This window comes from Scytonema hankhaensis NUACC26, from assembly GCF_045865695.1.
Classification (GTDB): Bacteria; Cyanobacteriota; Cyanobacteriia; order Cyanobacteriales; family Nostocaceae; genus Scytonema.
Genome location: NZ_BAACAP010000242.1, coordinates 57,672 through 115,342 on the forward strand (window position 1 = coordinate 57,672; position 57,671 = coordinate 115,342).

Consider the following 57,671-nt stretch of genomic DNA (forward strand, 5'->3'; position numbering starts at 1 on the left):
GTTCGGGTCTCTTAAATCTGTTGATAATTCATCTAATTGAAGAATTCGGTCAAGACGATAATCATACCAATTGATTTCACTCCAACTATTTTCCTTTTCTTGTTTGGGAACTTGACCGTAAGCAAAGAGATAAGGTGCGCGTTGGTAATAGTAAATGCAGACTGGATAAACAATACAATCGACGGTCTCTTGATAGAGCTTGACACTCTGATATGTCAATTTAACCAATGGAATCTTATCTTGTTGCCAAAGTTCTTTTAACTGCTCTTGTAGTACTTCTACATCATTAGTTCGCTTTGCATGAACTATATATTCTACGTGAATAAAAAATCTTTGAACACCATTAATTGGTTGAGACAATAAATTATTAAAAGCAGATAATTCTTCATTAGTAAAATGATTAGAAGTTATTTCTATCTCTCTCAGTTCCTTTAAAAAACCATCAGGAAAATTTTCCACTTTCAAGTATTTATCTTTTTCTATTCCTTTGTTGTTTACTTTTCTTAACCATTCCAGATTAACCAAGTATTGAAAATCATTATTTTTTAAATTTCGACTGGTGACAGCAAATAAACGTCCATCAGATAAAAGTTTAGAAAAGCACTGAGATTTTTGACTGTTGCTAGTAGTTCCTGAATCTTCGTCCTGTTGGCTCTTTTCTATAAAATTCTTAATAGTACCCTGCAATAACAAACTTTTCAATTCTTCAGGTTTAATGGAATAGTATTTTTGAAATGACAGAGACCATTGATGTTCGTCGATACTTAAACTTGTTAGACTGGATTCAAACAACCACTCAGTTAATTTTGTAGCACAGCGACATTGTGCGTCATGTAAGGTGGGAGTTTTATCCCGTGAATGTTGTTTTGCTGCATCTAGAAAAAATAAATCGCGCCATTGAAGAAAGGTAAATTCTTCTTCTAAATCCAATTTAACTTCATCAATATCGTCTCCGTAGAGAGAACGTAAAATAACCCATAGTCTTACCGCTTTCGCTAAATGTTGTTTTAAGGAACCTGGCGTTAACAATTTTAAGATTTCCACACTGGGAGGATAGTTAAAAACTTCTCTCTTCATGGTATCTGCTGCTTGTGGGTGTATGTTTATAGATTAGCAGCAGGTGGAAAATGCTATTTCCAGGTGAAAAGCTCGGCGGACGATCGCACTAGCCGAAGAGTTGGCGCATCGTCAAAACTAAACAGCAGAAGAATCTGCTTTATTTGAACTTTTGATTGCGTTGATTGAAAAATATGAGGATGAGCAATACCCCTGATTGATTTGATGAGTTGCCCAACCCTGACTATCGTTCGTTAACCTACCGAGGGCTTCTTCGCAAAAAGCAGCATACTAATGATGGTCCCGCTTTTCCCTTCGATCTGACGCGCACGACCAATATTGCAGATATTGCGGATATCATCGAAAACCGTTTTTATGATATGTGGAACCCTCGCTTCCTCCATTACAATCCAGACGCAAACAGAATTTACCACAGCAAGTGGACGGGTTTGTCCTTTGCTCATGAAGTTGAGGACACAGATAACCCCTTCATGATATGTCTCCTGTCTTTGAACGTATGCGATCTCGTTACACAGCACGTTCCGAACGATTTTGGTGTCCTCCTAAACCTCCAATAGATAGCTCACAGCAGTTTTCAAACAAATGAACCTTACTATGCTCTTATAAATGAACTTTACTATGCTCTTGTGGTACGGGCGTCCTCGCCCGTCCTAATCTTATGTACGGGCGTCCTTGCCCGTACCACTCACTATTAGTACCACTATTAAGTGAATTAGGTGGTTTATTTTCCTAAAAAGTACTGTAAAACGGTAAAACTATGAATCTCCCATTGATAACTCGTGCTGAAGAACACAATGAAAAAATAGCGATCGCGACATCTGAAGGAGCATTTACTTACCGATATTTGCTGTATACCTCCAGTCAAATTGCAACAAATCTACTTCAAGATGCAGAAGATTTACAGGAGCAGCGAGTTGCCTTCCTTATTCCGCCTGGGTTTCAATATGCAGCGACTCAGTGGGGAATTTGGCGGGCGGGGGGAATAGCTGTGTCTCTGTGTAATTCCCACCCACGCCCTGAATTAGAGTATGTTATTATACATTCAGAAGCATCGATTATCGTTGCCCATCCGAATTTTGAGGGTGTATTGCGCCCCATTGCTGAAGCACATAATTTACGATTCATAGTGACATCGGAAATACTGTCATGTGATGTCGGTCACCTCCCAGAAGTCGATACTACCAGACGCGCATTAATTCTCTACACGAGCGGTACAACAGGTAAACCCAAGGGTGTGGTGACAACTCATAACAACATTATAGCACAAGTGACTAGCTTGATTGCTGCATGGGAATGGACATCAGATGACCGCATTTTACACGTACTTCCATTACATCACATTCACGGAATTATTAACGTATTGACATGTGCTTTATGGGCTGGAGCAGAGTGCCATATACTGAGCAAATTTGATGCTAATGTTGTTTGGGATCGAATTTCTCAAGGTGACTTAACCCTATTCATGGCAGTTCCAACAATTTATGTCAAGTTAATTGCTGCTTGGGAAGCCGCTTCAAGCGATCGCCAAAAAATGATGTCAGAAGGCTGTGCTAAAATGCGCCTGATGGTTTCTGGCTCAGCTGCGTTACCAGTTCAAGTTTTAGAAAAATGGAAAACCATCAGCAACCACTTTCTGCTCGAGCGTTATGGCATGACTGAAATTGGCATGGCACTATCGAATCCATTACACGGTCAACGGTATGCGGGATATGTGGGGAAGCCGTTACCTCAAGTGGAAGTCAGATTAGTTGATGAAAATGGAGAGATAGTTCCACAGGGGATACCAGGAGAGATCCAAGTCAAAGGACCTGGGGTGTTTTTGGAATACTGGCAAAATCCGGAAGCAAGCGCAAAAGCTTTCCGAGATGGATGGTTTTTAACTGGAGATCTCGCCGTAGTTGAGAACGGTAACTACCGCATTCTAGGACGGATGAGCGTGGATATTATCAAAACGGGAGGGTATAAAGTTTCTGCACTGGAAATTGAAGAAGTGTTACGAACCCACCCAAATATACAAGAATGTGCAGTTGTTGGGATTAAAGATCCAGAATGGGGCGAACGAGTCTGTGCAGCATTAGTCTTGCAACAGCCCGATGGATTAACGTTGAAAAATTTTAGAAGTTGGGCAAAAGAGCGCTTAGCAGTCTATAAAGTGCCAACCCAAATTCTCTCAGTCGAGGAATTACCTCGTAATGCCATGGGGAAAGTGACTAAGCCAGCAGTAGCTCAGCTTTTCAGTGAGCAGTGACCAAATGGCTTGTTTGTTAATGCTAAATTTCGTGTGGTTTCGTGCGCTTTAAGTGAGATTATAAGCTCTATTGAGAGTTTCTAGATAATAAAGTAGTTCACTGGTCGGAAATAAAATTTGGCAATGAGCAGAAAACGGTTGCGGTACTGCAACCGTTCCCCTGTTTCCTTTAACCGTCTCTTTGATTATGCTTGTGATTTAGTTCGGGAGCCATTACCACTTTTGCGAAAACGCTGACGTAAACTTACACCCAAACCAAGGGCTGTCATTGAACCTAAAATTGTCAACGGTTCAGGGACTGGTTGGAGATTCCCATTTCTCACTGTCAATCTTGATGAGTTGGTGAAATCATTGAAATCGAGAATACCAATACTAACTTTGAAGTTACCTGGAGTTGAAAAAGTATGGCGGAAAGAAGTATTTGTCGTCTGATAGCTGATTTGATTGTCGATCGCCACAAAGGCACGATCGCCAGAATCGAGAGTATCGAACCCTAAGTCGAAACTAATTACATCTCCTGCCATAACATTATTAAAAGTTCTGGCAATGGCAGAACCTTCAGTAAAATTAGTATCGAGTGTTCCTGGAGTAAAACCAAGAAATGTCTCTATGTCAAAAGTCTCTACTGCACTCTTACCACTCACTCGGCGATCTGTACCACCATCGTCGGTGGCATCAAAAGCGTTGGTCAGTTGCGCTTGCGAAGATGATTGCGAAACATCGCCAATAGCGTCCCAATCTGAAGTGTCAAAACTAATCCCAGCAGCATGAGAAGGGGACGCAACAGCGAAATTACTTAAGCCAAGTATAGTCAAGGCAACAACTTTTTTCTTTGAAGACTTAAGTAAAGATTTGAGTACAGTTTTTATCAACATTTTAAACTCCTATTGATTGCAATGCTTAGTGTCATAATGAATGGGTTAGTTAATGCAACCTAGTAACTGGCTTTGTTTCCAAAAAAAGCTAAATGTTAACTTTAGAAAATAAAGTTTGCAGAGTTGTTTAGGGTTCCGGAACCAACTGTGTTTACAGCAATCAACGGTCTGAATATATCCGCACCAGTTTTCCCATCAGCATCAATTTGTACATTGAAGTTGTTGCTACTACTGCCTTGCTCAACTTTCACAAAGCCATCGACGATCGCATTAGTGCCGTTGTAACCGCTTGCAACTAGACTGTCGAGTAATTGGGTAAGCACAATTGTGTCTTTACCAACCTCAAAATCTGTGATGGTGTCACCTCTGTCACGAATGCTGTTGTAGATAAAGCTGTCGTTGCCAGAACCACCAGAAAGCTTATCCGCACCTTGTAAGCCAACAATGCGATCGCTGTTTGAAGTACCAATAAGTTCGTCACGACCTGGTGTGCCCAAAATTTCATTACTGGCTCGTGTCAGTTCAACACTGACTGTTGCTGTATCAGTTCCTTCCTTACCATCAGTAATAGTGTAACTGAAAGTATCAGTAACCTTTTGATCTGCAGCTAAGAAATCAAATTGACCATTTGGATCGTAGGTAAGAGTACCTTCAGAATTGAAAGTAACTAGAGCACCGGAAGCTAAGGTAACTTGATTACCCACTGCCACAGGGTCACTATTGATTTTGGTAACAGTTAAAGGATCTCCGTTTGGGTCGCTATCGTTAGCAAGTATATCGATAGTGACTGCTGTATCAGAAGAGGTTGGTGCAAAATCTGGTAAAGCAATTGGAGATTGAGTAGCTACGTCAATCGCTTCAAGAATTACGGAGACGATTTCTCCAGCATTTGCTGCGTTAAAAGCCTCACCACCGGTCGCCGCCGCGAGGCTTGCAAAATCAGCAGATGTTGTTGGATCGTTACCAATTAAAATAGTGAAGATTTCAACCGGAACTGTAACTGGAGCACCATCGGCATCCGCTGCCGTTACAGCAAAGCGCGTCACGGCGAGTTTGTTTGTGAGGCTACTGGTTTCGATATCGCCGACGATTGACATCGGCATCACACTTCTCTCTAACGAGACATCAACGTTCGATGCAAGCTCGAGCACTTGCGACCGAAGCTCGTTATCGTTAGGAGGTGCATCACCAAACAGAATGATACGTCGGGCGATTGCTTCGGAACGCCACTCTCCAGCACCACCAGAGAGCGCACGAATGAGACCTGCATTGACCGCTTCAGGAAAGTCACCGCCACCACCAACCGAGATGCTGTTGATTGCGTTAATCGCTGCAGTTTTTCGATCGTCGATCTTTGGTTGATCGGTAAAGGAGAGGAAGGTGTTCGTATCAGGATCGTTATATCCGACCACGGCAATTCGAGAATCTAAAAATCCGCGATCGCCATCGAAAATTGCGTTAATAATACTACTGGCGCTGGCTTTAACCGCGTCAATGTCGTCGAACATACTGCCGGTTGTGTCGATAACAAAGGCAAGGTCTTGACCAGGTCTGAGGTTAATCGATTTGTCTGAAAAGACCGCGATGTCAACGCCCTTCAACGTGTCGGAACCGTCGCGACCGCCCACCTTGTCGCTGATACGAACAGTGTCATCAGAGAGAAACTCAACATCATAACTAGCCAGCGAACCCTCATAGACAGATTTATCCGTTCCTTCAAAAAGTCCGGACAGAAACGATCCGCCGTCCATCGTGTCGTTACCTGCGCCGCCGATAAAGGTATCATCGCCGAGACCACCGTTTAAGGTGTCATCGCCTTCACCCCCCTGAAGCTCATCGGCGAATATATTACCACTCAACGTATCGTTGCCAGCACCACCAACTATGAGATACTTAGAAAATATGTCGCCAAGATATTTCTCCGAATCAAATCTGTCAAGATTGTCATTTCCAGGGGTGCCGTAAATAACTTTCAGATTGCCACGTTTATAGGATAAGAAAGGGTCTGAGGCGATGTTTGAAAAGTACGCAATCCCGCCACTTCCAATGAGGCTTTTGATCCCGCTAGCAGTGCTACCGTTTACATTAACCTCTTTCGCCCGATCGCCTGCGAAATTCGGCTGACCGTAAGTATCATAGGTCTTTCCCGACCCCGTGAAATTGATGGTGACAGGACCACGACCTAATTCGTAGGGGTCGAAAGTTGGTTCTAAAAGAAAGCTATTGACATATTGCGAATATGAATCAGGTTTGGACTCGAAGTCAAAATTGTCGTTAATAGCACGCACCTCTAGACCCTTAATCGTCTTGACGCCACCGATAACTTCAAAAGTTGTCCCTGAAGTTTTGAGTTCAAAAGGGCTGTTGCCAAAGATATAAGAACGCTCTGCATGGTCGGCACTGCCAAGGCCAGTACCATACTGCGAGATATTCAACTTCAGGTCGCTATCGGACAAGTTTAGAAGGCTAGGGCTTGCTATTTTTGCGTAAGTGTACGTCCCGTCAGCGATTGTTGTGTTAAAGAATTTTTTTACAGCACCAAACAGCGATGGATACGCGAAGCGCCCGCCGCCGCTCGTCATGTAATCGCTCATGGTGTAGGATTTAGATGCTGGCGCTGTGCCTCTAGGTCTGATGTGCTTGTTGTAGTCGTTGGATGATGGACTATTTGTTCCGAACGCAAAAAGCTTAGTGATTTCTATAGGGTCATACATCTGTTATACTCCTATGATTACAATGAGCAGGTCTAGTTGTTGCTTCTAACAATCGGCGTATTTAGTAAGGCAGATGCATCTACAATTAGTCGCGATCGCAATTAAAAAAATGTACTTCTTGACGTTCTCTAGCTCAAAACTCTTCTAGTTTCACTGATAGAACCAATGACCTACCTTCAAATGCTCCTGTAAGAATCAACTCCTACTGTCAAATTGCTTGCTGAGATCTGATATCACTGCTATGTATGACTGAGGATTTTGTTAACCCTACTCTGAGAAACATTTCTATTTCTTTACATTCATTAGGAATGCGAGCGCGTAGCGTGCTAGAGGCAATCACTTTCCTCTGACACTTTTATCAATGTAGGGATATAAAAACACTATTCCTAGCTTGACTTTAGCTTAGGTTCTTAAATTATGCAGTTAAGTCTCGTTGTTTTTCATCCAGAAGAATTTATTGGGAACACTTATCAAAATGGTATTTTTGTCAAGAATGATATAGTAGATCTAATCACTTCATCATGCGATGTAACCTTTTTTAAGTATTTACCGACTACTACAATATATAGTTGTTTTAAATAATACATTGGAAATTTATTAAGACTTAATTTTTAGAGATGATTTATGACGTAAAGATGAAGAAAGAGTATGCAAAGTAAATTTTTAGCTTTATATATACTGAAAATCTATAAAAAATCAGGATTGTTTTGCTACATAATGAATATCTGACCAAATAATCGAAGTCAAGAATTCAAACATGAGACCGTTGTGTGCTCTGGAACAAGAGAATTGGTCACTGCTTGCTGAATTACTGGTCACTTTTTTTCGGATCTGGGCTAAGCGTCATCGTATACAGATAACGCTAGTCTTGCAATTCTTATATTTTAATTATTATGACTTTGTTGCAAACCTCTGAGCCAACAAAAGAAAGAGAGATACGTACTGTTGGAAGGGAATACCAGCCCTTGTCTTTTATATTACTAGCTTTATTATTAGTTACGGGTATTGGCGCTCGCTTGGCATACTTACAAGTCCTTGAGGGACCAAAACTTCGGCAAAGAGCAGAGTCAAACCGGGTGCGGATCATTCCCAAACAACCAGAACGAGGTAACATCTTCGATCGCAATGGTAAAGTCATAGCCACCACTCGCTATCCCCGTTCTGTATACTTATGGCCAATGGCACATACAAAACCAGCATGGTCGGTTGTGAGTCCGCGTTTGTCAAAAATTCTCGATATGCCTGAAGAAGAAATTGTCGAGAAATTAGAAAAGGCGGGTGCTGATTCTTCTCTCGTGCGGATTGCTCGCGACCTAAGTGAAGCGGAAATCACTGCTTTAAAAGAGTATGAAAACGAACTCCCAGGTGTAGAAGTTCATACGGAAGCTGTCCGTTCTTATCCTTATGGTGAAGCTTTCGCTCACGTACTAGGTTATACACGCGAACTCACGCCCGAACAGTTTCAAGAAAAGAAAAAAGACGGTTACCGACTCGGTGATGTTATTGGTCAAATGGGAGTGGAAAAGGCTTATGAAAAAACATTACGAGGTGAATGGGGCGGTCAGCAAGTAGAAGTCGATGGTAAAGGGCGATCGATACGAGTTTTGGGAGAAAAACAAGCCAAATCGGGCAATGACCTCCATCTAACTTTAGATCTGAATGCACAATTGGCAGCAGAAAAAGCATTAAAAGGTCGCAATGGTGCTGTTGTAGCACTCGACCCCAATACTGGAGGTGTTTTAGCAATGGTATCTCACCCCGGTTTCGACCCAAATATTTTCTCCAAGCAAAGACTTTCCAAAAAAGATTGGGACAGCGTACAAGGTAAAGGCTTTCCTTTGCTCAATCGTGCAGTCAGCAGTGTTTACCCACCCGCCAGTACTTTTAAAGTTGTGACTGCAACAGCTGGGCTAGAGTCAGGAAAATATTCTCCCAGTACAGTGTTACAAACCTTTGGTTCTCTCACTGTTGGTGGGGTGACTTTCGGTGAGTGGAACCATAAGGGATTTGGTCCTTTAGGATTTGCAGGTGCTTTAGCATGGAGTAGCGACACATTCTTTTACCAAATTGGTCGAGGAGTTGGCGGTCGAACTCTCATTGAATGGACTCGCAAATACGGATTTGGGGAGAAAACGGGTATTGAGTTTGAAGCCGAAGAAGCTAAAGGTAACGTTCCAGACGAAGCATGGAAACGAAGAGTGTGGAAAATGCCTTGGACGGTAGGTGACAGCATCAATATGTCTATTGGACAAGGTGCTTTACAAACTACACCGTTACAAGTTGCTAGGATGTTTGCCGTTCCAGCTAATGGTGGATATCGGGTCACACCCCATTTGCTCAAAGATAACGAACAAGCATCTAAGTGGCGCACATCTTTAAATATGAAACCATCTACCATCAAAGTTCTCCGTGATGGATTGCGGAAGGTGGTATCTGAAGGTACGGGTGCAGCTCTCAGGGTAGAAACAATTCCTCCAGCTGCTGGTAAAAGCGGTACAGCCGAAGCATGGAAGGGGCGCGAGAAAGCCAACCACGCTTGGTTTGGAGGATATGCGCCAGCTGATAAGCCAGAGATTGTAGTGTTGTCATTTGCCGAACACTCTGGTGGAGGCGGCGGTAGTGTTTCTGCTCCAATAGTGTTGCAAGTGATGGAAGAATATTTTCACAAGAAGTACCCAGGGAAGTATCAAAAACCCAAGGTGGAAAATTCACAGCAAAAAACTCCAAGCACGGCAAACAGGCGGCGGAATTGAGGAGGAGATAAGGAGTTAGGGGTCATGCGATCGCACTCGCCATTTGTCAGTAGGGAGGCGATCGCATTGAGTGCGCCTTCCATAGTTGGTCTTGAACCCGGTGAGAGCGATGACAAGTATACCGCCACCAGGTGCAAGGTCTGTGGAGTTCATGCAAAGCACTGCATAAGCTGATTTCATTAGCAACTATGAACACTCAGATAATGTCTGCATCTCAATGAGCCATGTGTTTAATAACGTGGAACACTCTTAAGTTGCAAAAAACTAAGTTATTTAATCACTACTGAAGGTATCAAACATATCATGAATAACTTTCGTCGTTTCATCGTACTGATCGGATTGACTTTGACTCTACTATTGGGAACTAGTACAGCGACTGTATTTGCTCAACCTTTAGGAGCACAACAAGCTCCTACTGCGGTGGCTCCACCTAGAGAGCCGAATGACTTTGAACTCAAGGGCAAAGATACAACGATTAACTACTCGACTAGTAGTTTCATTGGAGAGCCGCAGTTCAATTATCAAACTCAGAACACTAACCGCCAATTCACTGGCAAGGAAATCAACACTTTAAATACCGAAATCGGCAAACTGGTGACTGTACTCGTTGAACCAGACGCTGATACAGGCAAGGAAGTCCGGTTAACTCTGCTACTACCAACTATCAATCTGCCATCAAGTTTAGAGAACCCCATTCAAACACAGGCAATTCTGACCACAAAGCGCACTCCTGTGCGTGGCGGTTCTCCATTCCTTGAAGGGCAACTAGAGACTTATAAAACGCTGTCCCTGACAGGAACAGCTAGGAGTGTTAATTTTTAACAAAAAGAGTCAACAACAGCTAGATGTAATTTCTTAAAACCTCACTGTCTGCACGGTGTTTACAATTGGTTGGGGTGCTCTACTCCAATCCAATTGTACTAAGATAACTGGTAGACCCAAAAATGCTCTTGCGATCGCTTCAGTTGTCCAGTTTTGACCCAAAAGATAACTGATGGATACAATGGTTGTTGAGGCAATGATAAGCCAAGATGCGATCGCAACGAAATTTGGTTTCCAATTCGGTCTATCGAGCTATTATCCAGTTGAAGATTGCGGGAATTTCTGAGAAAAAATATACCGTTTTCTTTGATTAAATCGCCCGTACAAAGGACTGGTAATCGCTCTTTATATACCTTAATAGCTATTATATACTTAGCTAAAATCTTCTTTTCGAGTGTTGATGGTCATTACTTTAGCTTGGTGAGCATCAAACACTTTAATGTTTGTAGTTTATCGAACTTTCTTATTACAAAGAAATTGATAATTTTTGATAAAGAATCCTTTATTAGTCCGCGTAGGCGGACTTTATTTGTGTAGTAGTGAATTCTATTCGCCCAAAACTTTTTGACCGAATTGAACGAATAGAATTCGTGGCTATACAATCAAAATCCGCAAGATAAGGGTTAATTTTATGATTAATAACCATTATGCATGAGTTAGGAATTACTCAAAACATTGTCGCAATTGTATCCGAACACGCTCAAGGGAAAAAAGTGCAGCGAGTTTTACTAGAAATTGGAAAACTTTCTGCCATTATGCCTGATGCTGTAAGATTTTGTTTTGATGTTTGTGCTCAAGGAACTGTTTTAGAAAATGCAACATTAGAAATTGTGGAACCTTCGGGATTAGCACGCTGTTGCCAATGTGGCTCGGAAGTTACTCTGGAAAAGCTTTTTGGCAGTTGTCAGTGTGGCAGCATACATTTAGATGTAATAGCGGGTACAGAATTAAAAATTAAAGAGATAGAAATTTAATTTTGAAGTTTTTATTTTAAAATTTATGTGTATAACTTGTGGTTGTTCCGATGATGCTGAAGTCACAATAATTAATCCTGAAACGGAAGAAGTACAGGAAATAACTAGTAATGGGAATGCTCAGTCGCATTTTCACACTCACACTTTACCGGATGGAACAGTTATCTCCCATTCTCACGATCGCGATCGTCTTACAGAAGCCTCTCACATTCATGCCAAGACTCATGGCACAACAATATCATTAGAGCAAAATATCTTAGCAAAAAATAACCTGTTAGCAGCACAAAATCGAGGTTGGTTTAAAGGTCGAAATATTCTGGCTTTAAATCTCATGAGTTCGCCCGGTGCAGGAAAAACAACTTTGTTAACTAGAACTATCAATGATTTAAAGCACCAGTTAACTGTTAGCGTCATCGAAGGCGATCAAGAAACTGCTAACGACGCCAAAAAAATTCAAGAAACAGGTTGTAAGGTTGTACAAATCAATACGGGAACGGGCTGTCACTTAGAAGCAGCAATGGTAGAACGGGGACTACAACAACTCAATCCTCCGTTGAATTCGGTTGTGATGATTGAGAATGTAGGTAATTTAGTTTGTCCCGCTTTATTTGATTTGGGTGAAAATGCTAAAGCTGTGATTCTCTCAGTCACGGAAGGGGAAGACAAACCAATAAAATATCCCCACATCTTTCGTGCAAGTGAGGTGATGATTCTAACTAAAATTGATTTATTACCTTACGTACAGTTTGACGTTCAGCGTTGTATAGAGTATGCCCAACAAGTCAATCCTCATATTCGTATTTTCCAAGTTTCCGCATTGACTGGTACAGGACTAGATAATTGGTATAGCTGGTTGTTAGATAAAGGTTTAGTAGAGGCGTAACCGTTCAGCTAGCACGTACACAGATCTCTGGCTCTTTATGAAAGCAACACACAGGGTACGGAATTACTGGAATCCTAGCAGCAATTTTTAGAAAAAGTTAATACTACATCAAAAAACCCGTCATCACCACCCTCAAGACATACAGGTGCTACGATTATTTACTTACCTTGAGTGCGATCGCGAGCACATACTGTTATGATGACTGTAAATGTAGAATGGAAATGATTAACGCGCCTTATTTGCTCAGTACATACAGACTCATTCAATGTGCTTTCCCTAATGGTGTGGACTCTGAGTCTTACTTTCCACTCCTGGGATTACTTTATAATGAAATGAGCCATCGCTGCTTGGCAGAAGTTATGGCTCAATACACTGGAAAGGACTATTATGTTGTTCTCAATGATGTGTATGGAGTTGAGTCCGCTCAGTTACCTTCACCTGAATTAATTGTCAAGGTGAAACAACGTTTGCTTGCTTGTGGTTATGAAGAATGGCTCAAAGAGGAATAAGAAATTGATTTGGGTCTCACAACAATAACCAGTAACCTATTATTACCGGTCACTGGTCACTGGTCACTGTTCACTGTTCACTGATTAAAGCCAATCTCTATAAGCTGATATCTCATTCACACTTACTTCAATGGGTGCGCCTTTCCCAAAGGGAGGATGGACAGTAATTTTTGCATTACTGGCAAACCTCTCTAGCCGATTTCCAATCTGTGGAATATTACTGACTATATGCCAATACGTGACTATATCGGGACAGTCGATAACTAGGGTTAAAATACCATCGTTTGTGGTGATATACCACTGACAACTATATAGTAGTGCTCGCGTAATGCGATCGCAAGCCTCAAAGAAGCATCTGCCGGTAGACTGTTCTAGTTGCGATCGCAGGATTCTATCTATTTGCGTTGCTTCAGTGGGTGGCATATCTTCCGGGGGGAGGAAGGGTCTCTTCATCATAACTTACCCCTTCTAGCTAATAGAGTACGGTTTATTTAAGTGCCTTAAGTTTAAGTTCTAGACGTAGTTCCGCACTTCTTGGTTATAGCGCGTTAAACTCTCTAGGTTATTTTGCAAACTAAAAGATGAAGGTTTCAGTGCTAACGTTCCTAAATTCAGTTCATCCTGAAATCTTTTAATTTTATCGCGACAAGTCGTAACATCTCCAATGATAGAGTTCTCAATTAAGTAGTCCTCATCAAAACAGATATTTGTGCGATCGAAGGGTTTCAGGTTTTGATTGGGGTTGTTCTGTATAACTCGCGCAGTATTGGCTTTCATTTTCATACTGAATTGGCGGATGAAAGGGAAAGCCTCTTTAACGGCTTCATCATAAGTCTTACCGACATAAAAGAAGCGTGCGAGCATCAAGTCCTCAGTACCGCCAGAATTTAAGGTACGATATTGGGTCACTGTTTTCTTCAATCTTTCAAGGGAAAACGGCGGTCCTCCCATCAAAGCAAAGGAATGCTGTGCAGCGAAAGCAATAGCATCGTCATTACCGCTTGCGATATAAACTGGAACTTTTTTTTGCAATGGTTTTGGGTAAACTGTAATGCGATCGCACTGATAATACCGTCCCTTGAACGATACATCCGTTTCATACAAAAGCTGATGAATCAAAGCCATCGCCTCAAGCATTTTGGGACGAGATTCACTCATAGGTATGCCAAAATGCTTGTTTTGATCTGGAAATGGTCCCCCTTTGGCAACTCCAAACAAGAGCCTTCCATCACACAGATTGTCCAGTGTTGCAATGTCTTCCGCCACCCGGATGGGGTTATGAAACGGTAACAAAACAGCAGCCGTACCCAGCTTGATTGTTGAAGTTACACCTGCTAGATGTGCTATCAACACCAAAATTGATGGGCTGAGATTGAGTTCATTGAAATGATGCTCCGAGATCCAGGCTTCTTCAAAACCTAGACTTTCGGCATATTGTACCAGCGTAACTTGCTCTTCAATAGCAAGACGAGAATTTTGGTGATGGTTTTCGTAGTTACAAAAAAGTCCAGTTTTCATTGCAAGCGTCATTTTTTCTTCCTAGGTGGAAACCCAGTGCAAATCCAACCACAAGCGTGGATGAGCGTCTTTCAGCTTGGACATTGGATCGCGGAGTAATCGCGTTGCATTTAGGAACACTACCTGAACTAGCCCCATGTTTTCTGCAACTTCTCGGAGTATTTCCTTGTGAGATTGCACCGGGCGCATTATGTTATCAGAGCAATAAATTCCTAAATAGAGCAAGCGTTTGGGAGGTCGTCCCCAGTAAGTAGAGATTACTTTTACATAGCAACCGTTTAATAATTCCCCTACTTTTGGGTAATAGCGATCGACGACCCTGAGAAATTCTTGGGTTAGAATGTCTTCACTAATCATTACAAAAAGTGATATATGTAGGAATTATCACTTTATTTAATATAACATATATTTGTTATATTTATATGATAAATACTTAAATTAATTATAAATTTAATATTTTTAAGTAGGGTGGGTATTGCCCACCAATTTATTTGTTAACTGCTAATTACATCATATTTATTTGTTATTAATATACACTATATTTATCTATTGGTGAGTAATATCTTATATTTATCTATTGGTGGGCAATGTCCTATATTTATCTATTGGTGAGTAATATCTTATATTTATCTATTGGTGGGCAATGCCCACCCTACCTATATTTAAATATCAAAAAATATATTTATTATACAAACATCAAAAACTTCAAGTTTTATATTGCTAACAATTCTCTGTTAACTAGACATAAGGCACTACAGCCACCAAAACAATTTGTAATTCATAATTAAATTATTTTAATTACAAATTACAAATCATCTGGTCACTGGTCACTGGTCAGGTGATTACCGAGTGTTGCGTTCTGACACCAAAACCTCAGCCACAAGATAAGGCAAATCTTTCAGATCGGTATAACCTTCCAAACCACGAATCGGAGAGATAAATGTATAGTCTGGATCGCATGCTCCCGTATCGTAGACTTGAATGTACCAGCGATCGGGTAACCCTGCTACAGCCAGTTCCACAACATACCAAGACTGACCGATCGGACGAGAATTAACAATGACAAACCACTGTCTGTCTTCATCTGAGATATTCCACTCAGCCATGAGAAATTCTAACGCAATAAGTCCGGCGTCAACTTCAGTCAACAGCATAGTTATTTCTTACTCCTTTTCTACTTCTGTAGAATTTGGAATTTCAGGATAGAGTCCGAGTTGTTTGGAAAGTTCTTTGGTAACATGGATAAGAAATTTTGCCCCATCTTGATTACCCTGATGTGCAAATCCAGTTGCTACCTGTAACATTGTTTGTATTAAACCAGGGTCAATTAAATCTAAATGAGCTTCTAAAACTTCTGGTTCTTGACCGTTAGGACAACTGAGTAATTTTTCAATCAGTTCGCAATACAATCTATGACGTTCTTCTAAAGATTGCTCTGAAATTGGTTCTGAAATTGGCTCTGACATAAGTTTTTATTGCTCAATATTTTGTTGCCAAATTCTTTCCAGCATTTCTACTTGTTGCTGAAAAGTAACGGTTCGATAAATAAGATACCTGTCGTATAAAATAACGAACACTCCTATCAAGATAGGAAAGAATAAGAAAAGAAATTGTAATATTTTGACAATTTGATGATTTTCTAAAGAAGTTAGGGATTGATTAGTAAATTTAGTATCAAATAATTGTGTTTGAGATTTATCGGAATAAGAGTTTTTACTTTTTTGCATTGGTGCTAATTGAACTGAGTGTTCGCGACTGCGATTGATTTCACAGTTTAATGCTCGTATTTGCACGAGTTCTGTGTGTCGTTCCCAAATTATGCTAAACACAACTAGTGCTGGAGAAAGTACGACGAAGGTTACAAAACAAACTGTGAAGAATTGAACAAATTTAGATTTCATATAAGTAGATAGTCATTTGTCATTTGTTATTTGTCATTTGTAAGAGGTTTAGATGTACCAGTATTTCGTAATATATTTTTTTCTGTATTTACTTAATCTGTTAACTGGTTAACTATTTTAAGAAGCCCCCCCTATTTCTTCAGCTTTCGCTTTAGAATATAGGGGGGTAGAGGGGAATCTCTGCGTAAATCCTATAGCTTTTATATCAGGAGGGCTGTTTCAGATGAGTTTTACTCGACCAGATCAAGTTAATTAAATTAATTAGAGTTGTACTCAAGATTTAGATTGTTTACTCAATCAGACTTCTAAAATTCTTTGGGGTTATAGGTGCTAGTTTTTTTGCTAGAAGGTACTAGTTTTTCTAAAATGGGGTTCTAGCATTTGTGTACTCAGTTTTTTTGCTAAAGGACTCCTCCTTGATTTTTAAAATCGACGTAGGTAGGGCTAAAGCCCACCAAACGATTCTATTGGTGAGCTTTAGCCCTACCTACAGTACTTAAAAAGTTTCACAAAACATATTCCTATATATACTCATTTGCTACAGTAACAACCTTAATAAATCGCCAAAATAAGGATTGGGGATTTTAGATTACTCCCTTCGATGCCATTCGATTACCTAAACCTGTAGGTGGGGCTATGCCCTACAAAGCGCTATTGGTGGGCAGTGCCCACTCTACTTAATAAATAGACAAAATAGGGATTGGGGATTTTAGATTAGCTATCTTACCTTATCTCCAATCCCCAATCCCCAATCCCCAGCCCCCAATTTAGGAGTAGATGAATGAGAATTGCTCGTGATATAACAGAAGCGATCGGACGAACTCCTTTAGTTCAGTTAAACAAAATACCTCAGTCGGAAGGATGTGTGGCTCAAATTGTTGTGAAATTAGAGGGTATGAATCCTGCTGCTTCCGTAAAAGACCGTATTGCGGCAAGTATGATAAAAACAGCAGAGGAACGAGGCTTGATTAAGCCTGGAAAAAGTATTTTAGTCGAGCCTACATCTGGTAACACTGGAATTGGACTAGCTATGGTAGCAGCAGCACGTGGCTATCGTTTGATTCTGACTATGCCTGAAACTATGAGCAGGGAACGACGTGCTATGTTACAAGCTTATGGTGCTTCTTTGGTATTGACTCCGGGAACTGAGGGAATGCGAGGAGCAATTCGCAAAGCAGAAGAAATTGTTGCTAACACTCCTGATACTTTTATGTTGCAACAGTTTTGCAATCCTGCTAATCCTAAAATTCACAAACAAACGACAGCTGAGGAAATTTGGGCAGATACAGATGGGGAAGTGGATTTTCTGATTGCAGGTGTTGGTACGGGCGGAACGATTACTGGAATTGCTGAAGTTATTAAAGAACGTAAGCCAAGTTTTAAAGCGATCGCAGTAGAACCTACAAACAGCCCTATTTTATCTGGAGGTGAACCAGGATCTCATAAAATTCAAGGTATTGGTGCGGGATTTATTCCAGAAGTTCTCCGTCAAGATTTGATAGATGAAGTTATTAAAGTCACTGATGAGCAAGCCATGACTTTCGGGCGAAGATTAGCCACGGAAGAGGGTTTATTGTCTGGTATTTCTTCTGGTGCAGCTTTGTGTGCGGCAATACAAGTGGCTCGACGCCCGGAAAATGCAGGACGTTTGATCGTGATGATACAGCCTTCCTTTGGCGAACGTTATCTCAGTACTCCTATGTTTCAAATACTAAGGTAAGTTGACTAACTCCCTGGCGTAAACGCGCAGGGATTCTTCAGAGCAGAATTAGATTTGGTTGCCCACAACCTAACTCTTCTCACGGTGGTCAAACACCGTCTAGACAGTCTGCTTAAGTCTATGCCTAAGTTTCTGCTTACTTTGCGTAAAATATTACCAGCCCCTTGAAGGTCAGCCGATATTAAGCTACCGTTTTTGGAACGATACAAACCACGTTTAATTCTCTTACCAGATGCTTTCCATCCAATCGGTTTTTCACCGTGTTTGGTTTGGTAGAGTCGATGGGCGGTATAATCCGCCGCACCTCTCTGTTAGATCCGAACGTGTAACTTTCGCTACATTCGGCTCCCGACGTTCTTAGCTTTCGCGTTTGCTCATGTGGAGGTAATCGTGACAGCTTTCGTGAACTGCTATCAGATTTACCTTCATCGAGTTGGCGTGATTCCCATCCACATGATGGAGATGGACTCGTTCATCAGATAAGAACTTCAACCCGCAAGAACCACACGTATGGTTTTGCCGTTTTAGGGCAACGGAGGTTTCACCGTCGTAGAGTTTGGTGTTACGCTGGCTCCAGTAGGTGATATCGCCATCAAAGGGGGATTTAGTTCCTTTGACGTTGACGAACTTGTTTTCGGAGTAGGGAACCGATGGGAACGCTTTGTCTAGCAACTTCTTGCTGGTGTGGCGTGTCTGGTTAGGTTCCTTATTGAAAACCTTATAAAAAGCCCCCTCCTAATGACACAGGAGAGGACTGTAATGCTAGACTACCTTAAAATATGGGAACACACGCTTAAGGTATTATTTGCTCCTCAGTCTAGCCAAATTAAACCAAGTACCTGGTGTTAGGTACGATGGGGAAAAAGGCATACTCGTACCATGCTGTCCAGATAAAACTACGAATCCACCGTTGGCGTTTTTCGGGATTCAGTTCATACTCAAATGCGCCCCGTGCTTGGTCAATGGAAGATAAGTGAGATTCACAGCCGCAACCATGTTGATAGGTAAAACCGTATTTGGAAGCGATGCTTTGTATTTTCATTTGCACTGCAAAAACTTTTCCTGCATGCAACACTGCATCCCATCCACGTTTGTGTTCGCGATCGCGAGGATCGAATCTCAAAGCACGTTCTTCAAATACAGTATCTCTATAAATAGGCGCAAGGTGTACTTGGTAAAAACTTGCAGGAAGTTCGTAACCAAACTCTTGAAATAATTCCTGTGCTATGCGAGCGACTTTCAGTTCGTTTGCCCACTCTGCTCCTTTTGATTCAAATTCGCGAACGATTTCTGAAAAATTAGGATATCTCTCTATCTTAAAGTCTTGTCCGTAAAATTCCAGTGTTTCTTTTGCTAACTGTCCGAATATGTCAGTAAATGCCGACTTGAAACGAGCTAGTTCCGGGCGTTCGTTAAACAAGTCAACATCACCTTGTTCTAACTTGTACTGGAACAACTGCGCCATCTCAACATAACTCTGGCGGCTTGTTAGTCCAAAGCTAGCGTCTCCCGTAGCAATGTCTTGCCATACCTTTGGTAGTTGGGAGATGGGAACGGCATTCTCAAAGGCGATCGCTAAAACTTGAGGTGCATTGAGAAGAATCATACTCTTGGTCTCCAGAGCCATATCCGTAGCAAGATTAAAATAAAGCTTACACTGATTGGCTCTGTTACAGTGTGAAGGGTCAAACCCATCACACCCCTCTTCACTTTCACCAGTCAAAACCAAAACCTCAATTTCAGTGGCTCAGAAATTCAAGTAGAAGACGTATTACTAGATAGCGAAAAAATGGAGTAAAGCTGAATTAATCGGAGTCTATTGCTCGGATCATTTTTTCCAAATACTCACTTGTGCTTAGCTCGGCATCAATAGCTAGTGCTTGGAGTTTTTTCCATGCTGTTGCGGTCAAAGACACTGAATGCTTCTGTTTGAGTTCCGAGTACAACACTGGCTTATTCCTTACTCTTTTTTTCCCTTTACCTGTTGACATCATTTAGAATTTACCACTATACTAAATATCCATTATAAAATAAAAGCAGTAAATTCAAGTAATGGTACTAAAACGCAAAAAAGGCTACTCAATCGAAACCAAGACAGCAAGATTTACCTTGCTAAGAGACGGTTGTGACTTGGATGAAACCAAGACAGCTTTTAATGAATTAGTGTCTTTTTACTTTGCTGTTGTTTGCACTTACCCAGAAGGAACATACAAGACAAAGGAATACTACAAAGTGTACGAAGGGTTAACGGTAGGACAAGACGCTCAATACCCGATACCAAACGTTCGTCGTGGTGCCTATCAGCGTTATGCAATTCTGACAGCCAGAGTTAACCCCAAAAACACGTCAAGGCTTTGCGCTGTCAATGGTGTAGAGGTTTGGAGAGGCAACCATTACTTGCCTACTCTCTTAGAATTCTGCCAGCCCTACCAGTATGGCGGAAAGTGCTTTGCTACAGTGACAGGGCAACGTGGAAGCTCGGCTTTGAACGCCGCACGTAATATTGGGTTGAGGTTTTTATCTCGCTTCAATGTACAACCAACACTCGTATTCGAGAAGGTTGGCAACAATAAAAAAGCCAAACTTGTAAAAGTTGGGTGCGATCGGGTTGCAAGCAAGGTCAGTGGCTAACTGTACTCCAACCCTATCACAGGCAATGTGTAATTGCCTCGCGGTCTTCCCTACCATCTTACGGTTGCCCAGTTGAGTCAAAGACTCTTGATTCTGGGCAATACGCGCACAGAAGGGAGCGGAAACAAAATACTATGGTTGACTCCGGTTAACTACGTTTTTTGGTTACACAGTGAACTAAGTGACACGTTAAGTACGCAAGAGCCTTATTTTCGTAATTTTATTATCAGTAGATAAGCTCGATCGCAAACGTAGTGTAAAATACACTGAGATGAAAGTTCAAGCAAAGCTCAGTAAACTTTTGCATTTAATTGAATTTTAGTTGAAAGGAGTGAGTATCCTGTGGAATATCTAGCTTATTCTCTGATGGATAGTGCTTACGCAGAGGCAACTATAGAAGACGAGTACAGCTTACCAGAGTTTAAATTAACATTAGAGTGGAAAAAATTTTTTAAATCGACTTGGCTCACCTATGCTACGGCTACAGCTTTGTTCGCAATTTTAGCCCAAGCTCAAGTCGTGTCAGCTACTTACTCTGGTCCTGGCAGATACTATGTAAGCACAAATGGTAGCTGTCTTAACATTCGTACAGGTCCATCGACTTATTACCCTAGAGTCGCTTGCTACTCCAATGGTTCGCGACTTCCAAACGTTAGAGGCTATAGAAGAGGATTTGCTCGCCTATCTACAGGTGATTATGCTTCTGCACAATGGATTAGTCGCAGGCGTGGTGGCGGTGGGTATTATCCCGGTCCTGGTGTTGGCGGTCGCGTTTTGAGTTTGGGTTCTCGCGGACCTGCTGTTAGAAGAGTTCAAAGAATTTTGGGGGTAACACCTACCGCATACTATGGTACGGCAACTGCAAGAGCAGTCCAAAATTTTCAGCAAAATAACGGCATATATCCCGCAGATGGAGTCGTTGGACGGGAAACCAGAAGAGCATTAAATCAATACGCAAACTCGGGTTACAGCCCTAACTACGATGTTGATTACCTTTATGGTAATTACGATCGCTACAATGACGACTATCTCTACTCAAATCGCTACAATGATGACTACCGCTCCTCAAATCGCTACAACGATAACTACCGCTCCTCAAATCGCTACAACGATAACTACCGCTCCTCAAATCGCTACAACGATGACTATCTCTACTCTGACTTGAATCGCTACTATGATGATAGCTACCTCTATGGCGATCGCTATAACAACGATTATAGTTATAATAGCGGTTATTAAGGATGGGTGTGCAAGCCCCGTCAGTGAGTGAAGGTGTGAATCCTTCAGGGTAGGAGGAGTTGACCGCTACTTCTCCGGGTCTGTCCAGATTGGTTCACTTGTGGGTAGGTTTGGGTAGACATTTACGAGCGGTTGTTGATTCAAATACCCGATTGTATTTGGGTTTAAGTGGTTGATATCCGCGTATTGAGATTTCCCTTTTTAAGCTATGCTTACACACAAGTGAGATTTACTCCCCTTAGAAAGGCTACGGTGTACACACAAGTCTCCTAACGCTCTTCCATCACTTTCGCGCTCATAAAATTTGAAACCCTATTTTTAGGTTAGTCCGCGCAGGCGGACTTTGTTTGTATAGTCGTGACTTCCAGTCGCCTCAATTATTCTCTATCTAGAGTGATAAAAGAGCGCTAAAATGCCTTCTAGCAGTTTCGAGCCCCCCTATCCCCCCTTAAAAAGGGGGGGGAATTCTTAAAGTCCCCCTTTTTAAGGGGGATTTAGGGGGATCTCTAAAGATGTGCGTACACCGTAGCCCTTTAGTAAGAGCTAATCCCTAAGTATTTTCCGGATGATGAATTGGTATTTCAACAACAAATTCAGTGCCTTGACCCAACTTGCTACGACAATAAAGTTTTCCCCCATGTTTTTCAATAATTTGGTAGCTAATTGATAACCCCAGACCCGTACCAACACCAACAGGTTTAGTCGTAAAAAATGGATCGAATAACCGTTTTTGAACTTCTGGAGTCATACCAGAACCATTGTCAGCAATGCAAATAGTCACGCACTCTCCCTCAAGAATCTCAGCAGATATACGGATTTTAGGATGGAAAATTTGAGATTCTTGTAGTAAAGAACTCTTGCTGCATCCGGAAACCATTAATGCAAGCTGTGAATTGCAGATGGCGTTATTACCTCGAATCCATTGCTCTTCTAATGCATCAATAGCATTTGCAAGCAAATTCATAAACACTTGATTTAACTGTCCGGCGTAGCAAGCAATTAGTGGCAGAGGTTGAAAATCTTTAATAACTTGAATTTCAGGACGAGTTGTTGTTGCCTTCAGGCGATGTTGCAAAATCATGAGTGTACTTTCAATTCCCTCACGAATATCTACCGCTTTCATTTGTGCTTCATCATGACGGGAAAAGTTACGTAACGAACGGACAATTTCACGAATGCGATCGGCTCCCATTTTCATGGAACTTAGCAACTTTGGCAAGTCCATCATTAAAAAATCCAGATCGATAGCGTCTATTTCCTCAAGAATTTCCAGTGTGGGCTGGGGATATGTTTGCTGGTACAGTTTGAGCAAGTTTAACAAATCCTGTACGTAACCATTAGCATGGACTATGTTGCCAAAAATAAAATTGACGGGGTTGTTGATTTCATGAGCAACTCCAGCAACAAGTTGTCCCAGACCGGACATTTTTTCACTTTGTACGAGTTGAGTTTGGGTTTTTTTCAGTTCTTCTAGAGTTCTTTCAAGTTGCTGTGTTTGTGTTTGGGCGTTGACTAAAGCTTGACGAGTATGTCGGTAAAGTTCAGTTTCAGCACAGGTTGGTTGAGAAAAGTCTTTGATTGTTGTGGCTAATGCTGTTTGTTTCTTAAGCATTGCCTCTTGAGTGTACTTGCTTTCAGTGATGATTTCAGAATAGAAAATTGTGCCGCCTATTTCACCATTGGAGTCATACCAAGGACAACCCTTCCATTTTACCCACTCTACAAAGCCATCTTCCCGGACAAAACTGTCTGTTGACGAGTGTTCGGTACAACCAGTCAAACACAGTTGATGTACTGTTTTCCACGTGTCGGGAGTTTGAGGAAAAACCTCATAATGCTCGCGACCAATATAGCTTTTTTGTTGGAAGCCGTAGTCTGTTAACCACTTGCGAGTTGCTGCCACATAACGCATATGGCGGTCAAACATGGCAACGGCTGTGGGGGTGTACTCCAAAAACAGTTGGAATTCTGGACAGTTGTGCAAGTACATAAATTGGCCAAGAGATGCTTAAATATGCTGCCAAGGTGTGAAATCATCGGGATGAAGACATTGTTAGTAATGTAACTATTGTGTAGTTACTTTCGCTTCCGAGTTTTCTCTTAATTCTAGTACTAGCAGTCAATATAAATTATTAATCAGTGTGGCAGTGGCAAAATAGGAGTTCAGTGTTGTTAAAGTATACAAAAGCAACATCCAAATTCTCATTTTAGTTACCAGAAATATGTTGACAAAGGTTAGAAATCTCAAAAAAACCTTAGTTTGGGTAATTTGTGATGTATGAAATCAACATCTCTTTTTTGGTTTAAAATAAAACATTAGTTTTATTTATCCCAGAAAAGGGTAGGCAGAATTTTTGGTAGATAAGTATGTAAACTTGCGATCGGGCAAATACGGAAAAACCCAGCTTGTTTAAACTGAGTTTTTATATTGACATCATTCTACTTTATTATTTGACGCGATTGTTTAACTAAAATTTCACGAATTAATCCCAAAGTAATTTTGCACGATTTGTAAAATTCGCTTTGCGGCTTGCCCATCTCCAAAGGGATTAATGGCGTTTGCCATTGTTTCATAAGCATTTGGATTGGTTAGCAGTTCAACTGCATTAGCACAAATATTCTCACTAGCAGTTCCCACTAGTTTAGCTGTACCAGCCGTTACCGCCTCTGGTCTTTCTGTGGTTTCTCTTAACACCAGTACGGGTTTGCCCAAACTAGGTGCTTCTTCCTGCAAACCTCCAGAATCCGTCAGTACGAGATGCGATCGCATAATTGCTCCCACTAGTTCAGCATAATCCAAAGGTTCTGTCAAAAAAATCCGAGGATGATTGCCCAACCATGCTTGTAACGGTTCTCGTACCGTAGGATTGCGATGTAACGGTAATAGTAAAGCTGTATCAGGAATTTTATCCAGTATTTGTAAAAATCCTCGAGCAATATCTTGCAATGGTTCGCCCCAATTCTCGCGACGATGAACTGTTGCTAGCAAAACGCGATATTGAGACCATTCTAATCCCGGTACATAACAAGCAGGTTCCCGTGCAGCAACACTCAATAGCGCATCAATCACCGTGTTACCAGTCAAATGCACTTGACCCAAAACCCCAGAACGTTCCAAATTTTCCACAGCTAAAGGAGTTGGAGCAAAATGTAGTTGAGTGAGTTGTGAAATCAGGCGGCGATTTGCTTCTTCTGGATAGGGATTGAGTAAATCGTCCGTTCTTAGCCCAGCTTCCACATGACCCACAGGAATTTTTTGATAAAATGCTGCCAAAGTTGCTGCAAAAGCCGTTGTTGTATCGCCTTGAACGATCGCCAAATCTGGCTTATTCTGTTGGAATAATTCTTCCAAACCTCTCAAGCTACGGCAAGTTATGTCACTGAGAGTTTGCTTTGGCTGCATAATCTCCAGATCGTAATTAGCCTCGAGGTCGAACAGCTGCATAACTTGTTCCACCATTTCGCGATGCTGTCCGGTAAGAATAACTTTAGTATCAACAGTTGAAGAACTTTGAAAAATCTGAATAACCGGAGCCAGCTTAATTGCCTCCGGACGAGTCCCTAATATAATGTGTATCAGTTTTTTAGTCATTTGTCATTGGTCAAGTGTCATTGGTCATTTGTCATTTGTCATTTGTCGTTGGTCATTTGTCAAGAGTATTGTAGGGTGAGCCTTGCCAACCAACAGCTTTATGTGGTGGTAATGCCCACTATAGATACATTTCAAAGATCGAGCTAGCTTATATAATCATTCTTATTACAGCGCTTTGCATTTGAATGAGGTACACCCCCCTTTCATCCCCCCAAGGCATCGGGGGGACAGAGGGGGGTAATTTTTGTACCTCACTAAGTTGAAATCTGCTGTAAGATTCCATCTACTTATGCATATCTCTATATCGGTTTCCATAAGACAAAACAAACGATCTGCCCGTTCCGCAGGAAGAAAATAAAAAATAATCAGTGACCAGTGACCAGTGACCAAAACATGAAAAAACCCGGATGAACCGGGCAGGTGTACTGTTGTCGAATTAAGTTGCGGTCATTACATTTTGATGTCACAGGTCAATGGGCAAGAAGCATAAACGCTAGTAGCTTGAATATTCTCAGATTCTCCGTGCAGCCAACTTAACCACTGCACTTCTTTAGGATGAACGCCTTTGAAAGTCAGAACGCCAGCTGCCAACACCACAGCCATCACATTAAACATAATTAACCCGCCAGCAACGAGTAAAACTGCACTAACAGGCATTACCGATTCCAACACAATTGACAACAAGCACCCTATTGTAGCCATCAACACAACTAGAGGAAAACCGACAACCAACAAACACACTGCCAACGTAAAAGTCCATATTAAAAAACTTTTAACTATTAGTAAAGAGTAGGTCTTTCCTAAATCAGATGTCTGAGACAAAGCCATAACTCTAATTCTCCAAAATCAGGACAGAAATTTGAATTGGTAGAAATCTCGCTTACTTTGCAGCGGGATCAACGATTAGAAATTCAGTATATAAAAACCTATTGGGAAAATGAGCATTTATTTAATAAACTTTACAGTTAATCTTTCGCAATTATGAATGTCTATCTGATTGAGTAGTTAGCGGAAACTCCTCTATATAATCTATCTCTTGATAGAGAGGTTATTGGAGATAAATCTTTAAGGTTTATTTCAGGTGCTGTGCTTCCAATATGCTTAACATTTCTTATGAAAAAAGATGATGCTTCTCATAATTCATGACTGCTGTTAAAAGAATTGTGAGTCGTGGTTTCACGCATAAATACAGCCCGCGAATATAAAGAGCAGAAAAATTTTTCTCATATACATAGTAAAGTTTTTCCAAAATTTGTCTGTATTTTAAAATACTTTAAAAACTCAATATTATTACTGAGTATATTTAGTGTAAAACGTGTAATAAATAAGTTATAGACAAGTTACAGAGTTTCTCAAACTCATAGAGAAGATACCGTATTTAGAAAAAATGATACAGATTTAGACAATAAATTGAAATCGGTCATAGAAATTGCTGTTATGCTCCATTTTTAGAACTAGTCAGCAAATAGATAGACCAAACAGGCTACTTGCATCTACCAAAAGTTAAACCTTTGTTTAAGTTTTGTTATGAATCTCTAGTAAATCAATACACGCCTTACTTGTAAACAGATATGACAGAATCACAGCGTCCATTGAATCCAGCAGTAAGTTCAACCCGTGGTGTTCCTCCATTACCACCACCACCAGCAATGACTACGATGCGTCAGTCTACACAGACTTTAGAATTACCAGTAGATAGGCATCCAGGTCGCACCGCGACTACCAACTCCTCCGCTTCTGCACCGCCACCTCCGCCAACATCTGCTCCATCGGCTCATCGTCCCGGAACACCACCACCAATGGCTACTTCCTCTCGTCCTAAAAGCAATACAGGGCTAACTCTAGCACAGATGATACGAGAAGCTTTCGATAAGGGATATTCTGACATTCACTTGGGTGTAGGTGAAGTTCCTCGCTTCCGAAATCGGGGAGAAATGCAACCGACAGATTATTCCGAAACCGATAAATCGTCATTTATGGCGTGGATGCGAGAGATCATGACTGAGGCGGAAATTAACCGCTTTGAAGAATACCTCGAATTTGACGGAGCTACTCAGTACGAATTTGCTAGGGTGCGGATTAATATTTTTGACTCACTAAAAGGCTATGCAATGGTACTGCGGCTAATTCCTTTGAAAATATTGACAATGGAGCAGTTGAGGCTACCTAGTGTTTTCAAGGATGTATGCCACTATCACAAAGGTTTAATTTTAGTTACAGGTCCTACTGGTTCTGGTAAGTCAACTACCATGGCAGCAATGATTGACTATATCAATTCAGAAATGCCCAAACATATCATTACTATTGAAGACCCGATTGAATTTGTTCATAGAAGTAAAAAGTCTTTGATCAAACAACGGGAAGTAGGAATGCATACCCGAAAGTTTGACAATGCATTAAAAGCAGCTTTGCGGGAAGACCCTGATTTGATTCTAGTGGGTGAAATGCGGGATAAAGAAACAGTGAATACAGCCCTGAAAGCCGCACAAACAGGACACTTGGTTATGGGAACCTTGCACACCAATAGCGCTGTAAAGACTATTGAACGTATTCTCAATCTCTACAATGGAGACGAACAGGATGCTATGCGGGTTGCACTTGCCGAGTCTTTAGTGGCAGTGATTGCTCAAGGTTTGTGCCGTACCACTGATGGCAAACGTGCTGCCTTCCACGATATTCTCATCAATACTGACGCTGTGAAAGACTGGGTGAAAGAAGGAAAGTATGATGCAATTACAGAGTTAATGAAGCAAGCAAGTTTTGATGGGATGGTTACTATGAACCAGTCTCTGCTCAATCTTTACTCTGAAGGTCGCATTACGGAAGAAACTGCCTTAGAAATGTCACCGACGCCAAACGAAATGGCTCAATTCCTCCGTGGTAGAGTGTAATTAAGGGATTAGGAATTAGGGATTAGGGATTGGGCATTGGAGATTCAGCGATCTTCACCCAGTTCCCAGTCGCCAGTCGCCAGTCCCCAGCCCCCAGTCCCCAGCCCCCATGCCCCCCACCCTATTTAAAGGTATTGCGCTGTTTACTCCGGGAGGAGATTTAATTTATTGCATCGACCCAAGCAAACAAGGTCGATGGCATTTGCATTTGTGCGCAACTTTGCAGGAAATTTTGGATTTACCAGAACCTCCACATTTCTTAGTACCTTGTTATACAGCTACTGTCGATCGCTGGTTAGACCCGCGCACTCAGAAAATACAAGTTTTTGCTGAAGCCTACCCAACAGTTATGCGGCATCAAGCCGTACTCAATGCTATTTTTAGTACGGGAGAACTGGCATGGCAGCCGACTCCTTGGGCAGAAGGGTTATGCGATCGCATGGTATTGTCAGGATATCGTTCCACATTTCCCCAGCTTTGGGAAGATCATGACTTAGTTGTACGTCTAGAGCTTTCCGACCCAGTACCTTCATACTATCAACCAGTTGTCTCCACCGAACAACAATCAAAAACCCAAGGCTACGTCCTCCGCCTATTTGTAGCCGGACATAGTGCAGCGACAGAACGCATTTTGAAAAATTTACACGAACTGTTAGAAAAATACCTAAGCTATCCCTACACTTTAAAAGTTATTGATGTTTTAACCAATCCAGAACAAGCAGAAATCGATCAAGTTTCAGCCACTCCTACTCTGGTTAAAGTTTGGCCTCAGCCCATTCGCCGCATTGCTGGAGATTTAGATAATGTAGAAAAAATCTTACAAATGTTAGGCACTGCAGAAAACTTCTAAGCAGAAACACTGTTAAAAATTGGTAATGTAAACCAGAAAGTCGAACCTACTCCAAGCTTACTTTTAACTCCAATTTTACCCCCGTGAGCGGTAATAATTTGCCGACAGACATATAAACCAATACCCAAACCGGGCATGAATCGTGCATTTTCACCACGTGCATACAGTTCAAACAATCGGTTGCACTGCTGTTTGCTCATTCCTACCCCATTATCCTGCACGCAACAAAGTATTTTCTTGCCTTTAACACTAGCGTCAATAGTTAACGTAATTTCATGAGGATTGTGTTTGAGAGCGTTAGAAATCAGGTTGCTAAAGACCCGACCTAGTTTTATAGCATCAGCGTTGACAAAAGGCAAATCAACTTGTACAAAATTATTTACAGTTACCCGGTTTTGTTGTAGCAAAGATTCCAAATCATGCAGAACTGATGCCACCACAGTAGAGAGTTGTACGGGCTGACAGTGAAGTTGTACCCCACGGACTTCTAAAGAATAAGCTTCCTGCAAAGAATTAATCAAGTTAATTTGTCGTGAATTCCCTTCCAATAGACGTTGCAAAACCTTTGAATCGACATTGACTGATGATTCAGACTTCTTCAATAAGTTTTGTAGGACAATCGCAGTACCCATAAGTGGCGTGCGGAGATCGTGAGAAATGGCGTGTAAAAACACTCTTAATTCCCGGCGCGATTCAAACTCAGCGCGTTGCAAGCGTTCGTACAAATACACGCCAAAATTACAGATAAAACATAACCAAAAAGTGTAAATTGTCAACCCTTCATTAAAAAGTGAATAGCCTGTGCCGACTTTCAAACCCAGCACCGAATTAACACCCAAGTAGTAAATAAAAACAGTTAATTGAGATATTAAATGCATCTGCCAGCAAACAGGCAAAAGGGTTGCTTGCGCGAGGAATACAAGACCCCAGATAGCAAGATCGAGTCGGGCAAAACCGTTCAATGTCGCAAGAATTTGTGGGAAAAGGGTACAAGCCCAGGAAACGAACAACCAGAGCATGAATGGATAGCGCCGTCCCCACTGGGTTTTATGAACTATGAAGAAGGTGACAAATAACAGTACTTGAGACAAATCCTCTATCAAAATCAGATATTTAGAGCCTTTAGGAAAAATATCTTCTTGATTCAGATAAAATATCTGGTAAGTGTTTAAAATTAGACTGCTAAATACAATAGCAAACCCTACCCACAAGCATACCCTAAGACGCCGCCACAAAAATTCATTCCGCCACATTTTGTAGTCAGCTAACTCTGGAGTAGGCTTTAAACGCTCAAAGATTATTCCACTCTGGCAAATCTGCCAATTAAAGAAGATTTTGCTCATCGAGCTTAATTTCTTGCTCACAACTGCCATAAGAAGTCATTTATAAAGTAAATCTTAAATCGCCAAATGTATTGTGTAGCGCTCTTTTTAATGTTTACTTTATAAATCATCTCTAAATTATCATGGATGGTGGTTTATCTCAAATTTACCAGTCACCTTACAAATTCTTAAAAGTTAGTAGGTAGGGAAGACAGCCCACCCCAGCTACCCGACTCTTCGAAGAAGTCGGGGATCTAGACCAACTACTAGCTTTGAAAAGAATTGGAATTAGTTTAAACTAGCATTAATAAAAAGTTAGCAGTATCGTCCGGTCGGTCATTCTTGAAGCTCAATTTCTAAAAAAGAATGTTGTCACCAAGCACTCCTGAAGAAAACAAACTCAATCAGCGATCCCCACAACGAATTCTCATTGTAGAAGACGATCCAGTGATGCAACTTGGTTTGGAGCAATTCTTTGAAGAATGTCCTCAATTCCAAGTTGTAGGAATAGTTGCTGATGGATATTTAGGAGTAGAAGCTGCCATAAAACTCCAACCAGACTTAGTGGTGATGGATATTGGGTTGCCTCAATTAGACGGGATTGCAGCAACAAAGCAAATCAAAGCAACGATGCCAAATGTTCGGATAGTGATGCTCACTTCCCACAACAACGACACCGAAACGATCGCTGCTTTGGCTAGTGGTGCTGACGCTTTTTGTATCAAAGGCACAAGTTTGGAGCAACTCTCTATAGCTATGAGTGCGGCGGAAGTTGGAGCCACTTACCTTGACCCTCTCATTGCCCGCAAAGTGATTGAACATATCAAACCGCCCAATGCCATCAGTAAATCTTTGGATTCTAAGAGTAGCAATAATTCACAACTTTCTGCACGCGAACTAGAAATCTTGAAGTTAATGGTTGAAGGTCGAAGTAACCCAGAAATTGCTGCCGAACTCTACTTAAGTTTAAGTACTGTCAAGACTCACATCCGCAGTATTATGAATAAACTTGCAGTGAATGACCGAGTTCAAGCTGCTGTTATAGCACTGCGTAATGGTCTTGTTTGAAATATCATCTATTGGAGCTTACGGTATCGTCCGGTCGGTTAATCCTTGCGGCTCAATCTGTTGAACCAACAGATCGATGTGAGACGTTGTAGTTAACATTTACAGTTTCAGTCAGCTAACGAAAGAAAACTTTTCTTCTACAAATCTATACGTCTCAAAAAGAGCGAATCGCAATGAAAAATCAGTGTAGGCGACACAAACGTTGGTTCCGCATTGGCTTATTTGTGTTGGCTTTATTACTTCCACTTTCCCTAACCCTTAACACTGCTGTAATTCCGAAAGCAACAGCACAAACTCCAAGCAGTTACTCTAGAAATCAAGCCTTGTATATCACTATGCGTGATGGTGTCAAAATTGCCATTGATGTGTGGTTACCAAAAGACTTGTCATCTGGAACAAGAATACCTACGATTATGCGAGCTACGCGCTACTGGCGTGGTGTTGACTTAGTCGATAACACTCAAGAAACCGAGCCAAATTTTGTAGATTGGCTCCCTAGTTACAAGGGGGATATAGAAAAATTCAATCAATCTGGTTATGGTGTGGTGCTTGTAGACGCACGTGGGACTGGTGCTTCTTTTGGCACAGTTTCTCTTCCTTTCTCATCAGAAGAAATTCAGGATTACAGCCAAATAGTCGATTGGATTGTTAGCCAACCATGGTCAAATGAAAAAGTTGGTGCTTATGGAATCTCCTACGATGGCAATACGGCTGAGTTATTAGCAGTAGCGAACAACCCAGCGGTCAAAGCAGTTGTTCCCCGATTTAATGATTTTGACGTTTATGCTCATCTTATTTTTCCCGGAGGGCTTTTGAATGAAGGATTTCTTAAAGGTTGGAATGAAGGCAATAAATTTCTCGATTTCTCACCTTGTTCTTTTGCTCAAGGGGATGAATTTTGCGAACAATTCAAAAAGAATACTGGTATTGTGGGAGTCAAACCAGTCGATGAAGACAAAGACTTACACCTGTTAGCGCAGGCTGTCAAACAACACTCTGGCAATATAGATTTATATCAAGCAGCATTGCAAACAACTTATCGAGACGACGTTTTCGGTAACTCAGGTTTGACAATAGAAAATACTAGCCCGTACAACTTTAAAAAAGAAATCGAACGGTCTAAAGTCGCAATCTACAGTTGGGGGAGTTGGTTGGATGCGGGAACTGCAAACGGTGTCTTAAGCCGCTTTATGACATTTAGCAATCCTCAAAAAGCGATCGTTGGTGCGTGGACTCATGGCGCAAACAAACAAGCAAATCCTTACTTACCTCCCGATACTGCTGTGAGTCCATCTCGTGACGAACAACTTGCTAATATCATTAACTTCTTCGATCGCTATTTGAAAGACTCCCACAACCAACCAGAGTTGCCACGAGAACTAGAGTACTACACTCTGGGTGAAGATAAGTGGAAAACAACTAAAGTATGGCCGCCTGTGGGTACCATGAATAAACGTTGGTTTTTAGCAGCAAACAACAGTCTCTCTCAAAAAGCTCCAAGCGGTCAAAGTGGTGAGGATAAGTACACCGTTAACTTTGAAGCAACAACTGGTGTGGCATCTCGATGGCATCAAAATCCGGAACAGAATTATTATTCAGATCGGAATCTTGAAGACGAAAAACTTTTGACTTACACCAGCGAACCTCTAAACAAAGATGTAGAAATCACAGGAACTCCTGTTGTGACTTTGTATACAACTTCTAGCGAAAACGATGGTGCTTTTTTTGTTTACTTGGAAGATGTGGATGAAAGCGATCGGGTGACATATATTACCGATGGTCAGTTGCGTCCCATACACCGTAAGGTATCTAAAGAACGTCCTCCTTATACCATTTTTGGAGCAAACCATTCTTTTAAAGAAAAAGACGGACAGTCATTAGAACCGGGGCAAACCACTAAACTAACGTTTGATTTGCTACCAACTTCTGTTCTCATTAAACAAGGTCACAAGATTCGAGTTGCGATCGCCGGACACGATAAAGACTCTTTTGTACGCTATCCCGCAGGAGGAACGCCAGAAATTACCATCCTGCGGAATGCTGTCAATACATCACACATTGACTTACCTGTGCTGAAAAAACAGTGAACAGTAACCAGTGACCAGTGGTATTTACGAATAATTGTATTAATTTACATTGGGTAGCATAAATGTCTTTGCGAGCTTGCGAAAGCAGGCTTTTTTTAACGTAAACTTATGTTAAGTATCTCCGGATACATAGTAAAAATTTGGGTGAACGTAATTAGTTATCTTTAAATAGCGTATAAATACTTATATAATCGTTAACAAACTTCTATGAGTCCTAGTCCATCGAAAAAAGAAGGGAGGATAAAATGCAGTTACTGCCATTACGATGCCAATCCCGTGACAGCTAAATTTTGCCAAAAGTGCGGTAAAAGTCTTATTGGTGCTAATTTACAAAACCGCAATAAGGATGGTAAAGGCAAGCTTGTACCTTCAACATATACATGGCTGTCTGCACCTTTAAATTGGTTGGGTCTGACTCTACTGTTACCGATGTTTATTTTTATTGCCGGAAGCTACATTCTTTTAAAAACGATTGGCAGTCCGCAAGTCTCCTCGAAAACTGAAGTTATTGTTTCCAATGACACCACTCAAAGTACTTCCTCCGATATCAAATACTACAATTCAATGAAGGAAGTTTCAAATGTACCTGAGGGGAAATTTTATTATGGTGGTGCTTTTGTATTCGCATCTCTAAACGCTCAAGGTACACATCAAGCTATTAACCAGTTATATCCAAAGTTTCAGATGCGCTACATCGAACCTAGAGACAACACACCTGGTAGTGGTGCGGGTATTGCCATGTTGTTGAATGGCGAACTGAGTATTGCTTTATCAACTCGACCTCTTGAGGAAGCTGAATACAGTAAGGCGCGCTCAAGGGGTTTTACTCTACAACAAGTGCCAATTGCTATTGATGGGGTTGGTTTTTTTGTTCATCCAGATGTTTCCATTCCTGGTCTTTCAGTAAACCAACTCCAAAATATTTACAGGGGCAAAATTACAAACTGGAAGGATGTGGGCGGATCTAATTTAGCGATCGCACCTTTTAGGACAAAAGCTGGCAACTCGTTCAAAATGCTACTTGGTTCGGAAGCAGAAAATGTCAGCCCTAACATACGATTGACTCGCGATTTCACGGAAACTTTCCGTAAGGTAAGCTCTACACCGGGTGCGATCGGTCTCGGTACTGCAACGTTAATAGTCGCTCAACAAACCATCCGTCCTATTGCGATCGCTCCTGGTAATAGCAAAAATTATGTGCCATTGGTCATTAATGGCGCTCGACTCAACACAGCAGCGTTTTTAGATGGCACTTACCCCCTCACCAGACGCATATTCGCGATCGTTCGTCGCGATAAGACACCAGAAGAAATGGCTGGTGTAGCATATGCTAACCTATTGCTATCTACAGAAGGACAACAGTTTGTTGAGAAAGCAGGGTTCGTCCCAATTCGATGAGAACAGTTAAAAATATTTTTATCAAAAATAAAATTAAAATAATTTTTTGATTTTACAATTTCTCCACTTAAGTTTAATCTAGACCATGGTTCTGAGAATGCAACAGGAAAATTCACAACCTGTGTATTCTACCGTTGAAACTTTATCTTCTGGTCTATAGGAGCGATACGTGGAGTCTATCTTGAATTTAAAGAGTCTGGTACAAGCAACTTCTGTTGCAGCAACGTTGACATTTGGTCTAGTATCTGTTGCTCAGCTTGGTCAAAAAGCTTTTGCCCAAAACACCCCACTTGAAGGTTCTGGTTCAACTTCCATTCGTCTTGTAGTTTCAGATTGGTTCACTGAACGTGGGGTGAACTATCGCGTAGTGGGTGGCAATGTCGGTCGTCCCGAATTTGAGAACGGAATCACTGATTTTGTAGCTAGCGATTACTCTCTTCCCGACCTTCCCAGAGAAGACATGGTGGTTCTTAATCCAGTTGACAACACTATTGTGTTGCCGTACAACGTACCTAGTTTTGAGGCCAGACTTGACAAAGAGCAGCTTTGTGGTATTTACAATGGCACTATTACCAACTGGAGCCAAGTAGGGGGTCCAGATTTGCCTATCGTTCGCGTTTACCGTTCTGATGCTAGCAATACCAGCGTTGAATTCGACACTGGATTTATTCAACCCAATTGTGATTTTTCTATAACGAATCCAGATAGAAGTGTTAATTTCCCCAACCCCAATCCCAACGATCTTCCTGCAGAGGCTAGCGATGGTATTCTTGATGCCGTTGAGGCGACTCCAGGAGCCATTGGTTATATTAACCGCCCCATAGCTATCAGCCGAGGGTTAAGAGATTTTGTCTTCTTTACTCCCTTAGAAACTTCAGAGTTAGCCCAAGGTCCGATCTACGTTATCTTCCGTAAATCCTACGCTACTAAAGAAAAAGCCTTGGCTGCTAGAGATTTATGCAAATACATTGCCAAAAAGGGGAGTGAAGTAGCACAAGAGGAGTTTGGCTATACACCTCCAACAGAACCGAGCGACTCGTGTAATCTTATTAAAATCCCCGTCCCTACATCTTAAATTGAGAACAGTTCTTCTGCACTAGAAGGATAAATGCCGATCGCTCTATCTAGATTCTGCTTAGTTGCACCTAGCCCGAGAGCGATCGCTCTCAGGCTATATTATGTTGTACAAGTTGTATAGATTGAACGCCTTCCACTCATATTGAATGTAGGGTAGTTATTGACCATGAACCACCCCACCGCATGGCGGATGGGGTTTCTAGTTTACTGAGTCGGTTCAGTGACTCCTATAGTCGTGCAACAAGACAAGCTCGCTACCGTACCTTTACTTTCAGATAGTTTTTTACCTACCCAAATATTGATTCTTTTGAGAATTTGACACACTCGAAAAGTAATTTTTGAAGTGTCAATTTTGGCTTTTCTCAGGATATTGCAAGCACCATTGGCATCGGCGTTGATAACTGTTCCGTTGCCCTGTTTGTATTCACCACGCTTTGTTCTTCTCCCAGAAGGTTTCTGTTCCTGAGCCACCTCCGTGCTCTGGTTCCCAGAGTTGAGAAGAGTGGCGTTCTGGGATTCGGTTTCTTTTCCAAATACGGGTAGTTCATCACCGTCAAAAAATGACATTTTTGAGGTGTATGATTCTTCTACAACTACAAATTCTATACCGGCTCTCTCACATAGATACTTGAGCGTATCACGTAATGCAGTAAACGGAACCTGCACAAAGTTTTGATTATTTACACGTCCATTATCTATTCCATTCTTTATCCCTTCATTCCAACCAAATACTATTTTGCCTATCCCTGATTCTAAACATTTATTGATTATTGTACGTGCAGATTTCTTGATAAAATCACGTACTTGGTTATTCCTAGACTGCGTTGCCCTAGCTAAACTCCCACTCCAGAAATTCTCATCCTTACCCTTTTTTAGCTTAGATACAGTCTTGTTATAAAACTGATTTATCGCCTTTAACGGTCGCCCATTTATGATAAATCCTTCTTCACCTGTGTTCGGAATACAGGTAACAAAGTTGTTTAATCCGATGTCAATTCCTAAAACACTTGACTTATCTAATGTAGCAACAATTTCATTTTTCTTTCTGCATACCCAATGTAGATAAATCTTTCTATGCTTTGATGTAATCACTAGCTCAACAAGATGCTTAGGGTCAACGTCATCAGGAACTCTGAATCTTAATTTTTCGTTTAAACTTGTTCCCATGACATCTTCTTTGTACTGCTTCTTGAACATAATGCCAGTAGAAACAGTAGCAAATATAATGCCATGTTCTTGTGATAAATTTACTGATTGACTGGGGTATGTCACTTCAAACATACCACCTTTTTGACGATAACCTGGTAATTTAGGTTTCTTTGTTCCCTCGCTAAAATGTTTGTCTAAAAGCTGTTTGAATGATTTGAAATTCTCAGCTACTTTATGGCACACGGACTGTGCTGCTTGAGAGTGCAGCATTTTGTAATGGTAGTTTTCTTTGAAGTCGGTTTGTAAATCAATGGTCAAAAATTGAAAATTCAACGTGTCGCATACAAAAAATCCTTGCCTCAAATTGAAAGTCAAGGTGTTGTATAAACTGTTTGCGTGTGACAAGATATCAGATATTACAGCGTAGCCCAAATTGGACAATTTAAGATGCTGCACAACAGTTGAAACATATGTATCTTTGTTCTTTTCTTTATCTAATTCTTTTTGTTTTTTACTCTTGAATGTCATAGCCAAAATCCAAATAGCTCTCAACTCACTCGAAAACAATAGGATAAATGTATGGCAATTATATTGCTGACATACCTTGCTTGACTCGATATATTTGACTACAATTAATATAACACATTTTCCGGATATGACAAGAAATCTTTATGACTAAGTTGAGAAGCGGTTCACACGTTGTTTTTTCTATTCACTTGCATATAGTGTTTGTGACTAAGTATAGGCGTAAGGTGTTTACGCAGCAAATGATTGATGACATGAAAGAAGTGTTTATGCGTGTATTAGAATCAAATAACTCTAAACTTACAGATTGCAATGGGGAACCAGACCATGTGCATTTACTAATTGACTTACATCCAGATAATAATATTTCTGACTTAGTAGCGTCTCTAAAATCAGCAAGTAGTAGAGTATTGAGAGAAAAATATAAATCTACAATTGATAAATACTATTGGGGTAAAGCTAAACTTTGGCACGACTCAAAATGTATCGTATCCTGTGGAGGTGCCCCACTAGAAACGGTAAAGCAGTATATTCAAAATCAATCAGGTGGGAGAGTGTAAAAAGACGGGGCAAACTCCTTCGGAGACGCTACGCGAACGAACCCCGTCTTTTTACGCGCTATCCATCCCCACCCTGTAGAGGGTGGGGAATTCCGCGAATTAGTTAAAATCTAAATATCCCTATAATGCTACAGCGAACCTTACCAAGATTTGCAAGGAAAGTTTGGCTATCGAAAAAAGTTAATTTTTCTACCTAATGAAACTGTCCCTCTCTCCTGTTTTCCCGATTGACTTTTGGATTTATCTAAAGTATTTCCTGAAATCATACAATAAAATTAACATGGAGGTATAAAATGAGCCGTCAACCATTACTTGATTTGACTCGTTCATATACTTTTAGGAATTATTTTGAATTAGGATTTCCTGTTGATGACTTAGTAACAGAATTTGGTTATTCTTTTAATCGCCAGTTCCTTGCTTTATCAAAATATCCTGGAACTCTAGACCGAATCTCTGATTTAAAACAACGTATTGAAGAAGTATTACCTTATGTAGATTTAGAAAACGAAGCAACTCGTCGGGAAATGCTTATTGCTCCGCTTGTAACAGATTTAATTCATTATTCTCGTGCTAAATTGCGAATAGAATATAATATTAAAGTTAGCAATCAACTCCAAGGAAATTTAGATTATTACTTACGCTCTTCAGCTAATTTAATTGTTATTGAAGCTAAACAAGCCGATTTAAATCGGGGATTTACACAATTAGCAACAGAAATGATAGCCCTTGACCAGTGGATAGATTCAAATCAAAGTGAAATACTTGGAGCAGTAACAACAGGCAATATTTGGCAATTTGGAATTTTATATCGGCAGCAAAAACTCATTGAAGAAGGAATCAATCTGTATCGAGTCACAGAGGAATTGGAAGATATTGTCAGAATTTTATTGGCTGCACTTATGTAAATTTTCATCATATCTCAGTTACCCTTGTTTTTAGTAATTCATAATTAAAATCTCCTTAATTGGTTTCCGCTTTGAAGCATTACAATTGATATTGCGTGAAGCCATGGCTCTTTCAATACGGTAACCAGCATAGGCATTGTCAAAAAAATCGTCATTAATATCTTCATTTTTCGGATCGGAATTACTTAAAAGTAATTTAGCTCCCTTTGCATCAAGGGATTTGAAAAAGTCTCGCAGTCGTAATTGTTCTGAATCATCAAATATATTTTGTGAATATGAGGTAAAGTTAGATGTTTTACTAATTGGTCTATAAGGTGGATCGAAATAAACAAAAGTATTACCATCTACATATTGTTCACATTCACTAAAATCTCCATAATGAATTTGAGTCTTTTGAAGGGCTTCAGAAACAGCTTTCAAATTGGTTTTATCGCATATATTAGGTTTTTTGTATTTACCGATTGGAACATTAAAATCTCCATTTGAATTCACTCGAAAAAGACCATTAAAACAAGTACGATTTAGAAAAATAATTTGTGCAGTTCTCTCAATCCATGTCGAATTATATTTTGTTACATCTATTTCGTTTCGTTGCAAATTAAATTCTGCTCTGATTTGATAAAAGTACGTTTTTCTTTCATTTTCGTCAAGAGATAGATATTTATTTTGTATATCTAATACAATTGGAATAAGTTTTTCTACACTGTGTTGAATAGTTCTATATGCTATAACTAATTCAATATTAACATCAAAAATAAAAACTTCTTTAATAGGATAGTTTTGAACTAGATACAAGAAAACTGCTCCACCTCCAACAAATGGCTCTATATATTTTGCGATCGAACCCTCTGTTAATCCATTAGGCAAAAAACTATTCATCTGTTCGATGAGTTGACCTTTCCCTCCTGCCCATTTCAGAAAAGGTTTTGCTATCATTGATTTTTCTAAGCTCAACATATTCAGTATTTGAACTATAGTTCATTTGTATTGTAACTTATTTGGAATATGATATATTTAAATTAGTACTTTAATTCAAAATAACTAAAGAATAGAGATATACAAGCCTACAAGCTACAGGCAATAGTTGATGAATCAGGTAACTTAATTCTTGACGAGCCTCTTAACGTGGCTCCTGGTCAGGTAGAAGTTATTATTTTACAGTCAAGTTCAACGCTCGCAAAAACATCAGAACAACCCAAAAAACGAGAGTACAAAGTCCAAGCGTTGAAGGATTTACTAGAAAACGCTCCTCCTACACCATTAGAGTTTGATGTAGAACAGGCTAAATGGGAATACTTAAAGGAAAAACATAACTTGTGAATGTCTTGATAAATTCTAATATTATAGTTTACATAACACTTGACCGCAACCTATTTTTCACCGACAGCGAACAAGTTTTGTACTTTGTGGAACATTAGGAGGTCGAAGGCTAATGTGTTTACTTTAGTAAATAAAGAATAGGTTATCAAATGCAAACCTTAAAAGCTATTTATGAAAATGGTATATTTCGCCCTTTAGAAGAACCTGAGTTGATTGAAGGGCAATTTGTTCAACTGATAGTTGAACCTACAACTCCTCTTAGTCCTCAAGATATGCTACAACTTACTGCTCAAGTTTATGAGGGATTGTCAGCAACGGATATTGACGAAATTGAAGAAATCGCTTTAAATCGAGACAATTTTTTCTCTGATAGAACTGAAACATGAGCCAAGAGACAGTTGCTAGAAGAAATATAACTCTAAAATACTCAACAGTTGACTCAGGAATTCTAGCGTTTCATAGTCTCTGTTAAGGTACAAATTTATCAGCGTCCATCTGCTACAGGCTGCGGTTATTTTCTTCTTTCTGTCCCGTTGCGAAAGTAAATTTTAAATTGCCAAATATATCGTGTAGAACGAAATGACCGCAATAATTCGATTAAATGTTGGGTTTCGTTCCTCAACCCAACCTACTCTATCAATCATCTTTCAAAACTAATCCTTCTAACCTCTGTTGTAAATCTTTTGTAAGGTCGGCAACTGCTTGTCTTGCACCTTGACGACTTGCTTTATAAGTTGGATAACGCTCGGAAATAGATAATGGCTCGCCAATTGTTATTTTCACATTTTGCTTGCCAAGATTGGGTGTTCGGAATGGATTTCTACCCGTAATCTGAGTGACGACATTCCACAGAAGTACAGTTGTCTCAGCAAATCGTTCTGCTGTGGGTTTTTCTCGCACGTATTTGCCTGTCACTGCAACTAAATTTTCTACCAGTCTCATGTGCCACATTCGCAAATTCGCTTCTTCCGCTACACGATCGCCTAACGCTTTTTCTACAGCAGACAATGCTTTAATATTCTTAAATTCTTCTCTAAAAATATAATTCCATCCGGCTTGCTCGACTCGACGACAGCGATCGTTAAAATTTCCTTTAGCTTGCAAGTCAAAATAATCTTCAGCAACTTGCAACACCACATCTAACACAGCTTGAAGACGAGCGGCAAAAAGTTCATTAGCATCTTTTCCGCCCTCACAAACTGGCAATTTCCGATGATAAAACCGCTTGTAAAATTCTTCCATTAAAGATAATAAATGCTCGCTCACACTCATCAAGCGAGGGTAGAGAGAGTCGAAAGTAGCAGAGGAGGACGATGAGGACATACCAATAGTCGCTTCCAATTCAGTTAAAAGATCGGCAATAGCATCCCAAGGAGCGGCAACATAACTGTAGCGAATACCGACTGGTACAATAAAAACTTGTTCGTCTCGCTTGTCTTTCTGTAAATCCTCAGCACACCAAAAACCCATCTGGGCGATACCCGGTTCTAGAGGATTGACAATTTCTGAAAGACCATTAGTAGCTCCTTCAGGTGCAGCCGCCATAGGAAATCGACCGTTGACAAATAAGTCACGTGCCGATCGCAATCCCGTCCAATCTGCTTTCCCTCGTTGAATAGGGGTTGCACCCAAATGAGATATAATCCAGCCAACATGGGAACCAGCCCAAAGAGGAATTCCACGGTCATAAATAAAATGAGCGTGAATGGGACGCTGTAGCGCTATACCCCCCTGTCGTGCTACTTTTGGCAGAATGTGATAAAGCAAATAGCCCAAAGCAAAAGGATCTTCCGTCTTTGGATGGCGAAATGCCAGCATAAAGCGGATTTTACCTTCTTGGAACTGGCGGTACAAATCCACCAAAACCTCTACATTGTCTGCTTCAATATGGTTAATTGCTGTTTTCCAGCGTATCCAATTGGGTAACACTAACTGGACAACGCGCAAAAACAAAGGATCTAACGCCGGGGGAATAAATTCCAAGGGTGGTTGGGCTTGATAACTAATATCGGGCAAGGTGCTTTTCTCCTGAGGTTGCAAGCGGACATTTTAAAAAGGTTTATTAAAGTAAGCTTGCTTATATCTTTTGGTAATTTATAGCAAGCTAATACAATAACTTAACTGACTAAAGGATTATTGAATCTGGAAAGGGGACAAACGATGCGACTGTCACAAATGCTATTCCTCACACTTAGGGACGATCCAGCAGATGCTGAGATTCCCAGCCATAAACTCTTAGTCCGCGCTGGCTACATTCGTCGCATCGGTAGCGGCGTCTATGCTTACCTTCCATTTATGTGGCGAGTCCTGCAAAAAATCTCCCAAATTGTCCGCGAAGAAATCAACAAAGTGGGAGGACAAGAATGTCTCTTCCCTCAGTTACAACCATCTGAGTTATGGAAAGAGTCGGGACGGTGGGACACTTACACCAGAGGAGAAGGTATTATGTTCTTCCTCAAAGATCGTCGCGATCAAGAACAGGCTTTGGGACCGACTCATGAGGAAGTGATTACAGCGATCGCACGCGATATGATTCGTTCCTACCGTCAGCTTCCACAGGTTCTTTACCAAATTCAAACAAAATTCCGCGATGAAATCCGTCCTCGCTTTGGCTTAATGCGCGGGCGAGAATTCATCATGAAGGATGCTTACTCCTTCCACCCAGATGAAGAAAGTTTGAAAAAAACTTATCAGGATATGGATACCGCATACCATAATATCCTACGAAGATGCGGTCTAGCTTTTCGTGCCGTACAAGCTGATTCTGGTGCTATTGGTGGTTCCGGTTCCCAAGAATTTATGGTGCTAGCCGAAGCAGGCGAAGATGAAGTCTTGTACACAGAAGATGGACAATACGCTGCTAACGTAGAGAAAGCGGTTTCTCTCCCCCCTGACGCAGAACCATCACCCTTCACCAGCTATGAAAAGCGGGAAACTCCAGGAACAGAAACCATTGAGAAAATGTGTAAATTTCTCAAATGTTCCCCCACCCAAGTCGTAAAAAACGTTCTTTATCAAACAATTTTTGATAATGGGATGACAGCATTAGTGCTAGTGAGTATCCGAGGCGACCAAGAGGTGAACGATGTCAAGTTACAAAACGAACTGACAAAACTAGCTCCTCAGTTTGGTGCTAAAGCTGCTATTAAGTTGTTAGTACCAGATGCACAAGCCCAATCAAAACTTTTGAAACCTTTACCTTTGGGCTATATTGCACCGGATATTGCCGATAGTCTCATTCAGTCCGCCAAGGATGTCGTTCCTAATTTTGTCCGTTTTGCTGATAAAACAGCCGTTGATTTGAAGAATTTTGCCACGGGTGCAAATGAATCTGGCTATCACGTTGTTGGCGCAAATTGGAACGAGCAATACAAGTTACCCGAACTTATCGTAGATCTGCGTAAGTCAAGACCTGGGGATCGAGCCGTTCACAATCCCGAACAACTTTTGATGAGCGCTCGTGGAATTGAGGTAGGACATATTTTTCAATTAGGGACTAACTATTCCCAAGCAATGGGCGCAACGTATACCAACGAACAAGGAGAAGAAAAACCTTTAATCATGGGTTGTTATGGTGTAGGTGTATCGCGGTTAGCGCAATCTGCTGTAGAGCAATCCTATGATAAAGATGGGATTATTTGGCCTGCTGCGATCGCACCTTATCAAGCAATTGTTACGATTCCTAACGTCAAAGATGCTCAACAAGTAGAAATTGCGGAAAAACTTTATGCAGAACTCAATCAAGCCGGAATCGACACTCTACTAGACGATCGCGACGAGCGACCGGGAGTAAAATTCAAAGATGCCGATTTAATTGGTATCCCTTACAGAATCGTGACTGGACGGGCGATTGCCAATGGTAAAGTTGAAGTCGTTGAAAGAAAAAGCCGCAACTCTCAGGAAATTGACATTGCCGAAGTTGTATCTACTATAAAGGAGTGGTTAGTAGTTAGTAGTTAGTGGTTAGTGGTCATTCTCCATCAACAACTAACAATTAACAACTAACAACTAACAAGTATGGAACTCCTCACAATAATCCTATCTGGCTTGCTAGGATTGATTTCTCCTGTAGGATTGGCGATCGACCGAATTGCTGAAAATACCATACGCTCTCAATTCGCTGGCGTAAAGCAGTTACAGGTAAGAGTTGATAACGCTCCCTCTCATCAATTGCTACAAGGAAAAGTCCAAAGAGTTAGGGTTGCAGGACGTTCTTTACAACTCAAGCAGCAAAGTCTTCAAATTGCTGCTTTAGAATTAGAAACCGATGCCATTGAATTAGACCCGCGTACTCTGAGAAAAAAACCTTTATTTCAACGACCTTTACAAGCGGGTTTGCGTATTGTTTTAACCCAGGAGGATATCAACAAGCTGTTACAGTCACCCAAATTCTTAGCTCAGTTGGAAAAGATAAAAATTAGCGTGGACGATTCATCAAATACAGGGTATAACTCTGTATATAAATTTATAAATCCAACTGTAAAATTTTTAGCTAACAATAGACTGAGTTTCCAAGTAGAATTACAGAATGATAGCAAAAATCAACCTTTGTTAATTCAGGCAGAATCGGGGATAAATATTATTGGTGGTAAAAACATTCAACTTGTCGAACCAGAGGTGACTGCCAATGGAGAAGCCGCTCCACCACAATTTTTAAATCAAATTGTGAACAATATCAACCAACGATTAGATTTGGGAAAATTAGAAGGTGACGGTCTACAAGTACGAATTCTAAAATTAAATATGAAACAACAAGAATTAGAAATCGCAGCATTCATACGAATAGAACCGTCCTCCAAATTTTTGGAAACCCGAGGCTCTTAGGTAACGTCTTTTACCCGGCTTCTTCATTACAGTAATACTTTTTTCTATTTTCAGCCTAAAGGAAGGAATTCAATATGAAAGAACAACAAGGTAATCGTATTTCTTCAGGTATCATTGCAGCTATTTCAGTAGCGGTTATTGCTGTCAGTGGTGCTATAGCTTACCGCGTAATTGTCCCAGGAGCGAAAGCTCCATCACAGCCAGAAAATAGTGTTTCAAGAAAACTTGAGACTCCCAAACCAATCAATACAGAGCAAAAAGCTGAAGTTTATTGGTTACAGGACAGTGGCACAAAGCTTTCATTAGTTCCGCAAGCTGTTACATTACCTCAAGGAGAACCCAACCAAGTTTTAGAAGCAGCTTTTTCAAAACTATTAGCAGGACCAACTGAAGGAACTGGTTCCACAACTATTCCAACAGGAACCAAGTTGTTGGGTGTGAAGGTAGCAGATGACGGCGTCCACGTCAACTTATCAGAAGATTTTACGACAGGAGGTGGTAGCTCCTCCATGATGGGTCGTGTAGGACAAGTTGTATACACTGCCACTTCTTTAAATCCCAATGCCAAAGTATACATTGAGGTCAACGGCAAACAGTTGGATGTTTTGGGTGGCGAAGGTTTGGAGTTGGAACAGCCCCTAACTCGCGAAAGCTACAAACAAAATTTTGAACTTTAATTACAGTGACCACCTGACCAGTGACCAGTGACCAGTGACCACCTGACCAGTAAATCCCCTACTTTACAAGTATGGGGATTTAAATCATAAATCAGTTTCTTGTTTTTCTATAAACCAACAATGGTGCATATAAAATACAGTTACTTGAGCGCTGACAAGCAAAGTGATTCATTCGGTCACTGGTCACTGAATTTGGTCGCTGGTTACTGTTCACTGAATTTGGTCACTGGTCACTGGTCACTGGTCACTGATTATTTAAAACCCGAATGTTACGGGCTTGCTGTTCCAACCTAGTGGCTAGGCGATCGCAAACTCGGTTGCACAATTCAAAAATCATTTCATCTTCTACCCGGTAATAGGCACAAGTTCCTTCGCTGCGGCGACTGAGTATTCCTGCTTGCCACATAACTTTCAGGTGCTTTGATACATTAGCCTGAGAAGTTTGTGTTGCCTCTACCAATTCTTGCACGCATTTTTCTTCATCCCGCAGTAAATGCAACAGCCGCAGACGCATAGGTTCACTCAAGAGGCTGAAGTATTCAGCTACTTGTTGCACAACTTCCGGTGGTACAGACAACGCTTGTTTCATCAGGGTAGATTTGTTAGATGCAGCTAGGAATTTTAACAATGACGGTTAAATTTAGCCAGGAAACGCTCGCTAGACTCTCAAGAGCTTAGCTACAGTTTATGGACTCGATATATAGATTAATACTTAATCTGGTTTAATTCGCATCAAAGGTTGACCGTATTCCACTGGTTCGCTATTTTGTAACAGAATTTCCACTACTTGCCCAGAAACTTCTGCTTCTATTTCGTTCATGAGTTTCATAGCTTCTATGATACAAACTGTTTGACCCCTTTTGACGCGATCGCCCACTTCCACAAATGACGCTTCACCCGGACCAGGGGCGCGGTAAAAAGTTCCTACCATTGGGGAGGGGATTTCAACGAGTTTTAAGTCTATAACAGGAGAAGAAGTGACTGGCGACGGAATTCCTTTTGTAGCAGTCGTCAGATCGAGCGGAGTAGGTTCCGTCACCGCCGGTACCACCAATGACGGAGGCGGTGGAATGGGTGGTAATCCCGAAGATACCGCACCTTGTCCCGCTTGCGCTACTGACAATACTTGATTGCTAACACTGACAGCTTTGCGAACCGTTAATTCAAAATCGTCACTTTTGAGTGTCACTTCCGCAAGATCTGTTTGTGCAATGGTCGTCAGTAGTTGGCGGATTTCGTTAAAGTCTAATGGCACAGCTTTTCTTACCTCATGCAATTAGGTGGTAGAGAGACTCATACCAATTTTGGATTTGAGATTTTGGATTGTTATGCCTTTGAGTTAGGCGGTTTCAACCTTCTCAAAAAATCTTACTGATTCCAAGTTGGTATCTTTTGTAAAGTCTGTTATCTTTTGAGACAGGGAGACAAATCCCTGTAACGCATCAAACTCGGGATTTGCAGACTTTGTAGGTGAAAGGTAGGCTACTCCCTGCCTAAGTAGGTATCGTTGCGAGTATCGATTCGGATGCGTTCTCCTTGAGCGATAAAGAGTGGAACCATAATCATTGCGCCTGTTTCCACAGTTGCAGGTTTTGAACCACCCGTTGCAGTATCGCCCTTAACACCTGGGTCTGTTTGGATAATTTCCAACACCACTGAGTTAGGCAGTTCTACCTCTAGGACTTGGTCATCCCAACGAACTACGTTGACTTCCATACCTTCCTTGAGGTATTTTACACGTTCGCCGATTTGTGCGGCACTCAATCTGCCTTCTTCATAAGATTCCATATCCATAAAGACGTATTCGTCACCTTCTTTATAGGTATGTTGCATTGTACTTTTTTCCAGATTGGCTTGGGGAACTGTCTCACCCGCTCGGAACGTTTTTTCTACCACGTTCCCACTCTGGACATTTTTCAGTTTTGTCCGTACAAACGCTGAACCCTTACCGGGTTTCACATGAAGAAATTCTACTACTCGCCATACAGACCCATCTAACACTATAGATACGCCAGGTCGAAAGTCGTTACTGGAAATCATGAAACCTTAATATTTTGGAGACAATCGGGATTTATTTTAACCTCCATTAGCGGTAATTAAACATTAATCATTCATGATTAGTAATTAGTACTTATCAGTGACCAGTGACCAGTGACCAGTGACCAGTGAATATATAGGTGGGCTAGAGCTTGGTACGGCTGAAAAATACTGCGGTCATGATAATTATGCTTAAAAGTACGAGCGGTACGACAAGGTTGGGAATATCTGATAATTGCATTTGTTATAAAAATAGGGAGTAGGAGCGGGGATTGTGGAAGACGCAAGAGGGAAGAGGAATTTTTATGGCATGGCAATTTTGACTCAACTCTTTGCCAAGTGAGTTTATCACAGTATATATTACTAGGGGATTGTACTGTGTTGTTCTAGTCACTCTAAGCCACAAAAGTTGGGCTGTTTACGTGCAATACCAACGCAATTGCAACACAATAATTTTGGAATGTAAGTAAAGTAGGTTATGGTGTCCTTTTGGATAGCGATCGCGGCTTGGGGACTAGGCTCTCTCTTATGGGCAGAACTAGTACGAGATTTATACCACGTCTTAGCCCATCATTGGCAACCACTGTATCGACAACACGCATGGCATCATCGCGTCTTTCATCGAGATTTGAACGTTGTGAATGCTAAAATATATCGTCAGGCACAATGGCATCACGATTTACCGGAATGCCTTGTCATGTTATTGTTTTCGCTAGTCTTTTGGTGGGTTTGTTTTCAGTGGACGCCACAGTACCAGTTGGCAGCTTTGGTGGGAATCCTTTACACTTTGACGTTTTTAGCTAGTTGTATAGCACGTGGCATTGGTAGTGAATGGGCGCGGGAAGCAACTGATGTGACTCACTTACCAGGTCCCTTCTTGACCCCTCCAGGGAACTGGTTTGTCAATCGACCTTATCACTGGCGGCATCATTTTGATAACGATCGCGCTTACTATTGCAGTACCTTCACTTTTATAGATAAGCTTATGGGTACAGCACTGGGACTGAAGGGTAAGAAAATCGCCGTCACGGGAGCATCGGGAACGCTAGGGCGATCGCTCCTGTTACATTTACATTTAGCAGGTGCAAAAGTAATAGCCCTGAGTTCAAAATCAGAACCCGTCACTCTGACAGTTAATGGCAAACCCCTAGCCGTGAAAACAATTGCTTGGGAAGTGGGAAAAGAGGGAGAATTGCTCGAACAACTAAAGCAGATAGATATTTTAGTCCTCAACCATGGTATCAACGTCAAAGGTGAAAGAACACCAGAGGCAATTTTTAAATCTTACGAGATCAACACCTTTTCTAGTTGGCGATTGTTAGAACTTTTTTTAACCACCGTCCGGACTCACGAACACGTAGCTCTGAAAGAAGTGTGGGTGAATACTTCTGAAGCAGAAGTCAGCCCTGCAATTAGCCCTTTGTACGAACTTTCCAAACGTGCTTTGGGAGATTTAGTCACATTACGTCGTTTGGATGCTCCTTGTGTAATACGCAAATTAATTCTAGGACCTTTCAAAAGCAACCTTAATCCCATTGGAGTTATGTCCGGTGATTGGGTGGCAAAGCAGATCGTAGCATCAGCCAAACGCGATACCCGCAATATTATTGTGGCAATCAATCCTTTAACATATTTACTATTTCCTCTGAAAGAATTTTTTGTATCAACCTATTTCAGATTTTTTAGCAATTCCAAGGTTTTACCCCAAGGAACGACTGAGTCAGTTTTACCTGAATCAGAAATAGGGGCAATGCGCTCAAAATAGAGGCAAAATGGAGGTTAAAGCAAACGGGGCAGATAACTTTACTGGGTAAAGTCGCAGAGGTGCTTGTCACTCTCACTGACATCGGGGTTAGTCTTGAGATAGCCACGCACCATTTTGCAACCGCGCACCAGTAAATCATGTGAACTACTTACACCGACCAGCAAGCTGGTCGGTGTAGGCTTCAGGCACGTCAATAGCGTTTCCAGAACTTCCTCCCTTGGTACATGGCTAGCCGCAAGTCTGTGGGTAATTATTGTTGCTAACTAATCATTGGTAAAATAGACAATGCACTCAAAACGGAAGCCATGACTCAGACAAAACGCGATCGCACTGCTCGCCGGGGAAGAATGCTATCAATAATCAAGACTTAGACGCATTAGGTTGGACATATATAAAACAGCAGGCAATGTTTACTGCACGAGGAGAAGCAGAATTTGAACAAAGAATGCGACAGATAGTTGGTCAAAATCAAGTCTAGACATGACTTTCTCAATCCAAAATCTAAAATCAACGCATGGTATTATGGCATCTCCAGAATTATTAGTATGGCTCCAAGAACGGACAGCTTTGGGAATTCTTTCTCATGAGTCTCTAAATGCATTATCCGAAATTATAGAAGAAAAAGTTTTTCCAGCAAATCATCGTTTGGTGAGTGAAGGGTCTTCTCCAGAAGCTTTGTATATTTTACAACAAGGTCAATTAGAAAGTGACAGCACTAATAAAACAAATCCATCATTAGCTGTTGGTTTTCTCCCTGGTTCGGTTATTAACTTACAAGAACTGCTGTTAAATGAATCGGTTCAACGCACAATTACAACAGTTACAGAATGTCATGTATGGGTTCTACCTGCTGCTCAATTTCGGGAAATACTGAATCAATATCCAGAAATTTCTCAGGCTGTTTCTCGTCAAATGGCACAAGAAGTGTCTCAGCTTACTTCTGCCCTTAACTACGAACAAGAACGTTCTGTTGCTTTGCGACCTTATTTAGTCACCAAAGCACGGCGTGGTATTGTAGGGACAAGTCGTTATGCAGTCAAGTTGCGGGAGGAAATTAGAAAAGCGGCAAGCGATCGCAAATCGGTTTTGATTTTTGGCGAACCGGGGTTAGAAAAGGATAATGTTGCTGCCCTAATTCATTTTGGTTCTTCCTATCGACGAGAACCCATTATTAAAGTTAACTGTGGAATTCTACAAACGAGTGGTGCTGAGTTATTTGGTCGCTATGGAGGCAAACCAGGATTGCTCGAATGGCTTGGAGAAGGAACTTTAGTTCTCAATAATATCCAAGAAACCCCGACCGAGTTGTTACCAGCATTAGCCAATTTATTAGAAACATCTCAGTATAGCCCCATCACTCGTTCAGAGGAAGCACCTGTTGAACCTCGTACTACCCGTGCTCGGATTTTGATTGTTTCCGAAAAAAATCAGCCAGCTATTGAACGTGCTGTAGGTCAAGTTATCAAAGTCCCACCTCTACGGGTACGGAAAACTGATATTAAAGCACAGGTAGAGTATTACATTAGTCTCTATACTACGGCAAGAGGGATTTCAAAACCAACGGTGACACCAGAAGCCATACGCCGCTTGCAATCCTATGATTTTCCTGGAAATCTTAAGGAATTGCAGAACCTTGTGGAACGGGCAATCGTGCAAGCAGGAGAGGCAAAAACTCTGACGGAAGAAATTTTCTGGTCGGCTCAAACGAAGAAAAAGGAATTTCGCCTCAATCTTTTAAATGCTTATCCCAATTTGCGGCAATTTCTCCGCAGCCCTTGGTGGACGGATCGCATTAATTACGGTTTTACTTTGCTTGCCTTTGCTTTTATTGTTGCCGTGCTTTTTGTCGGTCCGCAAACACGCGATCGCAATTTTGCTCTCAATTTGTTCTGGGCTTGGTGGTGGCCTTTTTTCCTACTAGCATTTCCTTTTTTAGGTCGTATTTGGTGTGCTGTTTGCCCCTTTATGATTTATGGAGAAATAACTCAGAAACTTTCCTTATGGCTATTTCCTCGACAACTAAAACGTTGGCCGAGAGAGCAAGCAGAAAAATGGGGAGGATGGTTTATCTTTGGGTTATTTACTTTGATTTTCCTGTGGGAAGAGATTTGGAACTTGGAAAATACAGCTTATCTTTCAGGTTGTTTGCTGTTATTAATTACTGCCGGAGCAATGATTTTCTCTGCTCTTTTTGAAAGGCGCTTTTGGTGTCGGTATCTTTGCCCTATTGGTGGAATGAACGGTTTGTTTGCCAAACTTGCCATGACAGAATTGCGAGCGCAACAAGGAATTTGTTCCGCAAGTTGTACGACATATCAATGTTATAAGGGCGGTCCTCAAAAAGGCGAAGGGATGGAAACTGGAGGATGTCCTTTATACTCTCACCCAGCACAGCTAGAAGATAATAGAGATTGCGTCTTGTGCATGACGTGTTTGAAGGCTTGTCCCCATCGTTCCGTTGAATTCAATTTACGTCCTCCTGGAATGGAACTTTGGACAACTCATATACCCCGAGCTTATGAGGTCGCATTATTATTTTTACTGTTAGGGGGTATCTATCTCCACCGTTTACCAGAGTTACAGTCCTGGTTGGGGTTGCATTTTGACCTCACACAGTTTCTGCCTCATTTAGGTCTATCATTGTTGGCTTTAGCGATCCCCGCTGCAATTCCCTTTGCAGCATATGGTTTGTCTCGTTTTAGTTCTCAACTCAAGCCAAGACCATTTATCGAATTAGCATATGGTTATCTACCACTCGTGCTTGGTGGTAATCTAGCCCATTACTTGCGTCTGGGTTTAGCAGAAGGAGGACGAATTTTACCCGTCACTTTTGCAACTTTTGGTCTTAATGGCGAACAGGTACCTATATTAGTTGCTCACCCAGCAGTCATTGATTTTCTACAGGGTAGTACTTTGATTTTTTCAGTCCTGTTGAGTGTTATCCTCACACAAAAAATTGCTCGTCAACGTATGCGATCGCTTTTTTGGCAACATTTAGCAGTGATTGGACTAGCTGCAAGTTTATGGGTGATTATTGTTGATAGATAGTAGTTACTCCCTTTGGGCTCTAAAATTCCACTCACTTTGTAGGGTGGGCTACGCCCTACAAAGGCATAAAGCATCTCTAAAGCCGTTGGGAAGCGATCGCCTGGATTATACGCCCACGGAATATTTCATACTTCAGTCCATTGTTCTTTGGCAATCCGTGTTGTTACAAGGTTTGCATAGGTAAGCCAGCATAATTACAGTTAACTAGTGAGGCTCGTCATTGGTAAGGATTTCCGGCAGGTTTACATTTTGTCATGTAGTTCGGTTGATTTCCACTTAGCTACTTACAGGAGCAAGTTCAAAAACTAACTGTGTTTTTTTGGGAATATTTTATAAAGAGATGGTATTAAAGATGTAGTGTTGCTGATTAAATTGCTACATAAGTCCTTTTTGTCAGTAAAACTACTGACTACAAAATTCAAATTTTTAAACAATTGTTTACAGAAAAAAACCACAACTAAGTATGAAAATAATTCTTTCCCAATGCCCAATGCCCTATACCCAATGCCCATTGCCCCATTTTATAGCCCGGTGAACAGAGGATATACCTACATGAGTATTGCTATTCTACGTTTGGTATCTGGCAAGGAAAACAATTCTTACTCGTTGTTGACAACAGGCGAAGTGGTCATTGGGCGCGACCCTAGCTGTCAGATAGTACTTAGTTCCAATGTCTATGGAATGGTTTCGCGACGACACGCATCCGTTCGCCCATCAAAAACACCTGATGGCAGGATAAGTTATGTGCTGTGGGATTTGAATAGTGCTAATGGAACTTTTTTGAATGGTTCTGCTTTGCAGGGTAGCCAGGAATTGCAAGCAGGCGATCGCATTATGTTTGGTAACAATGGACCAGAATTTGTCTTTGAGTACCAACAACCTCTCAAAGCACCACAGCCTGTAGCTTCGCCAACTCGCGTAGTAGCAAAGCCTGTGGCGTCATCTCAGACAGATAGCGAAGCAAGCTGGTCGCAATTGTTTCCTATCCTATCACCACCTAAAGACCTCACTCGCAAAGCTTACCTGATACCTGGAATTATTACAGTCATCTTCGTGGTACTGTTGTTTTTTGTTCAAGGACGTACATATCAATTTTTACTAGGTTCTTATTTAGCAAGTGGCGTTTTATACTTTGTCTATAGATTGTGTGGTAAGCCGAAACCTTGGTGGGTACTTATCGCTGCCATAATTTTCACGATCGTCATTTTGGCAAGCCCCGTACTGCACCTATTCATATTCGTATTTCGGGTTCTTCTTCCTGGAAATGTGCCAGACGATCCGACTACTCTCCCCTTTCCACAGTTATTTATCCGCTACTTTTTTGGTGCGGGGTTGTTAGAAGAATTACTTAAATCCTTACCAATATTTGCATTTTATTTTTTAGGAAGAAAACTATCTTCTCCAAAGCGCGAACGTATTGGCGTATGGGAACCCCTTGATGGAATTTTGTTGGGAAGTGCCTCTGCTGTGGGATTTACACTATTTGAAACCTTGGGTCAATATGTACCTGGTACTGTTGCACAAGTTGCAAGAGATATGGGAGAACAAGCAGGGCTTTTAGCAGGATTGGAACTGTTGATTCCCAGAATCTTAGGTGAAGTAGCAGGACATTTGGCTTGGAGTGGGTGGTTTGGCTATTGTATTGGCTTGAGTATTCTCAAACCCCGTCTGGCTTGGCGGACATTGATTGTAGGATATTTGAGTGCAGCAGGGTTACACGGGTTGTGGAACAGTAGTGCAGGGCTTGCAGGTAGTTTGGGAGTTTTTGTTTTAGGGTTGTTGGTTGTAGTGGGTGGAATGTCTTACGTTTTATTGGGATCGGCAATTATTAAAGCACGTGCTTTATCACCGACGCGATCGCAAAATTTTGCAACTCGTTTCTACCAAAATCAAACGGGAGGATAAGAATAATTCGTAATTCGTAATTGAAGTCAAAAATTACGACTCACGAATTATCAAGGGTTGGGAGGATTGAGGGGAACCAATGTTTTCTATTGCCCAAATCTTGCGAGAAGCTCTTCGCGTGAGAGAGTTGAGAGCGGTAACAGTAGGTTACTAAATTCAGGCGTAGGTAATTCTATTAATGACAAGAAATCTTTGATACGTTTGGCAAATATGACTCACTTACAAATGACGATATTAGGAACTGAGTGACGAAAAAGTCTGAAGCTATTTTGCGATATAGAGAGCCTGAGCCAAATACGTAAATATCCGATTTATTTTGTTCTTTACTACAATCATACGTTACACTTTTTATGCGTAAACTACTAATTGATACAGATACGGCTTCTGATGATGCTGTAGCAATTATGATGGCCCATTCTTGGACAGATGTACAAGTTGTTGCCATAACAATTGTTAATGGAAATGTGTCTGTTGAACAGGGTTTGAAAAATGCACTGTACACGTTAGAAACTTGTAAGGCTACTACACCTGTGTATGTTGGGTGTAAAAAACCAATTCTCAGAAAAAGTAATTATGCTGAATGGTTTCATGGCAAAGATGGCATGGGAAATATGTACTATCCCGATTCACATATCAAACCCAAAATGTCACCTGCAACTGATGCAATCATAGATTTACTAAAAACTTATCCTGATGAAGTTACCCTCGTCACCTTGGGTCCTCTGACAAATATTGCTATTGCATTAAGCCGTGCTCCTGAAATTGCTTCCCTAGTTCCTCGCTGTGTAGTAATGGGTGGAGCTGCTAATACAGTTGGTAATGTTACACCTGCTGCTGAATACAATATTTGGGTAGATCCAGAAGCAGCAAAGGTCGTTTTTCATAGTGGAATGCCAATTGAAATGGTTGGTTGGGAACTCAGCCGATATACTGCCGCATTGACCTCTACTGAAATCGACATGATTGAGGCTTTCGGAACAGATAAATCGCTTTTAGCAGTGAATAGCAATCGATTTTCTTTTGAAGCTTCTAGAAAACTACAAGGAGCTATTGGATTAACACTAGCAGATCCAGTAGCGATGGCAGTTGCTCTCGATCCTACGATTGTAACCCGTCAAGGCAAATATTTTGTAGATATAGAAATAACAAGCGATCTAACTCGCGGTATGACAGTTATTGATGAATTAGATGTCCTTCATAAAGAACCAAACATAACTGTAGTTCGAGAAATTGACATACCAAGATGGAAAGAGATTTTATATAGTTGCTTAAGAAAATAAGCGATTAGTATTGCAGGTCGCTACATTTAACTCTCCAATGGCTAGAAGCTGAAATCTAATACCAAAATAGTTTCCCTAACCCAACCCCTCACCAGTTTGGGAAAATGTCGTGAAATAGTAGAAGCAGTGTTTCAAGATAGCGAACGCATCATATCACCAACTTTTCCAAACTTAGAACTCACACCAACACAAGTTTTCAATATTGAATAAACATTGGTCAGGTGGTCAGGTGGTCACTGTTAAACTGATTCTGCAACAATACGATTGCGTCCCCGTTTTTTAGCTTCATAAAGTGCTCGATCTGCTACTCTAATTAATATTTCCTTTGATTCTTCATAGGTAGGAACTAAAGTACTGACTCCCAGACTTAATGTGACATACTGGCTAATATGTGATTCAATATGAGGCAGGTAAAGTTCTTGTATTTGTTGCTGAATCAGGTCTGCTACTTTCATTGCTCCTTCAAGGCTTGTATTGGGTAGAAGAACGGCAAATTCTTCCCCTCCATAGCGAGCAACTAAATCGGCGGGACGCTTGGCAGAATCGCTAATCGTTTGGGCAATCTTCTGCAAGCAAACGTCTCCTGCAATGTGACCGTAGGTGTCGTTGTAGCGTTTGAAATAATCGACATCGCAAAGAATAAGGGATAATGGCAGTTGCTCCCGACTTAGCCTGTACCACTCTAATTCTAAAACTTGGTCGAAGCGTCGGCGATTGGCAACTTGAGTTAATCCGTCTAAATTGATTAAACGTTCTAGTTCGTGATTGGCTTGGTGCAGTGCAACTTCAGATTTTTTACGTTGAATTAATGAGCCAATTTGAGTTGCAATTGCAGTGACTAACTCCAGATCTCTTGGTTCCGGAGTCGTCATGGCATTTTTTGAAAGAAAAACGAGAATTGCTAACAATTCTTCCTCGAAAACGATAGGAACGCCAAAAGCGGCTTGAAGACCAAATTGGTAGGCAAGATTGCGGCGGTAAAAGATATTATCTTCATCAGACAAATCAAAAAGATACTCGGGTTGTTTTGAAACCCAAATTCGTCCGGGAAGCCCTACATTAGGTTGAAATGTTAATTTATGGCTTTCGGCACGAAATTTTGATACTTCAGGCTCGCTAGCATACCAACCTTGACTGCATTCCAAGGCTGTTTCTTCGGAATTGACAATCCAAGCTTCTCCCAAATCCCAGCCAATCGTTTGGCAAATTAAAGCCAGAACGCTTTTTAGCGCTGAATCAATGCTAGTTGCTGAACTTATTTCTTCAGTGGCTCTCAGAAGCAGTTGCAACTGAGCATTTTGCTGGCATAATTCCTGATTTTTTTGCTGTAATTGTAGCTGTAAACTCCGTAAAGCTAGTTGATTTGCTACTCGTGCTAGCACTTCTTCGACTTGAAATGGTTTTGTTATATAGTCCGCACCTCCAAGGTGAAAAGCTTTTGCTTTATCAAGCCCTTCACTTAAAGCACTTAAGAAAATGATGGGGATCTCTTTAGTTTGGGGGTCAGCTTTCAATTTTTGGCAGACT

50 protein-coding genes and 2 pseudogenes (2 of these 52 cut by a window edge) are annotated in these 57,671 nt (G+C 41.1%); 28 read left to right on the forward strand and 24 right to left on the reverse strand.

Going from position 1 to position 57,671, the window contains the following annotated elements; all coding sequences use genetic code 11:
• On the reverse strand, nucleotides 1-1,077 hold the 5' portion of the coding sequence (locus tag ACKTT2_RS41365; protein ID WP_407897484.1) for a TIGR03985 family CRISPR-associated protein. It extends 444 nt beyond the left edge of the window; the window shows 1,077 of its 1,521 coding nt (coding positions 1-1,077); its start codon is at nucleotides 1,075-1,077; its stop codon lies beyond the left edge, outside the window.
• Nucleotides 1,078-1,286: 209 nt separating this feature from the next.
• On the opposite strand from ACKTT2_RS41365, the gene ACKTT2_RS41370 reads away from it, so the two are divergent.
• The gene (locus ACKTT2_RS41370) at nucleotides 1,287-1,634 is read left to right on the forward strand and encodes a hypothetical protein (RefSeq protein WP_407897486.1); all 348 of its coding nucleotides are present in this window, start codon (nucleotides 1,287-1,289) and stop codon (nucleotides 1,632-1,634) included.
• Between the two features lie 200 nt (nucleotides 1,635-1,834).
• Nucleotides 1,835-3,325, forward strand: coding sequence for an acyl-CoA synthetase (locus ACKTT2_RS41375; protein WP_407897488.1), 1,491 nt, complete (start codon nucleotides 1,835-1,837; stop codon nucleotides 3,323-3,325).
• A 185-nt stretch (nucleotides 3,326-3,510) separates the two neighbouring features.
• On the opposite strand, the gene ACKTT2_RS41380 is transcribed toward ACKTT2_RS41375, so the two are convergent.
• Together ACKTT2_RS41380 and ACKTT2_RS41385 are read right to left on the reverse strand one after the other, a co-directional pair.
• The gene (locus ACKTT2_RS41380; RefSeq protein ID WP_407897490.1) at nucleotides 3,511-4,200 is read right to left on the reverse strand and encodes a PEP-CTERM sorting domain-containing protein; all 690 of its coding nucleotides are present in this window, start codon (nucleotides 4,198-4,200) and stop codon (nucleotides 3,511-3,513) included.
• A gap of 101 nt (nucleotides 4,201-4,301) precedes the next feature.
• A complete protein-coding gene (locus tag ACKTT2_RS41385) occupies nucleotides 4,302-6,914 on the reverse strand; it encodes an Ig-like domain-containing protein (RefSeq protein ID WP_407897492.1) in 2,613 nt (870 codons plus the stop codon).
• Between the two features lie 893 nt (nucleotides 6,915-7,807).
• Between ACKTT2_RS41385 and mrdA the strand changes: the two genes are divergently transcribed.
• Nucleotides 7,808-9,667 (forward strand): penicillin-binding protein 2, encoded by a 1,860-nt coding sequence (gene mrdA / locus ACKTT2_RS41390; RefSeq protein ID WP_407897494.1) that lies wholly within the window; start codon nucleotides 7,808-7,810, stop codon nucleotides 9,665-9,667.
• Nucleotides 9,668-9,682: 15 nt separating this feature from the next.
• Here mrdA and ACKTT2_RS41395 read toward each other — a convergent pair whose 3' ends face one another.
• Complete coding sequence (locus ACKTT2_RS41395) at nucleotides 9,683-9,820, reverse strand: hypothetical protein (RefSeq protein ID WP_407897496.1); 138 nt, start codon at nucleotides 9,818-9,820, stop codon at nucleotides 9,683-9,685.
• Nucleotides 9,821-9,970: 150 nt separating this feature from the next.
• On the opposite strand from ACKTT2_RS41395, the gene ACKTT2_RS41400 reads away from it, so the two are divergent.
• From ACKTT2_RS41400 to ACKTT2_RS41415, 4 genes are all read left to right on the forward strand, one after another.
• Nucleotides 9,971-10,489: a hypothetical protein gene (locus ACKTT2_RS41400; RefSeq protein ID WP_407897498.1), complete on the forward strand. Its 519-nt coding sequence runs from the start codon at nucleotides 9,971-9,973 to the stop codon at nucleotides 10,487-10,489.
• Between the two features lie 647 nt (nucleotides 10,490-11,136).
• Entirely contained in the window at nucleotides 11,137-11,463 is a 327-nt protein-coding gene (hypA, locus tag ACKTT2_RS41405; RefSeq protein ID WP_407897500.1) for a hydrogenase maturation nickel metallochaperone HypA, read from the forward strand.
• A gap of 25 nt (nucleotides 11,464-11,488) precedes the next feature.
• Entirely contained in the window at nucleotides 11,489-12,346 is an 858-nt protein-coding gene (gene hypB, locus ACKTT2_RS41410; protein WP_407897502.1) for a hydrogenase nickel incorporation protein HypB, read from the forward strand.
• A 221-nt stretch (nucleotides 12,347-12,567) separates the two neighbouring features.
• Complete coding sequence (locus tag ACKTT2_RS41415; protein WP_407897504.1) at nucleotides 12,568-12,855, forward strand: DUF3349 domain-containing protein; 288 nt, start codon at nucleotides 12,568-12,570, stop codon at nucleotides 12,853-12,855.
• 84 nt (nucleotides 12,856-12,939) lie between these two features.
• Here ACKTT2_RS41415 and ACKTT2_RS41420 read toward each other — a convergent pair whose 3' ends face one another.
• The 6 genes from ACKTT2_RS41420 to ACKTT2_RS41445 form a co-directional block, all read right to left on the reverse strand.
• A complete protein-coding gene (locus ACKTT2_RS41420) occupies nucleotides 12,940-13,311 on the reverse strand; it encodes a hypothetical protein (RefSeq protein WP_407897506.1) in 372 nt (123 codons plus the stop codon).
• Between the two features lie 57 nt (nucleotides 13,312-13,368).
• On the reverse strand, nucleotides 13,369-14,373 hold the full coding sequence (locus tag ACKTT2_RS41425) for an LLM class flavin-dependent oxidoreductase (RefSeq protein ID WP_407897617.1): 1,005 nt from the start codon (nucleotides 14,371-14,373) through the stop codon (nucleotides 13,369-13,371).
• A gap of 21 nt (nucleotides 14,374-14,394) precedes the next feature.
• Nucleotides 14,395-14,730, reverse strand: coding sequence for a hypothetical protein (locus ACKTT2_RS41430; protein WP_407897508.1), 336 nt, complete (start codon nucleotides 14,728-14,730; stop codon nucleotides 14,395-14,397).
• A 485-nt stretch (nucleotides 14,731-15,215) separates the two neighbouring features.
• Nucleotides 15,216-15,527 carry a hypothetical protein gene (locus ACKTT2_RS41435; protein ID WP_407897510.1) on the reverse strand — a complete coding sequence of 104 codons (312 nt, stop codon included), beginning with the start codon at nucleotides 15,525-15,527 and terminating at the stop codon, nucleotides 15,216-15,218.
• Between the two features lie 9 nt (nucleotides 15,528-15,536).
• A complete protein-coding gene (locus ACKTT2_RS41440) occupies nucleotides 15,537-15,839 on the reverse strand; it encodes a hypothetical protein (protein WP_407897512.1) in 303 nt (100 codons plus the stop codon).
• 6 nt (nucleotides 15,840-15,845) lie between these two features.
• The gene (locus ACKTT2_RS41445) at nucleotides 15,846-16,274 is read right to left on the reverse strand and encodes a hypothetical protein (RefSeq protein ID WP_407897514.1); all 429 of its coding nucleotides are present in this window, start codon (nucleotides 16,272-16,274) and stop codon (nucleotides 15,846-15,848) included.
• A 781-nt stretch (nucleotides 16,275-17,055) separates the two neighbouring features.
• Here ACKTT2_RS41445 and cysK point away from each other — a divergent pair.
• Nucleotides 17,056-17,994, forward strand: a complete 939-nt coding sequence (gene cysK, locus ACKTT2_RS41450; RefSeq protein WP_407897516.1) for a cysteine synthase A — start codon at nucleotides 17,056-17,058, stop codon at nucleotides 17,992-17,994.
• 357 nt (nucleotides 17,995-18,351) lie between these two features.
• Here cysK and ACKTT2_RS41455 read toward each other — a convergent pair.
• The 3 genes and pseudogenes from ACKTT2_RS41455 to ACKTT2_RS41465 all read right to left on the reverse strand — a co-directional run.
• A pseudogene (locus ACKTT2_RS41455) lies at nucleotides 18,352-18,717 on the reverse strand (HNH endonuclease); the annotation flags it as partial.
• Nucleotides 18,718-18,820: 103 nt separating this feature from the next.
• On the reverse strand, nucleotides 18,821-19,600 hold the full coding sequence (locus ACKTT2_RS41460; protein WP_407897619.1) for a hypothetical protein: 780 nt from the start codon (nucleotides 19,598-19,600) through the stop codon (nucleotides 18,821-18,823).
• 199 nt (nucleotides 19,601-19,799) lie between these two features.
• Nucleotides 19,800-19,943 (reverse strand): hypothetical protein, encoded by a 144-nt coding sequence (locus ACKTT2_RS41465; protein ID WP_407897518.1) that lies wholly within the window; start codon nucleotides 19,941-19,943, stop codon nucleotides 19,800-19,802.
• Nucleotides 19,944-20,046: 103 nt separating this feature from the next.
• Between ACKTT2_RS41465 and ACKTT2_RS41470 the strand changes: the two genes are divergently transcribed.
• Nucleotides 20,047-20,625, forward strand: a complete 579-nt coding sequence (locus ACKTT2_RS41470) for a hypothetical protein (RefSeq protein WP_407897520.1) — start codon at nucleotides 20,047-20,049, stop codon at nucleotides 20,623-20,625.
• Between the two features lie 342 nt (nucleotides 20,626-20,967).
• The gene (locus tag ACKTT2_RS41475) at nucleotides 20,968-21,864 is read left to right on the forward strand and encodes a peptidoglycan-binding protein (RefSeq protein ID WP_407897522.1); all 897 of its coding nucleotides are present in this window, start codon (nucleotides 20,968-20,970) and stop codon (nucleotides 21,862-21,864) included.
• Nucleotides 21,865-22,414: 550 nt separating this feature from the next.
• On the opposite strand, the gene ACKTT2_RS41480 is transcribed toward ACKTT2_RS41475, so the two are convergent.
• From ACKTT2_RS41480 to ACKTT2_RS41490, 3 genes are all read right to left on the reverse strand, one after another.
• Nucleotides 22,415-23,854, reverse strand: coding sequence for an ATP-binding protein (locus ACKTT2_RS41480; protein WP_407897524.1), 1,440 nt, complete (start codon nucleotides 23,852-23,854; stop codon nucleotides 22,415-22,417).
• A 486-nt stretch (nucleotides 23,855-24,340) separates the two neighbouring features.
• Entirely contained in the window at nucleotides 24,341-25,456 is a 1,116-nt protein-coding gene (wecB, locus tag ACKTT2_RS41485; protein WP_407897526.1) for a non-hydrolyzing UDP-N-acetylglucosamine 2-epimerase, read from the reverse strand.
• A gap of 450 nt (nucleotides 25,457-25,906) precedes the next feature.
• On the reverse strand, nucleotides 25,907-26,284 hold the full coding sequence (locus ACKTT2_RS41490; protein WP_407897528.1) for a hypothetical protein: 378 nt from the start codon (nucleotides 26,282-26,284) through the stop codon (nucleotides 25,907-25,909).
• A gap of 743 nt (nucleotides 26,285-27,027) precedes the next feature.
• Here ACKTT2_RS41490 and ACKTT2_RS41495 point away from each other — a divergent pair.
• On the forward strand, nucleotides 27,028-28,347 hold the full coding sequence (locus ACKTT2_RS41495) for a type IV pilus twitching motility protein PilT (protein ID WP_407897530.1): 1,320 nt from the start codon (nucleotides 27,028-27,030) through the stop codon (nucleotides 28,345-28,347).
• A 109-nt stretch (nucleotides 28,348-28,456) separates the two neighbouring features.
• A complete protein-coding gene (locus tag ACKTT2_RS41500; protein WP_407897532.1) occupies nucleotides 28,457-29,197 on the forward strand; it encodes a circadian clock KaiB family protein in 741 nt (246 codons plus the stop codon).
• Here the strand turns inward: ACKTT2_RS41500 and ACKTT2_RS41505 are convergent.
• Nucleotides 29,194-30,540 carry a sensor histidine kinase gene (locus ACKTT2_RS41505; RefSeq protein WP_407897534.1) on the reverse strand — a complete coding sequence of 449 codons (1,347 nt, stop codon included), beginning with the start codon at nucleotides 30,538-30,540 and terminating at the stop codon, nucleotides 29,194-29,196. The genes ACKTT2_RS41500 and ACKTT2_RS41505 overlap by 4 nt on opposite strands.
• 345 nt (nucleotides 30,541-30,885) lie before the next feature.
• Between ACKTT2_RS41505 and ACKTT2_RS41510 the strand changes: the two genes are divergently transcribed.
• The 4 genes from ACKTT2_RS41510 to ACKTT2_RS41525 all read left to right on the forward strand — a co-directional run bounded on the left by ACKTT2_RS41510 (nucleotide 30,886) and on the right by ACKTT2_RS41525 (nucleotide 36,147).
• The gene (locus ACKTT2_RS41510) at nucleotides 30,886-31,587 is read left to right on the forward strand and encodes a response regulator (protein ID WP_407897536.1); all 702 of its coding nucleotides are present in this window, start codon (nucleotides 30,886-30,888) and stop codon (nucleotides 31,585-31,587) included.
• A gap of 173 nt (nucleotides 31,588-31,760) precedes the next feature.
• Nucleotides 31,761-33,674, forward strand: a complete 1,914-nt coding sequence (locus ACKTT2_RS41515; protein ID WP_407897538.1) for a CocE/NonD family hydrolase — start codon at nucleotides 31,761-31,763, stop codon at nucleotides 33,672-33,674.
• A gap of 207 nt (nucleotides 33,675-33,881) precedes the next feature.
• Nucleotides 33,882-35,072, forward strand: coding sequence for a substrate-binding domain-containing protein (locus ACKTT2_RS41520; RefSeq protein WP_407897540.1), 1,191 nt, complete (start codon nucleotides 33,882-33,884; stop codon nucleotides 35,070-35,072).
• 181 nt (nucleotides 35,073-35,253) lie between these two features.
• A complete protein-coding gene (locus ACKTT2_RS41525; protein ID WP_407897542.1) occupies nucleotides 35,254-36,147 on the forward strand; it encodes a substrate-binding domain-containing protein in 894 nt (297 codons plus the stop codon).
• Nucleotides 36,148-36,353: 206 nt separating this feature from the next.
• Here ACKTT2_RS41525 and ACKTT2_RS41530 read toward each other — a convergent pair whose 3' ends face one another.
• Entirely contained in the window at nucleotides 36,354-37,826 is a 1,473-nt protein-coding gene (locus tag ACKTT2_RS41530) for an RNA-guided endonuclease InsQ/TnpB family protein (RefSeq protein ID WP_407897544.1), read from the reverse strand.
• Nucleotides 37,827-37,969: 143 nt separating this feature from the next.
• On the opposite strand from ACKTT2_RS41530, the gene tnpA reads away from it, so the two are divergent.
• The 3 genes and pseudogenes from tnpA (at nucleotide 37,970) to ACKTT2_RS41545 (ending at nucleotide 39,288) form a co-directional block, all read left to right on the forward strand.
• Nucleotides 37,970-38,383 (forward strand): IS200/IS605 family transposase, encoded by a 414-nt coding sequence (gene tnpA, locus ACKTT2_RS41535; RefSeq protein WP_407897546.1) that lies wholly within the window; start codon nucleotides 37,970-37,972, stop codon nucleotides 38,381-38,383.
• 126 nt (nucleotides 38,384-38,509) lie between these two features.
• Nucleotides 38,510-38,614 (forward strand): annotated as a pseudogene (locus ACKTT2_RS41540) (Uma2 family endonuclease); the annotation flags it as partial.
• A gap of 62 nt (nucleotides 38,615-38,676) precedes the next feature.
• Nucleotides 38,677-39,288 (forward strand): hypothetical protein, encoded by a 612-nt coding sequence (locus ACKTT2_RS41545; protein WP_407897548.1) that lies wholly within the window; start codon nucleotides 38,677-38,679, stop codon nucleotides 39,286-39,288.
• Nucleotides 39,289-39,318: 30 nt separating this feature from the next.
• Here the strand turns inward: ACKTT2_RS41545 and ACKTT2_RS41550 are convergent, their stop codons facing one another.
• A complete protein-coding gene (locus tag ACKTT2_RS41550) occupies nucleotides 39,319-40,245 on the reverse strand; it encodes a DNA adenine methylase (RefSeq protein WP_407897550.1) in 927 nt (308 codons plus the stop codon).
• A gap of 168 nt (nucleotides 40,246-40,413) precedes the next feature.
• Here ACKTT2_RS41550 and ACKTT2_RS41555 point away from each other — a divergent pair, with 168 nt between their 5' ends.
• A complete protein-coding gene (locus ACKTT2_RS41555; RefSeq protein ID WP_407897552.1) occupies nucleotides 40,414-40,608 on the forward strand; it encodes a hypothetical protein in 195 nt (64 codons plus the stop codon).
• A 149-nt stretch (nucleotides 40,609-40,757) separates the two neighbouring features.
• Entirely contained in the window at nucleotides 40,758-40,994 is a 237-nt protein-coding gene (locus tag ACKTT2_RS41560) for an antitoxin family protein (RefSeq protein WP_407897554.1), read from the forward strand.
• 250 nt (nucleotides 40,995-41,244) lie between these two features.
• Here the strand turns inward: ACKTT2_RS41560 and ACKTT2_RS41565 are convergent, their stop codons facing one another.
• Complete coding sequence (locus ACKTT2_RS41565) at nucleotides 41,245-42,624, reverse strand: 1-acyl-sn-glycerol-3-phosphate acyltransferase (RefSeq protein ID WP_407897556.1); 1,380 nt, start codon at nucleotides 42,622-42,624, stop codon at nucleotides 41,245-41,247.
• Between the two features lie 144 nt (nucleotides 42,625-42,768).
• Here ACKTT2_RS41565 and ACKTT2_RS41570 point away from each other — a divergent pair, with 144 nt between their 5' ends.
• The 3 genes from ACKTT2_RS41570 to ACKTT2_RS41580 all read left to right on the forward strand — a co-directional run bounded on the left by ACKTT2_RS41570 (nucleotide 42,769) and on the right by ACKTT2_RS41580 (nucleotide 46,109).
• A complete protein-coding gene (locus ACKTT2_RS41570; RefSeq protein ID WP_407897558.1) occupies nucleotides 42,769-44,568 on the forward strand; it encodes a proline--tRNA ligase in 1,800 nt (599 codons plus the stop codon).
• Nucleotides 44,569-44,625: 57 nt separating this feature from the next.
• Nucleotides 44,626-45,432: an LmeA family phospholipid-binding protein gene (locus ACKTT2_RS41575; protein WP_407897560.1), complete on the forward strand. Its 807-nt coding sequence runs from the start codon at nucleotides 44,626-44,628 to the stop codon at nucleotides 45,430-45,432.
• Between the two features lie 74 nt (nucleotides 45,433-45,506).
• Nucleotides 45,507-46,109, forward strand: coding sequence for a GerMN domain-containing protein (locus ACKTT2_RS41580; RefSeq protein WP_407897562.1), 603 nt, complete (start codon nucleotides 45,507-45,509; stop codon nucleotides 46,107-46,109).
• A 244-nt stretch (nucleotides 46,110-46,353) separates the two neighbouring features.
• Here ACKTT2_RS41580 and ACKTT2_RS41585 read toward each other — a convergent pair whose 3' ends face one another.
• The 3 genes from ACKTT2_RS41585 to efp form a co-directional block, all read right to left on the reverse strand.
• The gene (locus ACKTT2_RS41585) at nucleotides 46,354-46,698 is read right to left on the reverse strand and encodes an ArsR/SmtB family transcription factor (RefSeq protein WP_407897564.1); all 345 of its coding nucleotides are present in this window, start codon (nucleotides 46,696-46,698) and stop codon (nucleotides 46,354-46,356) included.
• Nucleotides 46,699-46,821: 123 nt separating this feature from the next.
• Complete coding sequence (gene accB, locus ACKTT2_RS41590; RefSeq protein ID WP_407897566.1) at nucleotides 46,822-47,364, reverse strand: acetyl-CoA carboxylase biotin carboxyl carrier protein; 543 nt, start codon at nucleotides 47,362-47,364, stop codon at nucleotides 46,822-46,824.
• Between the two features lie 227 nt (nucleotides 47,365-47,591).
• Complete coding sequence (efp, locus tag ACKTT2_RS41595) at nucleotides 47,592-48,149, reverse strand: elongation factor P (RefSeq protein WP_407897568.1); 558 nt, start codon at nucleotides 48,147-48,149, stop codon at nucleotides 47,592-47,594.
• Between the two features lie 475 nt (nucleotides 48,150-48,624).
• On the opposite strand from efp, the gene ACKTT2_RS41600 reads away from it, so the two are divergent.
• The 4 genes from ACKTT2_RS41600 to ACKTT2_RS41615 all read left to right on the forward strand — a co-directional run bounded on the left by ACKTT2_RS41600 (nucleotide 48,625) and on the right by ACKTT2_RS41615 (nucleotide 56,144).
• Nucleotides 48,625-49,911, forward strand: a complete 1,287-nt coding sequence (locus ACKTT2_RS41600; RefSeq protein ID WP_407897570.1) for a bifunctional sterol desaturase/short chain dehydrogenase — start codon at nucleotides 48,625-48,627, stop codon at nucleotides 49,909-49,911.
• Nucleotides 49,912-50,433: 522 nt separating this feature from the next.
• Nucleotides 50,434-52,959, forward strand: a complete 2,526-nt coding sequence (locus ACKTT2_RS41605) for a sigma 54-interacting transcriptional regulator (protein ID WP_407897621.1) — start codon at nucleotides 50,434-50,436, stop codon at nucleotides 52,957-52,959.
• 552 nt (nucleotides 52,960-53,511) lie between these two features.
• Nucleotides 53,512-54,864: a PrsW family glutamic-type intramembrane protease gene (locus ACKTT2_RS41610; protein ID WP_407897572.1), complete on the forward strand. Its 1,353-nt coding sequence runs from the start codon at nucleotides 53,512-53,514 to the stop codon at nucleotides 54,862-54,864.
• A 350-nt stretch (nucleotides 54,865-55,214) separates the two neighbouring features.
• Nucleotides 55,215-56,144 carry a nucleoside hydrolase gene (locus ACKTT2_RS41615; protein WP_407897575.1) on the forward strand — a complete coding sequence of 310 codons (930 nt, stop codon included), beginning with the start codon at nucleotides 55,215-55,217 and terminating at the stop codon, nucleotides 56,142-56,144.
• Nucleotides 56,145-56,383: 239 nt separating this feature from the next.
• On the opposite strand, the gene ACKTT2_RS41620 is transcribed toward ACKTT2_RS41615, so the two are convergent.
• On the reverse strand, nucleotides 56,384-57,671 hold the 3' portion of the coding sequence (locus ACKTT2_RS41620) for a GGDEF domain-containing response regulator (RefSeq protein ID WP_407897577.1). It continues 212 nt past the right edge of the window; 1,288 of the gene's 1,500 nt are visible here — the last part of the coding sequence; the start codon falls outside the window, past its right edge — the gene reads right to left on this strand; it ends in the stop codon at nucleotides 56,384-56,386.

Excerpts from the sequence above, each read along its gene's own strand:
- hypB (WP_407897502.1), top strand. The coding sequence starts at position 11,489 with ATGTGTATAACTTGTGGTTGTTCCGATGATGCTGAAGTCACAATAATT.
- efp (WP_407897568.1), bottom strand. The coding sequence starts at position 48,149 with ATGATTTCCAGTAACGACTTTCGACCTGGCGTATCTATAGTGTTAGAT.
- wecB (WP_407897526.1), bottom strand. The coding sequence starts at position 25,456 with ATGACTAAAAAACTGATACACATTATATTAGGGACTCGTCCGGAGGCA.
- ACKTT2_RS41505 (WP_407897534.1), bottom strand. The coding sequence starts at position 30,540 with ATGAGCAAAATCTTCTTTAATTGGCAGATTTGCCAGAGTGGAATAATC.
- ACKTT2_RS41575 (WP_407897560.1), top strand. The coding sequence starts at position 44,626 with ATGGAACTCCTCACAATAATCCTATCTGGCTTGCTAGGATTGATTTCT.
- ACKTT2_RS41580 (WP_407897562.1), top strand. The coding sequence starts at position 45,507 with ATGAAAGAACAACAAGGTAATCGTATTTCTTCAGGTATCATTGCAGCT.
- hypA (WP_407897500.1), top strand. The coding sequence starts at position 11,137 with ATGCATGAGTTAGGAATTACTCAAAACATTGTCGCAATTGTATCCGAA.
- ACKTT2_RS41435 (WP_407897510.1), bottom strand. The coding sequence starts at position 15,527 with ATGCTGTTGACTGAAGTTGACGCCGGACTTATTGCGTTAGAATTTCTC.
- ACKTT2_RS41500 (WP_407897532.1), top strand. The coding sequence starts at position 28,457 with ATGCCCCCCACCCTATTTAAAGGTATTGCGCTGTTTACTCCGGGAGGA.
- ACKTT2_RS41395 (WP_407897496.1), bottom strand. The coding sequence starts at position 9,820 with ATGAACTCCACAGACCTTGCACCTGGTGGCGGTATACTTGTCATCGCT.
- ACKTT2_RS41445 (WP_407897514.1), bottom strand. The coding sequence starts at position 16,274 with ATGAAATCTAAATTTGTTCAATTCTTCACAGTTTGTTTTGTAACCTTC.
- ACKTT2_RS41515 (WP_407897538.1), top strand. The coding sequence starts at position 31,761 with ATGAAAAATCAGTGTAGGCGACACAAACGTTGGTTCCGCATTGGCTTA.
- ACKTT2_RS41425 (WP_407897617.1), bottom strand. The coding sequence starts at position 14,373 with ATGAAAACTGGACTTTTTTGTAACTACGAAAACCATCACCAAAATTCT.
- ACKTT2_RS41375 (WP_407897488.1), top strand. The coding sequence starts at position 1,835 with ATGAATCTCCCATTGATAACTCGTGCTGAAGAACACAATGAAAAAATA.
- ACKTT2_RS41480 (WP_407897524.1), bottom strand. The coding sequence starts at position 23,854 with ATGTACTTGCACAACTGTCCAGAATTCCAACTGTTTTTGGAGTACACC.
- ACKTT2_RS41600 (WP_407897570.1), top strand. The coding sequence starts at position 48,625 with ATGGTGTCCTTTTGGATAGCGATCGCGGCTTGGGGACTAGGCTCTCTC.
- ACKTT2_RS41530 (WP_407897544.1), bottom strand. The coding sequence starts at position 37,826 with ATGACATTCAAGAGTAAAAAACAAAAAGAATTAGATAAAGAAAAGAAC.
- ACKTT2_RS41460 (WP_407897619.1), bottom strand. The coding sequence starts at position 19,600 with ATGATTCTTCTCAATGCACCTCAAGTTTTAGCGATCGCCTTTGAGAAT.
- ACKTT2_RS41560 (WP_407897554.1), top strand. The coding sequence starts at position 40,758 with ATGCAAACCTTAAAAGCTATTTATGAAAATGGTATATTTCGCCCTTTA.
- cysK (WP_407897516.1), top strand. The coding sequence starts at position 17,056 with ATGAGAATTGCTCGTGATATAACAGAAGCGATCGGACGAACTCCTTTA.
- ACKTT2_RS41605 (WP_407897621.1), top strand. The coding sequence starts at position 50,434 with ATGGCATCTCCAGAATTATTAGTATGGCTCCAAGAACGGACAGCTTTG.
- ACKTT2_RS41400 (WP_407897498.1), top strand. The coding sequence starts at position 9,971 with ATGAATAACTTTCGTCGTTTCATCGTACTGATCGGATTGACTTTGACT.
- ACKTT2_RS41415 (WP_407897504.1), top strand. The coding sequence starts at position 12,568 with ATGATTAACGCGCCTTATTTGCTCAGTACATACAGACTCATTCAATGT.
- ACKTT2_RS41545 (WP_407897548.1), top strand. The coding sequence starts at position 38,677 with ATGAGCCGTCAACCATTACTTGATTTGACTCGTTCATATACTTTTAGG.
- ACKTT2_RS41570 (WP_407897558.1), top strand. The coding sequence starts at position 42,769 with ATGCGACTGTCACAAATGCTATTCCTCACACTTAGGGACGATCCAGCA.
- ACKTT2_RS41615 (WP_407897575.1), top strand. The coding sequence starts at position 55,215 with ATGCGTAAACTACTAATTGATACAGATACGGCTTCTGATGATGCTGTA.
- ACKTT2_RS41380 (WP_407897490.1), bottom strand. The coding sequence starts at position 4,200 with ATGTTGATAAAAACTGTACTCAAATCTTTACTTAAGTCTTCAAAGAAA.
- ACKTT2_RS41520 (WP_407897540.1), top strand. The coding sequence starts at position 33,882 with ATGAGTCCTAGTCCATCGAAAAAAGAAGGGAGGATAAAATGCAGTTAC.
- ACKTT2_RS41430 (WP_407897508.1), bottom strand. The coding sequence starts at position 14,730 with ATGATTAGTGAAGACATTCTAACCCAAGAATTTCTCAGGGTCGTCGAT.
- ACKTT2_RS41440 (WP_407897512.1), bottom strand. The coding sequence starts at position 15,839 with ATGTCAGAGCCAATTTCAGAACCAATTTCAGAGCAATCTTTAGAAGAA.
- ACKTT2_RS41420 (WP_407897506.1), bottom strand. The coding sequence starts at position 13,311 with ATGATGAAGAGACCCTTCCTCCCCCCGGAAGATATGCCACCCACTGAA.
- ACKTT2_RS41385 (WP_407897492.1), bottom strand. The coding sequence starts at position 6,914 with ATGTATGACCCTATAGAAATCACTAAGCTTTTTGCGTTCGGAACAAAT.
- ACKTT2_RS41610 (WP_407897572.1), top strand. The coding sequence starts at position 53,512 with ATGAGTATTGCTATTCTACGTTTGGTATCTGGCAAGGAAAACAATTCT.
- ACKTT2_RS41470 (WP_407897520.1), top strand. The coding sequence starts at position 20,047 with ATGGTACTAAAACGCAAAAAAGGCTACTCAATCGAAACCAAGACAGCA.
- ACKTT2_RS41550 (WP_407897550.1), bottom strand. The coding sequence starts at position 40,245 with ATGTTGAGCTTAGAAAAATCAATGATAGCAAAACCTTTTCTGAAATGG.
- ACKTT2_RS41585 (WP_407897564.1), bottom strand. The coding sequence starts at position 46,698 with ATGAAACAAGCGTTGTCTGTACCACCGGAAGTTGTGCAACAAGTAGCT.
- ACKTT2_RS41495 (WP_407897530.1), top strand. The coding sequence starts at position 27,028 with ATGACAGAATCACAGCGTCCATTGAATCCAGCAGTAAGTTCAACCCGT.
- tnpA (WP_407897546.1), top strand. The coding sequence starts at position 37,970 with ATGACTAAGTTGAGAAGCGGTTCACACGTTGTTTTTTCTATTCACTTG.
- ACKTT2_RS41490 (WP_407897528.1), bottom strand. The coding sequence starts at position 26,284 with ATGGCTTTGTCTCAGACATCTGATTTAGGAAAGACCTACTCTTTACTA.
- ACKTT2_RS41510 (WP_407897536.1), top strand. The coding sequence starts at position 30,886 with ATGTTGTCACCAAGCACTCCTGAAGAAAACAAACTCAATCAGCGATCC.
- mrdA (WP_407897494.1), top strand. The coding sequence starts at position 7,808 with ATGACTTTGTTGCAAACCTCTGAGCCAACAAAAGAAAGAGAGATACGT.